This is a genomic window from Paraburkholderia sp. J8-2, assembly GCF_905220195.1.
Lineage (GTDB): Bacteria > Pseudomonadota > Gammaproteobacteria > Burkholderiales > Burkholderiaceae > Paraburkholderia.
Genome location: NZ_CAJMZA010000002.1, coordinates 173015 through 230112 on the forward strand (window position 1 = coordinate 173015; position 57098 = coordinate 230112).

General features: G+C 65.4%; 50 protein-coding genes and 1 pseudogene (2 of these 51 running past the window's edge). 33 read left to right on the top strand and 18 right to left on the bottom strand.

The features are described 5' to 3' along the window. Positions 1 to 501, bottom strand: the start of a protein-coding gene (locus U5A52_RS06025; RefSeq protein ID WP_321913136.1) for a GlxA family transcriptional regulator. 504 nt of this gene lie to the left of the window's left edge; the window shows 501 of its 1005 coding nt (coding positions 1-501); it begins with the start codon at positions 499 to 501; its stop codon lies off the left edge, out of view. A gap of 628 nt (positions 502 to 1129) precedes the next feature. Here U5A52_RS06025 and U5A52_RS06030 point away from each other — a divergent pair. The 3 genes from U5A52_RS06030 (at position 1130) to U5A52_RS06040 (ending at position 5101) form a co-directional block, all read left to right on the top strand. Next, entirely contained in the window at positions 1130 to 3106 is a 1977-nt protein-coding gene (locus tag U5A52_RS06030; RefSeq protein WP_321934263.1) for a hypothetical protein, read from the top strand. Positions 3107 to 3289: 183 nt separating this feature from the next. Beyond that, positions 3290 to 3742 carry a GDP-mannose mannosyl hydrolase gene (locus U5A52_RS06035; RefSeq protein WP_321913138.1) on the top strand — a complete coding sequence of 151 codons (453 nt, stop codon included), beginning with the start codon at positions 3290 to 3292 and terminating at the stop codon, positions 3740 to 3742. Positions 3743 to 4096: 354 nt separating this feature from the next. Continuing rightward, positions 4097 to 5101: a GlxA family transcriptional regulator gene (locus U5A52_RS06040; protein ID WP_321934264.1), complete on the top strand. Its 1005-nt coding sequence runs from the start codon at positions 4097 to 4099 to the stop codon at positions 5099 to 5101. Positions 5102 to 5209: 108 nt separating this feature from the next. Here the strand turns inward: U5A52_RS06040 and hmpA are convergent, their stop codons facing one another. Together hmpA and U5A52_RS06050 are read right to left on the bottom strand one after the other, a co-directional pair. Next, entirely contained in the window at positions 5210 to 6412 is a 1203-nt protein-coding gene (gene hmpA, locus U5A52_RS06045) for an NO-inducible flavohemoprotein (protein WP_321934265.1), read from the bottom strand. A 207-nt stretch (positions 6413 to 6619) separates the two neighbouring features. Continuing rightward, on the bottom strand, positions 6620 to 7195 hold the full coding sequence (locus U5A52_RS06050; RefSeq protein ID WP_321934266.1) for a cob(I)yrinic acid a,c-diamide adenosyltransferase: 576 nt from the start codon (positions 7193 to 7195) through the stop codon (positions 6620 to 6622). 192 nt (positions 7196 to 7387) lie between these two features. On the opposite strand from U5A52_RS06050, the gene U5A52_RS06055 reads away from it, so the two are divergent. The 6 genes from U5A52_RS06055 (at position 7388) to proC (ending at position 14572) form a co-directional block, all read left to right on the top strand. Further along, a complete protein-coding gene (locus tag U5A52_RS06055; protein ID WP_321934267.1) occupies positions 7388 to 8803 on the top strand; it encodes an FAD-binding oxidoreductase in 1416 nt (471 codons plus the stop codon). A 72-nt stretch (positions 8804 to 8875) separates the two neighbouring features. Next, positions 8876 to 10381 (top strand): FAD-linked oxidase C-terminal domain-containing protein, encoded by a 1506-nt coding sequence (locus U5A52_RS06060; RefSeq protein ID WP_321913143.1) that lies wholly within the window; start codon positions 8876 to 8878, stop codon positions 10379 to 10381. A gap of 141 nt (positions 10382 to 10522) precedes the next feature. Next, positions 10523 to 11611, top strand: a complete 1089-nt coding sequence (gene glcE / locus U5A52_RS06065) for a glycolate oxidase subunit GlcE (RefSeq protein WP_321913144.1) — start codon at positions 10523 to 10525, stop codon at positions 11609 to 11611. A gap of 18 nt (positions 11612 to 11629) precedes the next feature. Further along, entirely contained in the window at positions 11630 to 12859 is a 1230-nt protein-coding gene (gene glcF, locus U5A52_RS06070; protein ID WP_321913145.1) for a glycolate oxidase subunit GlcF, read from the top strand. A 176-nt stretch (positions 12860 to 13035) separates the two neighbouring features. Further along, entirely contained in the window at positions 13036 to 13734 is a 699-nt protein-coding gene (locus U5A52_RS06075) for a YggS family pyridoxal phosphate-dependent enzyme (protein WP_321913146.1), read from the top strand. Between the two features lie 22 nt (positions 13735 to 13756). Beyond that, positions 13757 to 14572, top strand: a complete 816-nt coding sequence (gene proC / locus U5A52_RS06080) for a pyrroline-5-carboxylate reductase (RefSeq protein WP_321913147.1) — start codon at positions 13757 to 13759, stop codon at positions 14570 to 14572. A gap of 80 nt (positions 14573 to 14652) precedes the next feature. Here proC and ubiA read toward each other — a convergent pair whose 3' ends face one another. The 6 genes from ubiA to recG form a co-directional block, all read right to left on the bottom strand. Further along, on the bottom strand, positions 14653 to 15516 hold the full coding sequence (gene ubiA, locus U5A52_RS06085; protein WP_321913148.1) for a 4-hydroxybenzoate octaprenyltransferase: 864 nt from the start codon (positions 15514 to 15516) through the stop codon (positions 14653 to 14655). 153 nt (positions 15517 to 15669) lie between these two features. Further along, positions 15670 to 16158 carry a Dps family protein gene (locus U5A52_RS06090; protein WP_158756997.1) on the bottom strand — a complete coding sequence of 163 codons (489 nt, stop codon included), beginning with the start codon at positions 16156 to 16158 and terminating at the stop codon, positions 15670 to 15672. Positions 16159 to 16328: 170 nt separating this feature from the next. Next, positions 16329 to 16505: a hypothetical protein gene (locus U5A52_RS06095; protein ID WP_321934268.1), complete on the bottom strand. Its 177-nt coding sequence runs from the start codon at positions 16503 to 16505 to the stop codon at positions 16329 to 16331. Between the two features lie 96 nt (positions 16506 to 16601). Further along, positions 16602 to 18041 (bottom strand): catalase, encoded by a 1440-nt coding sequence (locus U5A52_RS06100; protein WP_321934269.1) that lies wholly within the window; start codon positions 18039 to 18041, stop codon positions 16602 to 16604. 396 nt (positions 18042 to 18437) lie between these two features. Further along, entirely contained in the window at positions 18438 to 19397 is a 960-nt protein-coding gene (locus U5A52_RS06105) for a hydrogen peroxide-inducible genes activator (RefSeq protein ID WP_069268466.1), read from the bottom strand. A gap of 159 nt (positions 19398 to 19556) precedes the next feature. Beyond that, positions 19557 to 21968 (bottom strand): ATP-dependent DNA helicase RecG, encoded by a 2412-nt coding sequence (gene recG, locus U5A52_RS06110; protein ID WP_321934270.1) that lies wholly within the window; start codon positions 21966 to 21968, stop codon positions 19557 to 19559. Between the two features lie 122 nt (positions 21969 to 22090). On the opposite strand from recG, the gene queA reads away from it, so the two are divergent. The 5 genes from queA to secF all read left to right on the top strand — a co-directional run bounded on the left by queA (position 22091) and on the right by secF (position 28245). Then, complete coding sequence (queA, locus tag U5A52_RS06115; protein ID WP_321934271.1) at positions 22091 to 23152, top strand: tRNA preQ1(34) S-adenosylmethionine ribosyltransferase-isomerase QueA; 1062 nt, start codon at positions 22091 to 22093, stop codon at positions 23150 to 23152. Between the two features lie 141 nt (positions 23153 to 23293). Then, positions 23294 to 24505, top strand: coding sequence for a tRNA guanosine(34) transglycosylase Tgt (tgt, locus tag U5A52_RS06120; protein ID WP_321913154.1), 1212 nt, complete (start codon positions 23294 to 23296; stop codon positions 24503 to 24505). 219 nt (positions 24506 to 24724) lie between these two features. After that, on the top strand, positions 24725 to 25054 hold the full coding sequence (gene yajC / locus U5A52_RS06125; protein ID WP_028201984.1) for a preprotein translocase subunit YajC: 330 nt from the start codon (positions 24725 to 24727) through the stop codon (positions 25052 to 25054). 167 nt (positions 25055 to 25221) lie between these two features. After that, positions 25222 to 27279 (top strand): protein translocase subunit SecD, encoded by a 2058-nt coding sequence (gene secD / locus U5A52_RS06130; RefSeq protein ID WP_321913155.1) that lies wholly within the window; start codon positions 25222 to 25224, stop codon positions 27277 to 27279. Positions 27280 to 27294: 15 nt separating this feature from the next. After that, positions 27295 to 28245 (top strand): protein translocase subunit SecF, encoded by a 951-nt coding sequence (secF, locus tag U5A52_RS06135; RefSeq protein ID WP_321913156.1) that lies wholly within the window; start codon positions 27295 to 27297, stop codon positions 28243 to 28245. A gap of 86 nt (positions 28246 to 28331) precedes the next feature. Here secF and U5A52_RS06140 read toward each other — a convergent pair whose 3' ends face one another. Continuing rightward, a complete protein-coding gene (locus tag U5A52_RS06140) occupies positions 28332 to 28907 on the bottom strand; it encodes a YceI family protein (RefSeq protein ID WP_321934507.1) in 576 nt (191 codons plus the stop codon). Positions 28908 to 28946: 39 nt separating this feature from the next. Further along, positions 28947 to 29546 (bottom strand): YceI family protein, encoded by a 600-nt coding sequence (locus tag U5A52_RS06145; protein ID WP_321934272.1) that lies wholly within the window; start codon positions 29544 to 29546, stop codon positions 28947 to 28949. Between the two features lie 384 nt (positions 29547 to 29930). On the opposite strand from U5A52_RS06145, the gene U5A52_RS06150 reads away from it, so the two are divergent. The 5 genes from U5A52_RS06150 to U5A52_RS06170 all read left to right on the top strand — a co-directional run bounded on the left by U5A52_RS06150 (position 29931) and on the right by U5A52_RS06170 (position 35259). Continuing rightward, positions 29931 to 30740, top strand: coding sequence for a paraquat-inducible protein A (locus U5A52_RS06150; RefSeq protein WP_321913158.1), 810 nt, complete (start codon positions 29931 to 29933; stop codon positions 30738 to 30740). Further along, positions 30737 to 31399: a paraquat-inducible protein A gene (locus U5A52_RS06155; protein ID WP_321913159.1), complete on the top strand. Its 663-nt coding sequence runs from the start codon at positions 30737 to 30739 to the stop codon at positions 31397 to 31399. Before U5A52_RS06150 ends, U5A52_RS06155 begins: the two co-directional genes overlap by 4 nt. Next, positions 31392 to 33005, top strand: a complete 1614-nt coding sequence (locus U5A52_RS06160) for an intermembrane transport protein PqiB (protein WP_321913160.1) — start codon at positions 31392 to 31394, stop codon at positions 33003 to 33005. Before U5A52_RS06155 ends, U5A52_RS06160 begins: the two co-directional genes overlap by 8 nt. Beyond that, positions 33002 to 33706: a PqiC family protein gene (locus U5A52_RS06165; RefSeq protein WP_321913161.1), complete on the top strand. Its 705-nt coding sequence runs from the start codon at positions 33002 to 33004 to the stop codon at positions 33704 to 33706. The genes U5A52_RS06160 and U5A52_RS06165 overlap by 4 nt, the downstream gene beginning before the upstream one ends. 236 nt (positions 33707 to 33942) lie before the next feature. Continuing rightward, complete coding sequence (locus tag U5A52_RS06170) at positions 33943 to 35259, top strand: class I SAM-dependent RNA methyltransferase (RefSeq protein ID WP_321913162.1); 1317 nt, start codon at positions 33943 to 33945, stop codon at positions 35257 to 35259. Positions 35260 to 35319: 60 nt separating this feature from the next. On the opposite strand, the gene U5A52_RS06175 is transcribed toward U5A52_RS06170, so the two are convergent. Continuing rightward, a complete protein-coding gene (locus tag U5A52_RS06175) occupies positions 35320 to 36111 on the bottom strand; it encodes a glycosyltransferase family 2 protein (protein ID WP_321934273.1) in 792 nt (263 codons plus the stop codon). Positions 36112 to 36336: 225 nt separating this feature from the next. Here U5A52_RS06175 and U5A52_RS06180 point away from each other — a divergent pair, with 225 nt between their 5' ends. Both U5A52_RS06180 and U5A52_RS06185 read left to right on the top strand, forming a co-directional pair. Next, a complete protein-coding gene (locus U5A52_RS06180) occupies positions 36337 to 36726 on the top strand; it encodes a VOC family protein (RefSeq protein WP_042262509.1) in 390 nt (129 codons plus the stop codon). Positions 36727 to 36816: 90 nt separating this feature from the next. Then, a pseudogene (locus U5A52_RS06185) lies at positions 36817 to 37509 on the top strand (helix-turn-helix transcriptional regulator); the annotation flags it as partial. Between the two features lie 76 nt (positions 37510 to 37585). Here U5A52_RS06185 and U5A52_RS06190 read toward each other — a convergent pair. The 3 genes from U5A52_RS06190 to U5A52_RS06200 are packed head-to-tail and all read right to left on the bottom strand — an operon-like array spanning position 37586 to position 40535. Continuing rightward, complete coding sequence (locus U5A52_RS06190) at positions 37586 to 39040, bottom strand: NAD(P)(+) transhydrogenase (Re/Si-specific) subunit beta (protein ID WP_321913164.1); 1455 nt, start codon at positions 39038 to 39040, stop codon at positions 37586 to 37588. Then, complete coding sequence (locus tag U5A52_RS06195; RefSeq protein WP_321934274.1) at positions 39041 to 39370, bottom strand: NAD(P) transhydrogenase subunit alpha; 330 nt, start codon at positions 39368 to 39370, stop codon at positions 39041 to 39043. A gap of 13 nt (positions 39371 to 39383) precedes the next feature. Beyond that, positions 39384 to 40535, bottom strand: coding sequence for a Re/Si-specific NAD(P)(+) transhydrogenase subunit alpha (locus U5A52_RS06200; protein ID WP_321934275.1), 1152 nt, complete (start codon positions 40533 to 40535; stop codon positions 39384 to 39386). A gap of 302 nt (positions 40536 to 40837) precedes the next feature. Here U5A52_RS06200 and U5A52_RS06205 point away from each other — a divergent pair, with 302 nt between their 5' ends. The 3 genes from U5A52_RS06205 to U5A52_RS06215 all read left to right on the top strand — a co-directional run bounded on the left by U5A52_RS06205 (position 40838) and on the right by U5A52_RS06215 (position 44444). Next, positions 40838 to 41344, top strand: a complete 507-nt coding sequence (locus U5A52_RS06205; RefSeq protein WP_321913166.1) for an NUDIX hydrolase — start codon at positions 40838 to 40840, stop codon at positions 41342 to 41344. Positions 41345 to 41356: 12 nt separating this feature from the next. After that, the gene (mnmA, locus tag U5A52_RS06210; RefSeq protein WP_321913167.1) at positions 41357 to 42556 is read left to right on the top strand and encodes a tRNA 2-thiouridine(34) synthase MnmA; all 1200 of its coding nucleotides are present in this window, start codon (positions 41357 to 41359) and stop codon (positions 42554 to 42556) included. A gap of 280 nt (positions 42557 to 42836) precedes the next feature. Beyond that, on the top strand, positions 42837 to 44444 hold the full coding sequence (locus U5A52_RS06215; RefSeq protein WP_321913168.1) for an FMN-binding glutamate synthase family protein: 1608 nt from the start codon (positions 42837 to 42839) through the stop codon (positions 44442 to 44444). A gap of 87 nt (positions 44445 to 44531) precedes the next feature. On the opposite strand, the gene U5A52_RS06220 is transcribed toward U5A52_RS06215, so the two are convergent. Continuing rightward, on the bottom strand, positions 44532 to 45143 hold the full coding sequence (locus U5A52_RS06220) for a glutathione S-transferase family protein (RefSeq protein ID WP_158756974.1): 612 nt from the start codon (positions 45141 to 45143) through the stop codon (positions 44532 to 44534). 270 nt (positions 45144 to 45413) lie between these two features. On the opposite strand from U5A52_RS06220, the gene U5A52_RS06225 reads away from it, so the two are divergent. The 9 genes from U5A52_RS06225 (at position 45414) to U5A52_RS06265 (ending at position 54894) form a co-directional block, all read left to right on the top strand. After that, positions 45414 to 46811, top strand: coding sequence for an aminopeptidase P N-terminal domain-containing protein (locus U5A52_RS06225; protein ID WP_321934508.1), 1398 nt, complete (start codon positions 45414 to 45416; stop codon positions 46809 to 46811). 53 nt (positions 46812 to 46864) lie between these two features. Beyond that, positions 46865 to 48145 carry a UbiH/UbiF/VisC/COQ6 family ubiquinone biosynthesis hydroxylase gene (locus U5A52_RS06230; RefSeq protein ID WP_321934276.1) on the top strand — a complete coding sequence of 427 codons (1281 nt, stop codon included), beginning with the start codon at positions 46865 to 46867 and terminating at the stop codon, positions 48143 to 48145. 206 nt (positions 48146 to 48351) lie between these two features. Then, on the top strand, positions 48352 to 49419 hold the full coding sequence (dusB, locus tag U5A52_RS06235; protein ID WP_158756972.1) for a tRNA dihydrouridine synthase DusB: 1068 nt from the start codon (positions 48352 to 48354) through the stop codon (positions 49417 to 49419). Then, positions 49416 to 49649, top strand: a complete 234-nt coding sequence (locus U5A52_RS06240; RefSeq protein ID WP_028216158.1) for a Fis family transcriptional regulator — start codon at positions 49416 to 49418, stop codon at positions 49647 to 49649. The genes dusB and U5A52_RS06240 overlap by 4 nt, the downstream gene beginning before the upstream one ends. A gap of 64 nt (positions 49650 to 49713) precedes the next feature. Beyond that, positions 49714 to 51279: a bifunctional phosphoribosylaminoimidazolecarboxamide formyltransferase/IMP cyclohydrolase gene (gene purH / locus U5A52_RS06245; protein ID WP_321913170.1), complete on the top strand. Its 1566-nt coding sequence runs from the start codon at positions 49714 to 49716 to the stop codon at positions 51277 to 51279. A 176-nt stretch (positions 51280 to 51455) separates the two neighbouring features. Then, positions 51456 to 51998, top strand: a complete 543-nt coding sequence (gene ruvC, locus U5A52_RS06250) for a crossover junction endodeoxyribonuclease RuvC (RefSeq protein WP_028201962.1) — start codon at positions 51456 to 51458, stop codon at positions 51996 to 51998. Between the two features lie 132 nt (positions 51999 to 52130). Beyond that, entirely contained in the window at positions 52131 to 52712 is a 582-nt protein-coding gene (gene ruvA / locus U5A52_RS06255; RefSeq protein ID WP_321934277.1) for a Holliday junction branch migration protein RuvA, read from the top strand. 98 nt (positions 52713 to 52810) lie between these two features. Next, positions 52811 to 53887 (top strand): Holliday junction branch migration DNA helicase RuvB, encoded by a 1077-nt coding sequence (gene ruvB, locus U5A52_RS06260; protein ID WP_321913172.1) that lies wholly within the window; start codon positions 52811 to 52813, stop codon positions 53885 to 53887. 62 nt (positions 53888 to 53949) lie between these two features. After that, positions 53950 to 54894 (top strand): oxygenase MpaB family protein, encoded by a 945-nt coding sequence (locus tag U5A52_RS06265; RefSeq protein ID WP_321934278.1) that lies wholly within the window; start codon positions 53950 to 53952, stop codon positions 54892 to 54894. Between the two features lie 88 nt (positions 54895 to 54982). Here the strand turns inward: U5A52_RS06265 and U5A52_RS06270 are convergent, their stop codons facing one another. Both U5A52_RS06270 and U5A52_RS06275 read right to left on the bottom strand, forming a co-directional pair. After that, a complete protein-coding gene (locus tag U5A52_RS06270) occupies positions 54983 to 56128 on the bottom strand; it encodes a branched-chain amino acid ABC transporter substrate-binding protein (RefSeq protein ID WP_321913174.1) in 1146 nt (381 codons plus the stop codon). Positions 56129 to 56453: 325 nt separating this feature from the next. Further along, positions 56454 to 57098 carry the 3' portion of a histidine phosphatase family protein gene (locus U5A52_RS06275; RefSeq protein ID WP_321913175.1) on the bottom strand. The gene runs 39 nt beyond the window's last position, so 645 of the gene's 684 nt are visible here — the last part of the coding sequence; the start codon falls outside the window, past its right edge; it ends in the stop codon at positions 56454 to 56456.

The window sequence follows — 57098 nt, forward strand, 5'->3', positions numbered from 1 at the left end:
TGCTTCCTCGCGGCCCGTTTGCACCGCATACGAGCCGAACTCGTGCTGGGTGCGCTGGCCGCACAGACTCGCCGCCTCGAGCAGTGAACGACCTTCACCAATCGGACGAATGGTGCCGGTATTCGCATGCACGCGACGCAGCCATGCGACGAGACGCTCGTCGTTGGCGGCCGCGAAGGCGCCCTTGCCACCCGCCACGAACAGCGCGTCGAAACCGACGTAGTGGCGAGCATCGAGTCCGTCCGTCCAGACCCGCACCGACGACGAGCACGTCACGTTGCCGCCATCGGCCGAAAGGATGCTGACATCGTATGGTGAACTGCGAGCGGTATCTGTCGAGAGTTCGTTCGCCACATGAAACACTTCAGCCACAATGCCGGCGCCGAGGAGCGAACAACCATCGAACAGCAGAATTGCGATATGACGCACCTCTCGACTGATGCCCGCGGTCACTAGATGCGGGCGACTGAACGACGGTAAATCCAGACTTGCGTACGCCATGCTTTTCCCCTAAACAATCCCCCGTATCAAGCGAAAAGTCCCGGTAATAGCATTTCGATAGCATTCCATGTGCAGTGCATCATATGCAGAGAAAAATTCCTGCAACGACGACTGACCGAAACTGGCGAGACATTGGCGCATTTAGTCCGGTCGAGGACCGTTTAGAAGCTTGGGCGCCAAGTCGAATGACAAAACGCAAACTGCGTGAAAGGCAATTTGTTCGATTACATCGGTTTGGGCAAAAGTGCCGGATAACCGTTACAGGCCGGTATTTTCGCCTTTGTTACGACAAAATCGTTCGATGCCTTCCGATCGATGCGTGCGCATGGGATGGAAGAGAAACGAGCAATAAAAGACTGCGCCTCTATTCGTCTGATTAAATGATGTTTAAGAAGCTTTGCGCCCGGATTTCGAGCACGCGATGCGAATTTTAAACCTGTTAAATCCTGTTTGCGCCGCACAATAAAAAAATTCACAAAATCCCGCCTTATATGATTGGACTCCGAGAGCACTGCACAACCTGCACGCGGAGCTTCGAGGGAAAATTGCGCGAAAAGCCTGGACGCTGGCGTCAAATGACTGGCTCGAACAACTAGGCTTACCCTTTCATGCAGTGAGGAACCTGCCCATGACATCGCGCCTAGCCCTTGCATCCGCACTCGTGACGCCTCGTTTCGCGCGCCGCTCGCGCGCCTGTTCATGGTTGCCGGCTGCGGCGCTCGCACTCGGCATCCTTCTGCCGGCCATGAATTGCCGCGCCGCCGACGCGCCCGTTTGCAGGAGCGCCGACAGCCGCGCGGCGACAGACGCAAGCGACGATCCCATCTCGGCCGATACGCCCGGCAGCGACGGCACGCGGCTTTTTCCGCGCGGCAAGAGCGTGCGAATCGACGTGACCACGCGCGCGACGCGCGACGACAAGGTGCAATGGCAGATCGCGGATACGTGGAGCCGCCCGCAGGCCAGCGGCAACTTCACGGTAGCAGCCGGCCCTCGCGTCACGTCGCTCACCTGCACGCTGCCACAGGCGGGCTACTTCGCGTTTTCGGCGTCGCTGGCTTCGCAGCCCTCGACTGGTTTGCCCCAGCGCGGCACGCGGCCAGCCGGCATCACGACGTTCGGCGTGCTGCCCGATGTGAGCGCAGCACTTCCCGCACCCGCCTTTACACGCCAGGACCTGCACCGCTTCGGCGGCCAAGGCTCAGCATATATCGCGCCCGGCCAGCACTGCTGCGGCGGCGACGGCTTGCGTCCGCTCTACACGAACCTCGGCCTGGCATGGGCCAACGACAAGCGCGGCTGGTACGTCATGGAACCGAAAGGTCCCAATACATTCGATCCTGCCGCCTCAGAACTCGATCTGCAGTTCAAGCCCGGCGACATCATGCGCTTGATCACGGTCGACGGCTTTCCCGCGTGGGCGAGCCCGAACGGCCAGGAGACCCACAGCTACCTGCCTTCTTCACTGGCCCAGTTGCGCGATTACATGGCGCGCGTAGGCACGGAGTCCGCACGCATCCGCGCGCGCGTCTTCCCCCGCCAGGCGCACAATTACTATCAGGTCACATGGGAGCCCGACAAGGACGGCGGGCTGCCGTGGAAAGACACGGACGCGCATTTCGTCGATCTCTACAAGACCGTCTACGAGGGCTTGCACTCCACCGACACGTCGGCGATCGTGATGGGCCCAACCTATGCAGGCGTGCAGGGCAACACCGAGTGGCTCAAGAAGTTCGCACCGTTTGGCATTGCTAAATATATCGACGGCGTGACGATCCACGGCTACTACGATTTCGGCACGAGCCCTTCGCATCCACCGGAGCGTTTGTACGGCGCGCCCGAAAAGGGCACGCTTTCGCTGCCCGAGGCCATGCGCGAGCTGCGCGCGACAATGCGCGACATGCTCAAGCCCGGCGCGCCGCTCTTTGTCACCGAAACAGGTATTAGTTACGACATTGGTACGAACTACGCGGCCAACTATCCCGACGCGCAAACGCTCTACGCGCAAGGTGCGGTGGTCGCGCGCGCGCATCTGATCCTGCTTGGCGAAGGCGCGGACACCACGTTCATCTTCTATGGCGCGGACATGCCGGAGACGACGCCCGGCTATGGCGTGTTCTTTGAACTCGAGCATCCGAAGGGCATGTACGGCGCCTCGAACATCAGTCCGAAGCCGGCCGCGCTCGCGGTCGCGACCATGACGCGGCTGATCGACGGTACGTATACGCTCGGGCCGCTGCGCGGCACGCCGGCGGGCGTCTATGCGTACGCGTTCGCGCGTCCGGGCGGTGGCGGCAATAAAGACGGCAAAGGCGGCGGCAAGGTGATCACCGCGCTGTGGAGCCACGACAACGCTCGCTGGAGCGCGAAGACGGGCTTCGATGCCACGCGTGCAACGAACTACACGCTTCAGGTGGACGCGCGCGGGCGCTCGGGCCAGGTCAGCGTCTTCGACATGATGGGCAATCCGACCACGATGACTTACAACGACGGCATGCTCCCGCTGCGCCTGACCGAATCGCCCGTTTATGTGGTGTCGGACAACGCCGATATCGCCAGATCGAACGCTGTCACACCCGCGGGCTACGTCGCGCCGAAGCCTTGAGCGCCTGGTCGGCTAGCCGCATCTTGGCCCACGATAGCGAGACTTCGGCGGTTGCGGACAGTGCAACGCGATATTGGCCCGCCTAGACTGCTCTTGAACGTGCCTCGCACGCGCCGTGTGCGCAGCGACTGCGCTTCGGATCATCTAATCGACACGACCGACACCCCGCGGATACGCTCGTCCATGCTCTCACCGACAGAATTCCTGGAGGTGGTGCGGCTCGCACCGCTCGTCGCGATCGACTTGATCGTCGCCGACGCCGACGGCCGTGTGCTCGTGGGCCAGCGGCGCAATCGCCCCGCACGCGGCACCTGGTTCGTTCCGGGCGGACGCATTCACAAGGACGAACGGCTGGACGCCGCGTTCACGCGCATCGTCGAAACAGAGCTGGGCATTGCGAGCATGCAACGCTCCTCGGCGCGCTTCGTCGGCGTATACGAACATCACTATCCCGACAACTTCGCGGCGGAGAACGGTATCGGCACGCACTATGTGGTGCTCGCCTATGCATTCATGCTGGACAGCACGGTGCCCGTCGGGCGCTTCGACCAGCATAGCCAGTACGCGTGGCTCTGGCCCGAGGAGCTACTCAAGCGCGACGACGTGCACAAGAATACGAAACAATATTTTTGCTGAAAACGCGCAAGCGCCACACACACACCCGCCCCTCTGCGTTCCGCGCGCGGCTTTCGAATACCTCGCGCGTGGGGTGCGTTCGCCCTTGTGCGCGCTTGTATGTACTGGAGGCGCCCAAGCGCAACGCCCGGCCAGGGCCAGCCCCGCCTCCCAGCGCATATCGAGCCATTCTGCCAACTTCTCGGCATTTTCAGACTGCGCCGTGCGTCAGGGGCGCACCGGCCTATCATGAATCCCGAAAGCGTGATGTGACCGCGTGTAACAGCCCAAAGCAGCCCCAAGCAACCGGATCAGGGCGCGCGGCGCAAAAACGCAACGTACTCCTGCGAATCCTTTCTGCGCGAGGAACCGGCCATGTACATCGACAGGGTGGTCTGCCGGCAAGCCGCTTTCCAGCCGCGCGGCGCTCACTTGAAGTTCGGACACGTGGCCAAACGCATAGGCATCCTGGTTTTCGAGGGCTTCCCGCTCGGGGATGTGACCTTGCTCGCCGACGTGTTTCGTCTCGCGAACGATGCCTGCGCCGACACGCTTCCTGCTTATTCGGTCGTGATGCTTTCCGAGCCTGGCGGCAACGTGGCCAGCGGCTGCGGCCTGCGGATCTGGTCCGAGAGCCTGCATGGCCCGCTGCGCAGCGGCTTCGACACACTGTTCATCGCCGGCGGCCCCGGTGCGATGATGGCGCGCGACAATCCGCGGCTCATCACGCGGCTTCAGATGCTCGCACCGAAAGTGCGCATCATCCGCGCACTCGGCGAGGGCCGCGCCGTACTCGCCGCCGCCGACGTGCCCTTTCTGCGCACGGGCGGCAATACGGCGAATTCGGCGCAGCGGCTGCGCCGCGCGCTGGAAGCGCGCAACGCCGGCGCTTCGGTCGTGACGCCTTCCGAGGCGCTCGTCGCGGCGCTGAAAGTGGTCAAGCGCAATCATGGCGTCGCGCTCGCGCAGCGCGTTTCCGAGGACTCGATGCCGGGCTCGTGGGAACGGCTCGGCCCTATGCTCGACGATGGCGAAGCGGACAGCGCAAACGGCAAGATCAGCTCGGCCGCTCACTGGCTGCGCGAGAACTACCATCAGCCGATCTCGGTCGCCGATGCGGCGCGTGTCGCGCAGATGAGCATGCGCAACTTCCTGCGTCACTTCAAGACGCAAACGGGACTCACGCCGTCCGAATATCTGCTGCGCACGCGGCTCGATGCGAGTTGCCTGTTGCTCGCGCAAACCAATCTTCCGATCGACGAGATCGCGCAACGCTGCGGCGTGCCGCGCGGCGAGCGCCTTGCGCGCATCTTCCGGCGCAGGCTCTCGATTTCGCCATCGGGGTATCGCGCGGTCAACAGGCGGGCTTCGACCGAATGACTTCCGTTGCAAATCGATACACGATTGACTGCCTCACACGCAAGACGCCGCGTTTTCACGCGGCGTCTTTTCATTCGGTCTACTAATGGTTAACACCAGTGCGCGCCGTTACAGTATGCCGGAGCCGAAAATCTCCGTGTGAATGCGCGAGGCGTCGACGCCGCGGGCAACGAGCGCCTCGCGCTGCTCGCGCATGAACGCCACGGGGCCGCACAGGTAGTAGTCGGCGTCGGGCAGCAGCACGTCGGCTTCGATGCGGCCGATATCGATGCGCCCTTCGAAGTCGTAGTCCACGCCGCGGCGGTCGTTTGCGCCGACTTCTTCGTAGAACACCGCGCGCTTGACGTTCGGGTACTCGGAAACAGCGTGACGCAGGAAGTCGCGGAATGCGTGCACCTTCGCGTTGCGGCATGCGTGCACGAAGGTCACCTTGCGCTCGCTGCGCTCCGCGATCAACGTGGAGAGCATCGACTTCATCGGCGTGATGCCCACGCCGCCGCTCATCAGCACGACCGGCGTCGTCTTCTTGCGATCGAGCGTGAACTCGCCCATCGGCGCGCTCACGTGCACCACCGCGCCCTCTTCCACGCCGTCATGCATGAGGTTCGACACGTGGCCCGGCTGTGCCTCGCCTCGGCCGGCTTCGCGCTTCACCGAAATGCGCAGCCACTTGCCGTGAGGCGCGTCCGAAAGGCTGTACTGACGCGGCTGGTCCACGCCAAGCTTGTCGACGAAGCGCGTCACGCTCACGTACTGCCCCGGCTCGAAGCCGCCTGCGGATGCGCCGTCGGCCGGCGCGAGATAGAACGAGGTAATTTCGTCGCTTTCGACTTGCTTGCGCATCACCTTGAACGGGCGGAAGCCGCTCCACGAGGCGCCCTCGTACAGCTTCGCCTCGGTGCCGATCATGATGTTCGCGAGTTGCTCGTAGGCCACGGCCCAGGCGTCGAGCGTGGGCTGGTCCACGGCGTCGCCGAGCACGTCCACGACCGCGCCGAGCAGATGGCGGCCGACGATCGGATAGTGCTCCGGACGGATGTTCAGGCTCGCGTGCTTGTGCGCGATATGCGTGACCGCGCCACCGAGCGCGCCCAGATTGTCGATGTTCGCCGCGTAGGCATAGACCGCGCGTGCGAGCGTTTCGGGCTGACTGCCGCTTTGCTGGTGCGTCTGGTTGAAGATGTTCTTGAGCTCGGGGTGCGCGGCGAACATCCGCTTGTAGAAATGCGTGGTGATCGTGGCGCCGTGTTCGGCGAAAACGGGCGCAGTGGCCTTCACGCGGGCCATCTGGTCGGCGGTGAGCGCAGTCATTTGCAGCTTCTCCTCGTTAAAGATGCACATAAGATACATCTTTAACGCGGCAGCCCGACCCGGGCATTTTGTCGCACCCCGGCAATCTGCGGATTGTGCGAGGCGTGAATTCGCGGCGGATGGCCGTGGGGGGACTTCGGCAGGGCTTTTGCGGTGCGTTAGCCAGTCCCTTTCGGCGATGACGCGCTGCTTGTGCCCTTTTATTCCCTACTCGCCCTTGCCTGCGCCACGGTCGTGCCGCCAAAGCACGTCGCTGCCTCCCTCAGCCCGATTAAGCACGCGCGCGAGCACGAACAGCAGATCGGAGAGCCGGTTGACGTAGCGGCGCGGCGTATCGGCGAGCGGCGGGCCCGAGTTCGGCGCTGCGCCCAGTGCGACGACAACGCGCTCGGCGCGCCGGCACACCGTGCGGCACACATGGGCGAGCGCGGCAGCCCGTGAGCCGCCTGGGAGAATGAATTCCTTGAGCGGCGGCAGCGTGCCGTTGTAATGCGCGAGCCAGGCGTCGAGCCGCGCGAGGTGTTCGTCGGTCACGAGCGTGTGGCCCGGAATGCACAGTTCGCCGCCCAGATCGAACAGGTCGTGCTGGATGGCGACGAGCGCCTCGCGCACGTCGTCGGGCAGCGTCTCGCACAGCAACACGCCGATCTGCGAGTTCAGTTCGTCGACGTCGCCGATCGCGGCGATGCGTGCGTCGTCCTTGCGCACGCGGCTGCCGTCGCCGAGACCCGTAGAGCCGTCGTCACCGGTGCGCGTTGCGATCTTGCTCAGGCGATTGCCCATGTTGTGCCCTCCGAGGCGAAAAATTCGCGCAGTTCGCGCGTGACGCGCGCCCAGCGCCACCAAAAGCGCGCATATCCGGCGGCCATTATAGGTTTGATGCGTCGCAGCAAAGGGAGCGCGGCTTTGCGCCCCGGACGTTCAGCGTAAAATGGTCCACGCCAGAAGTCATACCCATACGAAGGAGACACCCGCGTGAATCACCCCGCGCCGCCGGCTCTCGCACGCCGCCCGTTCCCCGCCGAACTCCTCGATGAACTGCGCAGCGCGTTCGGCGAACGCGTCTCCACCTCGGAAGCCGTGCGCGCCCACCACGGCCGCGACGAGTCTCCCTTCGATCCGCAACTGCCCGACGCCGTGGTGTTCGCGCAGAGCACCGAGGACATTCAGACCGTCGTCAAGCTGTGCGCCCGTCATGGGGTGCCGATCATTCCCTACGGCAACGGTTCGTCGCTCGAAGGTCACTTGCTGGCCGTGCAGGGCGGCGTGTCGATCGACCTCTCGCAGATGAACCGCGTGCTCTCGATCAACGCCGAAGACCTCACGGTGACGGTCGAGCCCGGCATCTCGCGCAAGCAGCTCAATGAAGCGCTGCGCGACACGGGTCTTTTCTTCCCGATCGACCCGGGCGCCGACGCGAGCATCGGCGGCATGACGGCCACGCGCGCCTCGGGCACCAACGCCGTGCGCTACGGCACGATGCGCGAGAACGTGCTCGGCCTGACCGCCGTACTCGCCGACGGCCGCGTGGTCAAAACCGGCACGCGCGCACGCAAGTCGTCGGCAGGCTACGACCTCACGCGCCTTTTCGTGGGTTCGGAAGGCACGCTCGGCGTGATCACCGAAATCACGGTGCGGCTCTACCCGCAGCCCGAGGCGGTCTCGGCGGCGGTGTGCGCGTTCCCTTCGATGGCCGAGGCCGTGCGCACGGTGATCGAAACGATTCAGATTGGCGTGCCGATCGCGCGCGTGGAATTCATCGACTCGCTCGCGGTGCGCGCGATCAACAAGCATTCGAATCTCACGCTGCGCGAGAAGCACACGCTCTTCTTCGAATTTCACGGCACCGAGGCGGGCGTCGCGGAGCAAGCACAGCTCGTGCAGGAGCTTGCCGCACAGCATGGCGGCGAAGGCTTCGAGTGGGCCACGCACCCCGAGGACCGCAGCCGCCTGTGGAACGCACGCCACAACGCCTATTTCGCGATGCTGCAACTGAAGCCCGGCTGCCGCGCCGTGACGACCGACGTGTGCGTGCCGATCTCGCGCCTCGCCGAATGCGTGATCGAGACCGAAACCGATCTCAAAGCCTCGCCGCTGCCCTGCCCGATCGTCGGCCACGTGGGCGACGGCAACTTCCACGTGGCGATCCTGATCGATCCTGACAAGCCCGAGGAGATCGACGAGGCCGAGCGCCTGAACCATCGCATCGTGCAGCGCGCGATCGCAATGGACGGCACCTGCACGGGCGAGCACGGCGTGGGTCTGCACAAGATGGGTTTTCTCGTGGAGGAGCACGGCGCGGACACCATCGACACGATGCGCGCGATCAAGCACGCACTCGATCCGCACAACCTGATGAATCCGGGCAAGATCTTCAGCTGGGCGGCGTAACCAACGAGCAAGCGCGACACGCGCGCAAAAGCGCTTAGCGAGCGCAAACAACCGCAACAGACGGGAGGAGACATGAACGCACCAGACGCGAACTTGCCCGAGCTGAGCCCGGAGGCGCTCGCGCAGCGTCAGCGTGAGGTGGTCCAGGCGTTGATGGCCGTGCTGCCAGCGCATTGCCTGCTGCATCGCGAGGAGGACACCGTCGCCTACGAGTGCGACGGCCTTGCCGCCTACCGGCGGCTGCCGCTCGCAGTGGCGCTGCCGGAAACCGAGTCGCAGGTGCAGCGCATCGTGCAGATCTGCCGGCGGCTCGACGTGCCGGTCGTGCCGCGCGGCGCGGGCACCGGCCTGTCGGGCGGCGCCATGCCGATCCGGCACGGCATCGTGCTCTCGCTCGCGCGCTTCAAGCGCATTCTCGAAGTCGATCCGTACGCGCGCACGGCTACCGTACAGCCTGGCGTGCGCAATCTGGCCGTTTCCGAAGCGGCGGCGCCTTTCGGCCTCTACTACGCGCCGGATCCCTCCTCGCAGATCGCCTGCACGATAGGCGGCAACGTTTCGGAGAATTCGGGCGGCGTGCACTGCCTCAAGTACGGTCTCACCGTGCACAACGTGCTGCGCGTGCGCGCCGTGACGATGGATGGCGAGATCGTCGAATTCGGCTCGCTTGCGCCCGATGCGCCGGGCCTCGATCTGCTCGCGGTGATGATCGGCAGCGAAGGCATGTTCGCGATCGTTACCGAAGTGACCGTCAAGCTGATTCCGCGCCCGCAAACGGCGCAGGTCATCATGGCGAGCTTTGACGATGTCGTGAAGGGGGGCGACGCCGTAGCGGGCATCATTGCCTCGGGCATCATTCCGGCGGGCCTGGAGATGATGGACAAGCCAGCCACGCGCGCCGTGGAGGAGTTCGTGAACGCCGGCTACGACCTCGACGCCGCCGCGATCCTGCTGTGCGAAGCCGACGGCACGCCCGAGGAAGTCGCCGACGAAATCGCGCGCACGACCACGGTGCTGCGCGAGCATGGCGCCACGCGCATCCAGATCTCGCGCACCGAGGAAGAACGCCTGCGCTTCTGGTCGGGCCGCAAGAACGCGTTTCCGGCGGCGGGCCGCATTTCGCCCGACTATTACTGCATGGACGGCACGGTACCGCGCCGCGCGATCGGGCCGCTGCTCGCGCGCATCCACGAGATGGAAAAGCAGTATGGGCTGCGCTGCATCAACGTATTCCATGCGGGCGACGGCAACATGCACCCGCTCATTCTCTTCAACGGTAATGACCTCGACGAATGGCACCGCGCCGAGGCCTTTGGCTCGGACATTCTCGAAACCTGCGTAGAACTGGGCGGCACGGTGACGGGCGAGCACGGTGTGGGCATCGAAAAGATCAATTCGATGTGCGTGCAATTCTCGCCGCAGGAGCGCGATGCGTTTCACGCGGTGAAACACGCGTTCGACCCGGCCAGACTGCTGAACCCCGACAAGGGGATCCCCACGCGAGCGCGCTGCGCCGAATACGGGCGCATGCACGTGCGGGGCAATCTGCTGCCGCACCCTGAATTGCCGCGCTTCTGACAGACGCACGACCACGCGCAAGGCATCGCGCCATTTATGCGTTTCGCGTGACCCGCATGAGGGTCCGCTCCGGGTTGTCAGGCGAGGTTCGCTCAGTACAATCGAGCGAACCATATAACGAACGAGCGCGACCATCACGACATGGAAGAGGACGACATCGTCTCGGACTGGTCCGAACGCATCCGGGCAGCGAGCGCCGATGGGCGGGCGTTGCGCATTCGCGGAGGGGGCACCAAGGACTGGTACGGCCAGTCGCTCGAGGGTGAGATTCTCGACACGCGCGCACACCGCGGCATCATCGCGTACGACCCAGCCGAACTGGTGATCACGGCCCGCGCCGGCACACCGCTTGTCGAAATCGAAACGGCGCTTGCGGCCCACGGCCAGATGCTCGCGTTCGAGCCGCCGCACTTCGGCGCCCAGGCCACCCTGGGCGGCTGCATTGCCGCAGGCATTGCCGGTCCCCGGCGGGCGAGCGCGGGCGCACCGCGCGACTTCGTGCTGGGCGCGGTGCTCATGAACGGCCACGGCGAGGTGCTGCATTTCGGCGGCCAGGTAGTGAAAAACGTGGCGGGCTACGACGTCTCGCGGCTCATGGCGGGCTCGCTCGGCACGCTCGGCCTGCTGTTGGAGCTTTCGGTGAAGGTGCTGCCGGTTGCGCAAGCGGAAACCACGCTCAAGTTCGACATGAACGGCACCGACGCCGTACGCAAGCTCAACGAATGGGGCGGCCGCCCGCTGCCGATGACGGCGAGCGCCTGGCGCAACGGAACGCTCGCGGTACGCCTCGCCGGCGCGGAGGCGGCCGTGAAAACCGCGCGCGCGAGCCTGGGCGGTGAGGTGGTGGACGCCGTGGAGGCCGAGCGCTTCTGGGCGGGGCTGCGCGAGCAGACCGATCCGTTCTTTGCCTCGATCGCACCGAATGCGGCGCTGTGGCGGCTCGCGCTGCCCTCGATCGCGGAGCCCTTGCAACTGCCAGGCGCGCAACTCATGGAGTGGGGCGGCGCGCAGCGCTGGTGGATCACGGAAACCGACGCGCAAACGGTGCGCATCAGCGCGAAGCAGGCCGGCGGTCACGCCACGATGTTCCGCACGGGGCGTGACTACGACCGCAGTGCGGGCGTCTTCACGCCCTTGCCCGCGCCGCTCATGAAGATCCATCGCGGTCTGAAGGCCGCCTTCGACCCGGCCCGCATCTTCAATCGCGGCCGGCTGTATTCCGACTTCTGACGACACCCACACGCGGCGATGCAGACGAACCTCGCGGACTTCATACGCAACACCCCCGACGGCGACGAAGCCGACGCGATCCTGCGCAAGTGCGTGCATTGCGGCTTCTGCACCGCGACCTGCCCGACCTATCAGTTGCTCGGCGACGAACTGGACGGCCCGCGCGGGCGCATCTATCTGATGAAGCAGATGGTGGAAGGCGCGCCCGTGACGAAGAGCACGCTCACGCACCTCGACCGCTGCCTCACGTGCCGCAGTTGCGAGACGACCTGCCCTTCGGGCGTGCAGTACGGGCGCCTCGTGGAAGTGGGCCGCAAGCACGCGGAACAGATGGTGCAACGGCCGCTGCGCCAGCGCCTCATGCGCCGCCTGCTCGCGGGCCTGCTGCCGCGCCGCGCGCTTTTCACGCCGGCCATGCGCCTTGGCCAGCAGGTGCGCCCGCTTCTGCCCAAGCGCCTGCGCGACAAGGTGCCCGTGCGCCAGCGCTCGCTTGCGTGGCCCACGGCGAAGCACGCGCGCAAGATGCTGATGCTGCAAGGCTGCGTGCAGCCCTCGATGATGCCCAACATCAACATCGCCACCGCGCGCGTGCTGGATGCACTGGATATCGAGACGATCGTCTCGCCGCAATCGGGCTGCTGCGGCGCGATCCGCCTGCATATGGGCTACGCCGACGATGCGCTCGACGACGTGCGCGCGAACATCGACGCCTGGTGGCCGTACATCGAGCAAGGCGTGGAGGCGATCGTGATGAACGCCTCGGGCTGCGGCGCGACGGTGAAGGAATACGCGCACCTGCTGCGCGACGACCCGGCCTATGCGGAGAAAGCGCGCCGCGTGGTCGAACTCACGCGCGATCTTTCGGAGCTGCTGCCCGCGTTCGAGGAACAACTCGTGGCCGCAACGAGACGGCGCGGCATCAAGACGGTGGCCTGGCATCCTCCCTGCACGCTGCAGCATGGCCAGCAGTTGCGCGGCGGCGTGGAAAAGCTGCTCACCGCGCTCGGGCTCGACGTGCGGCTGCCCGCCGACAGCCATCTTTGCTGCGGCTCCGCAGGCACCTATTCGATCATGCAACCGCGCCTTTCCTATACGCTGCGCAACCAGAAAGTGGACCGGCTGCAGGCGCTGGAGCCGCAACTGATCGTTTCCGCCAACATAGGCTGCATCACGCACCTGCAAAGCGGCACGGCGATTCCGGTCACGCACTGGATCGAGCTGGTCGAACATATGCTGGCAACGAATTGAGCCATCGGCAACGGAACCAGCGTAACGAAGCGCGCGGCGCGCCAACAGTCGGCCATTCGGTATAGCCTTTCTGGCCAGTGTTTTGCGCCGTGCGCAGTCCGTATAATGGCCGTCGTTCTGTTCGTTTTGGATCCAAAAGCGGCGCGAGCCACGTTACGCGTCAGCCTTCAAGCCCGATGACCGATCTTTCCCACAATCTCGAAGCTGTCCGCGAGCGCATCGCCGCCGCCGCCCGCAACGCCGGCCGCGACCCGCAAAGCGTGGAGTTGCTCGCGGTTTCGAAGACGTTTCCCGCGCAGGACGTACGCGCCGCTCACGCTGCCGGCCAGCGCGCGTTCGGCGAGAACTACGTGCAGGAATCCGTGGACAAGATCGAGGCGCTCGCCGACCTGCGCGCGAGCATCGAATGGCATTTCATCGGGCCGCTCCAATCGAACAAGACACGCCCCGTGGCCGAGCGTTTCGACTGGGTCCATTCGGTCGATCGTCTGAAGATTGCCGAGCGCCTTTCGGCGCAACGTCCCGCCGGCATGGCGCCGCTCAACGTCTGCCTCCAGGTCAACGTGAGCGGCGAGGCCAGCAAGAGCGGCGTCACCCCGCAAGAAGCGCAGCAGGTCGCCAAGCAAATCGCCGCCCTGCCCAACCTGCGCCTGCGCGGGCTCATGTCGATTCCCGAGCCGGAAACCTCGCTCGAGGCGCAACGCGCGCCGCACCGCCAACTGCGCGAGCTGTTCGAAGCGCTACGCGCAGAAGGCCTCGCGCTCGACACGCTCTCCATGGGCATGTCGGCCGACCTCGAAGCCGCGGTGCTCGAAGGCGCGACGATCGTGCGCGTCGGCACCGCGATCTTCGGCGCGCGCGACTACTCTCACTGATTCATTGAACGATTCCATCACCATGAAAATTGCCTTCATCGGCGGCGGCAACATGGCCGCCGCGCTCATCGGCGGCCTGATCCGCAAGGGCGTTCCCGCCGACAATCTGTACGCGATCGATCCGAACGAGGACGCCCGCAAGCGCAGCGCCGAACAGTTCGGCGTGCGCACCGGCGCCGCCGCGGATTCCGCGCTCGCGTCGTATGACGCGGTGCTGATCGCCGTGAAGCCGCAAATCGCCAAAGCCGTGGCCGAAGGCATCGCCCCGCACCTCGGCGCGCATCAGGTCGTCATCAGCATCATGGCCGGCATTCGCATCGACGACCTTTCGCGCTGGCTGAACGGCCATGCGCGCGTCGTGCGCACGATGCCGAACACGCCCGCGCTGATCGGCATGGGCGCAACCGGTCTCGTCGCAAGCAGCGGCGTGGACGCGGCGGGCCGCCAGCTCGCGTCCGACGTGCTCGGCGCGGTGGGCCAAACGGTCTGGTTCGACGACGAAGCGAAGATCGACGCGGTCACGGGCATCTCGGGCAGCGGCCCGGCCTACGTGTTCTATTTCATCGAAGCGCTCGAAGAAGCGGCGCGTCAGCTCGGCATGGACGAGCAGCAAGGCCGCGCGCTCGCCATCGCCACGTTCGCGGGTGCTGCACAGCTCGCGCTGCAATCGGACGAGCCGCCCGCCGTGCTGCGCGAGCGCGTGACCTCCAAGGGCGGTACGACGGCTGCCGCACTGGCGTCGTTCGACGCATCGGGCGTGAAGGCCGCCATCGTCAAGGGCGCGCTCGCGGCCGATGCGCGTGCGAAGGAAATGGGCGAGGAATTCGGCAAGCAGTAAGCCTGCCGCAGCGTCATACAAAAAAAAAGCGCCGGGTGTGTCATGCACCCGGCGCTTTTTCGTTTGGAGTCGAGCTGGCCTTAGAGTCCCGCGACGGCGTAATGGGCCGCGATCCCCACGAACAGCACGCCGCCCAACCAGTTGTTGTGGCGGAAGGCGGCGAAGCACGGCATGCGCTCGCGGCCCTTGATCAACGTGTAGTGGTAAATCGCACAACCCGCCGCAGCCGCCCAGCCAAGCCAGTAAAGCCAGCCGAAACCCAGCGTCAAACCCACCCACACGTAAATGCCAAGCGTCACCGCGTAGCAGAGCATGATCGCGAGCACGTCGAACCGGCCGAACGTGAGCGCCGAGGTGCGAATGCCGATCTTGATGTCGTCGTCGCGATCGACCATGGCGTACTCGGTGTCGTAGGCGACGGACCAGAATACGTTCGCGACCAGCATGATCCATGCGAGCGCCGGCACATGGTCCTGCACGGCGGCGAACGCCATCGGAATGCCGAAGCCGAACGCAATGCCCAGGTACGCCTGCGGAATCGCAAAGAAACGCTTGGTGAACGGATAGGACGCCGCCACGAACAGCGCCACGACCGAAAGCTGCTTCGTGAGCGCGTTGAGCGGCAGGATCAACAGGAACGACACGAGCGCGAGACCCGCGGCAATTGCTACCGCCTCCCAGGCGCGAATGCGGCCCGACGTGATGGGACGCTCGGCGGTGCGCTTCACGTGGCGGTCGAAGTCGCGGTCGGCGTAGTCGTTGATCGCGCAGCCCGCCGAGCGCATCAGCACCGTGCCGATCGTGAAGATGATCAGCAGCGAAAGCGGCGGACGGCCGTCGGAAGCGATCCAGAGCGCGTTGAGCGTCGGCCACAGCAGCAGCAGGCTGCCGATCGGCTTGTCCATGCGGACGAGCCGCAAATAGAGCGGGAGTCGGGCGAACATGATCGGGGCGGGAAAAGCGATGCCGCTATTGTAGGCCAGGGCGCCGCCTTGCCGCCCGCGCCCTTGCCGCGAGCCGCACCCGCGCAAAATACAAAGGCCCGCCGGACGTCCGGCGGGCCTTTCATTGCCCTTCCCGTGCGGCGCCGCTGCGCATCAGGCCAGCAGCGAGCGCAGCATCCACGCGGTCTTTTCGTGCGTCTGCATGCGTTGCGTGAGCAGGTCGGCGGTCGGCTCGTCGTTGGCGGCTTCCGTCGACGGGAAGATCGCGCGCGCGGTGCGCACCACGGCTTCCTGGCCTTCCACCAGCTGGCGGATCATGTCTTCCGCGTTCGGCACACCGTCCGCTTCGGGAATCGACGAGAGCTTCGCGAACTCCTTGTAGCTGCCCGGCGCATGCACGCCCAGCGCACGAATGCGTTCGGCGATTGCGTCCACGGCCAGCGCGAGTTCGTTGTACTGCCCCTCGAACATCAGATGGAGCGTGTTGAACATCGGCCCCGTCACGTTCCAGTGGAAGTTGTGCGTCTTCAGATACAGCGTGTAGGTGTCTGCGAGCAGGCGCGAGAGACCATCCGCGATCTTCTTGCGATCCTTGTCGCTGATGCCGATGTTCACGTGCTGTACGGTTGCTTTTTTGGCCATGACGACTCCTTGTGTAGCAGTGAGACTACGCGTGCGTGTTGCGATCCGGTTGCGTCGCCTGGCGCCTCTCGATAATGGCGCGCGAACGCTCGATCGGCCGTCAGTGTAGCCTGGAAATATCGGAAACCCTGTTCATCCGGCCCTACTGCCGAGCAACGTGCGCAGCACGTTTAGTGCCCCGTGAAGTGCGCAAGGGCTTGCATGGCGATCGCCACGAAGCCGCTCGCCACAATCGCGAAACCCACCATGCGGCGCACGATCTGCGTGCCTTCCGCGCGCGTGCGCGCCATCGTGGCGGCCTCGCCTCGTCCCATGGTCCTGAGGGTCATCGTCATCGTACGGGTCATGATCGTGCTCCTTTGGTGCTTCGGTGCTTCCTGGAAGTCCTGCTTCGGGCGCGGCTCGTTGTCCCGGCGTTGCGACAACAAACCGCGCCTTCCACCTTATTTAGCCAGCTTCGCGATCGCGTCGATCACACCTTGCGCATACGCCGGGTCGGCGCGGCGGAAGTGCTCGATCTGGCGCGCCACGATCTCCGCGGGCACACCGCTGATGTGTCGCGCGATGTTCGCGAAAAGCCGTTCGCGCTGTCCCGCGTCGAACAGCCGGAACAGCGCGCCCGGCTGGCTGTAGTAGTCGTCGTCTTCGCGGTGATCGTAGTGATCGACCGCACCCGCTGCGAGCGGCGGTTCACCGGCCTGCGGACGCTGAGCGAAGTCGCCGAAGCGGCTCGGCTCGTAGTTCACGTTGCCGCCCAGGTTGCCGTCGGTGCGCATGGCGCCGTCGCGGTGGAACGAGTGGAACGGGCAACGCGGCGCATTCACCGGAATCTGGTGATGGTTCACGCCAAGCCGGTAGCGCTGCGTGTCGCCATACGAGAACAACCGCCCCTGCAACAAGCGATCCGGCGAGAAGCCGATGCCCGGCACCACGTTCGCCGGTGTAAAAGCGGCCTGCTCGACATCGGCGAAATAGTTCTGCGGATTGCGGTTCAACTCGATCGTGCCGACGTCGATCAGCGGATAGTCCTTGTGCGGCCAGACCTTCGTGATGTCGAACGGGTTGTACGGCACCTTCGCGGCATCGGCCTCGGGCATCACCTGAATACGGAAGTGCCACTTCGGGAAATTGCCCTTCTCGATCTCGTTGAACAGATCGCGCTGCGCCGATTCGCGGTCCTGAGCAACCACCTGCGCCGCTTCGGCATCGCTGTAGTTCTCCACGCCCTGCGCCGACTTGAAGTGGAACTTCACGTAAAAGCGCTCGTTATTCGCGTTGATGAACGAGAACGTGTGCGAACCGAAACCGTGCTGCTGGCGATAGTTCTTCGGAATGCCGCGGTCGCTCATGAGGATCGTCACCTGATGCAGCGACTCCGGGTGACGCGACCAGAAGTCCCACGCGGCCACATTGCTGCGCATGTTGGTGCGCGGATCGCGCTTTTGCGTGTGGATGAAGTCCGGGAACTTGAGCGGATCGCGAATGAAAAACACCGGCGTGTTGTTGCCGACGATGTCCCAGTTGCCCTCTTCCGTATAGAACTTGATCGAGAAGCCGCGCACGTCGCGCTCGGCATCGGCTGCACCGCGCTCACCCGCCACGGTCGAGAAACGGATGAAGAGCGGCGTTTCCTTGCCGACTTCGCCGAACACCTTGGCCTTCGTGTAACGCGAGATGTCGTGCGTGACCTTGAGCGTGCCGAACGCGCCCGAGCCCTTCGCGTGCACGCGGCGCTCGGGAATCACTTCGCGGTCGAAGTGCGCGAGCTTTTCGAGCAGCCACACGTCTTGCAGCATCACGGGGCCACGCGGGCCGGCAGTGAGGGAGTTCTGGTTATCGACGACGGGTGCGCCGGCTGCCGAGGTGAGAGTACGGTCGGTCATGCTGGATTCCTTTCTTGCTTGCGGGTGTGTTCTGGAATGCGGGGAATGCTGCGGCGCGCTGGCGCGAGAGCGTCAGGCAGACAACGCGCGGTCGACCAGCAGCGAGAACCACACAGTGCGAAGGCCGGAATCGGCGCGTGCCGAGGTGCTGGGTGCGGGCGTGTTCGAGTGGGTGGTTTGCATCGCTTCCTCCAGTTGGGTTGCCGGTTGGTGTCGGTTGGAGGAAACTTTATCAAAGACTATCTATATCGATAATTTGATTTACTTAATCTATCGAATAGACGTTGATTATTGGGGTCGCAAGAAACGCAGGGGGAGGGAACGGTGGCGCGGGCGAATGCCGCGCCAGAGAGGAAAACGCGCCGCGCAGCCCGAAAGCGCACGGCGCGATGACCGTCAGGCAGCCTCGGCGGGTGCCTCGATCTTCTTCACGCCGGGCAACTCGCAGGCGTGAATGGCGTCGACGATCGCCTCGATCGCCGGCATGCGCGTGAAGCTCTTGCGCCACGCGAGCACCACGCGGCGGTCGGGCACCGGTTCGTCGAACGGCACGTACGACAGCAGCCCGGAATCGACGCCGCCCGCGTGCGGCTTCACCTCGGTCACCGACATGCGCGGCAGCACGGTAATGCCAACTCCGCTTGCGACCATATGGCGGATGGTTTCCAGCGACGAGCCTTCGAAGGTCTTCTGGATGCCGTCGGCGTTTTGCGAGAAGCGCATCAGTTCCGGGCACACGCCCAGCACGTGGTCGCGGAAGCAATGGCCGCTGCCGAGCAGCAGCATGGTTTCCTGCTTAAGGTCGTCCGGATCGATCTTCGGGCGCTGCTCCCACGCATGGCCCGAAGGCAGCGCCACGACGAACGGCTCGTCGTAGAGCGGACGCAGCGTGAGGCCGGTTTCGGGGAACGGCAGCGCCATGATTGCCACGTCGATCTCGCCCTGCTTGAGCAGTTCGATGAGCTTGAGCGTGTAGTTCTCCTGCAGCATGAGCGGCATTTGCGGCACACGCTTGATCATCTGCTTGACGAGCGTGGGCAACAGGTACGGCCCGATCGTGTAGATCACGCCGAGGCGCAGCGGCCCGACGAGCGGATCCTTGCCCTGCTTGGCGATTTCCTTGATCGCGAGCGTCTGCTCGAGCACGCGCTGCGCTTGCGTGACGATCTGCTCGCCGATGGGCGTCACGCTCACCTCGCTCGTGCCGCGCTCGAAGATCTGCACATTCAGTTCGTCTTCGAGCTTCTTGATGGCGACCGAAAGGGTCGGCTGGCTCACGAAGCAGGCTTCCGCGGCCCGTCCGAAGTGGCGCTCTCGAGCTACCGCGACAATGTATTTCAATTCAGTGAGCGTCATTCGGGGACCAATCAAAAAGGGTGATTCAATAGCTTGTACTTATACACCTATGGCGGCGATTCGCCAATAATCAACACCCCTATGCGGGGCGTGATCAAAGCAAAAGGGTCAGACGGCGTTGGCGCGCGCAGGTTCCGCGCAATGCGCTAAATGGACTATTTACGCTTTCAGATATTGCTCGCGCGCGCCGAGCCAGCGGTTTAAATGCTGCGTGACGACGTGCGGAAACTCGTGCAGCAGGCGATCGGCGGCGCCGCGCGCGGGCTCGATGAGCCACGCGTCGTTTTCAAGGTTCGCGAAGCGCAGCATCGCCGCGCCGGATTGACGCGCGCCGAGGAATTCGCCGGGGCCGCGGATTTCGAGGTCCTTGCGCGCGATCTCGAAGCCGTCGGTCGTTTCGCGCATGGTTTGCAAACGCGCGCGGCCCGTGAGCGACAAGGGCCCCGTATAGAGCAGCACGCACACCGAAGCGGCGCTGCCCCGCCCCACGCGCCCGCGCAACTGGTGAAGCTGCGCGAGGCCGAAGCGCTCGGCGTGTTCGATCACCATCAGCGAGGCGTTGGGCACGTCCACGCCCACTTCGATCACCGTCGTCGCCACGAGGAGTTGCACTTCGTTGCGTGAGAACGCGTCCATGACCGCGGCCTTGTCCGTGGAAGCGAGGCGGCCGTGCACGAGGCCCACGGTGAGTTCCGGCAGCGCGGCCACGAGCGTTTCATAAGTCTCGACGGCCGTTTGCAGCTGCAACGTCTCGCTTTCCTCGATCAGCGGACATACCCAGTACACCTGACGACCCGTGAGCGCCGCCGCGCGCACACGCGCGATCACTTCCTCGCGGCGCGCGTCGGAAATGAGCTTCGTGAGGATCGGCGTGCGGCCGGGCGGCAGCTCGTCGATGGTGGAGACGTCGAGGTCCGCGTAGTAAGTCATCGCAAGCGTGCGCGGAATGGGCGTGGCCGACATCATCAGCTGATGCGGCTGGAACTCGCGATGCGCCTGATCCGGAGACTGCGTTGGCAACCGCGCGTTCTGCGCCTTCGCGCGCAACGCGAGCCGCTGCTCGACGCCGAAACGATGCTGCTCGTCGACGATCACGAGGCCGAGGCGCGCGAATTCCACGGCCTCCTGAATGATCGCGTGCGTGCCGATCACGAGCTGCGCCGTGCCGAGCGCCGCGGCTTCGAGCGCCGCGCGCTTTTCCTTCGCCTTCAGGCTGCCGGCAAGCCACGCCACCTGCACGCCGAGCGGCTCGAGCCAGCCTCGCAGCTTGCGTGCGTGCTGTTCCGCGAGAATTTCGGTCGGCGCCATGAGTGCGGCCTGATAGCCCGCGTCGATGGCCTGCGCGGCCGCGAGCGCCGCGACCACGGTCTTGCCGCTGCCAACGTCGCCTTGCAGCAGGCGCTGCATCGGGTGCGGCTGTTCGAGATCGTGAGCGATTTCGGCCACCACGCGCTCCTGCGCGCCGGTGAGCGTGAACGGCAGCGCGCCACGCAGACGCGCGAGCAGCGTCTCTTCGCTCTTGCGCCCCGCGACATGCCGCGCCATGGCGGGTGCCGCGCGCGTGCGGCGCTCTTCGTGCGCGCGCTTGAGCGAGAGTTGCTGCGCGAGCAGTTCCTCGAACTTGATGCGGGTCCACGCGGGATGCGTGCCTTCGATGAGCGCGTACTCGTCGGCGTTCACGGGCGGGTGGTGCAGGGTCTTGACCGCGTCCATGAGCGGCGGCACGTCCAGCGGCGCCATGAACTCGTGCGCCACGGCTTCGGGCAGGAGTTCGGGCAAATGCGCGCGCGAAAGCGCGTTGTCGATCGCCTTGCGCAGATACGCCTGGCTCACGCCCGCAGTGGACGGATACACCGGTGTGAGCGCCTGCGGCAGTGGCGCGTCGCCTTCCACGACCTTCACGGCCGGATGCACCATCTCCATGCCGAAGAAGCCGCCACGCACATCGCCACGCACGCGCAGACGCTTGCCGATCGCCATCTGCGCGACCTGCGAACCATAGAAGTTCAGGAAGCGCAGATGCAGTTCGTCGCCGTTGTGGTCTTGGAGCTTCACGACCAGTTGGCGGCGCGGACGGTAGGCGATCTCGTTGTCGAACACCACGCCTTCGGTTTGCGCGATGCCGCCCGGCAGCAGTTCGCCGATGGGCGTGAGCGTGGTTTCGTCCTCGTAGCGCATCGGCAGATGCAGCACGAGATCGATGTCGCTGCGCAGGCCGAGTTTCGCGAGGCGGTCGGCGGTTTTGGTGAGCTTGGGCTTGTCTTTGGCCGCGGCTTTTTCTGCGGCCACATCTGCGCCCTTTTCTGCCGTTTTTTTGCTGGCGCGTTTGCGCGCGGGCGGTGCGGCCCCTTGCGCCGCCTCCTGTTGCCGCGTCCGCGCGCCATCCTCGGGCAGGCGCGCGTCGTCGGGCGCGTCGCTCGCGGCATCGGGTTCGGACATCAATCGGCTAACGGATGAGGGCATGGGCAGCTTCGCAAGTACAATATCGGCTTTCCGGCATGGCGCGGCGCGTGCAGCGCGACGGCCTTTGCCATCGGGCGCATGTCGCACAAGCGCATGTCCCGCAATCATAGCCGCTCACTGAACGTGGGCGGCCATTGCAGCCGCTTTTGGGGGCGCAACCGCTTGGCGGTTCGGCCCAGTAAAGCCGCCGCGCGCCGGGCCTCCGGCGCATTTCCGTTACTTCAGGCCGCATGTTCAAGCTTTCCGATTTCGATTTCGACCTCCCCGAGGAACTGATCGCGCAGACCGCCCTGCCCGAGCGCAGCGCGAGCCGTCTGCTGGAGGTCGACAACACCACGCAACCTGCGCGTTTCACCGACCGCCGCTTCTCCGAGTTGCCCGCGTGCATCGCGCCGGGCGACTTGCTCGTCTTCAACGATACCAAGGTGCTGAAGGCGCGTTTCTTCGGCCAGAAGGCCAGCGGCGGCAAGATCGAGGTGCTCGTGGAGCGCCTGACCGGCGCGCGCTCGGCGCTCGCGCAGATCCGCGCGAGCAAGAGCCCGGGCCCCGGCACGGTGCTGCGCCTCGCCGATGCGTTCGAGGTGACGGTTGGCGAGCGCGTCGATCAGTTCTACACGCTGCACTTTCCCGACGACTGCCTCACGCTCATCGAGCAACACGGCCGTCTGCCGCTGCCGCCCTATATCACGCACGACGCCGACGCGAGCGACGAAACGCGCTATCAAACGGTGTTCGCGCAAAATCCGGGCGCGGTGGCCGCGCCCACGGCGGGCCTGCACTTCGACGACGCCCTGCTCGCGCAACTCGACGCGCAAGGCGTGGAGCGCGCCACGCTCACGCTGCACGTGGGCGCGGGCACGTTCCAGCCGGTGCGCGTGGAGAACATTGCCGAGCACAAGATGCATAGCGAGTGGTACGAACTGCCGCAATCGCTCGTCGACAAGATCGCCGCCACGCGCGCGCGCGGCGGCCGCGTGATCGCGGTGGGCACGACCTCGATGCGCGCGCTCGAAGCCGCCGCGCGCGACGCCGACCGCGAAGGCCGCGCACTCGCGGCAACGCAGGCGGAAACCGATATCTTCATTACGCCTGGGTACACGTTCCGCGTGGTCGACCGGCTCGTCACGAACTTCCACCTGCCGAAATCGACGTTATTGATGCTCGTATCGGCGTTCGCGGGCATCGAAACGATCCGCGCGGCGTATCGTCATGCGATTGCCGAGCGGTATCGGTTCTTCAGTTACGGTGATGCGATGCTGCTCACCAGAACAGACAACGCGCTGAACAAGTAACACCCACGCTTTCCAGGCCGTCACGCGATCTGCACACGCGCGGCGGCGTTTCACTACCTGCGCCGGACTTGTCGACTGGCGTTAGCGCTTTAGCGCTTACGCCAGTCCCACGCAGAGCGCCGGTTGCACAGGAGTCCACGCATGACCGACGGTCATCAAAACAACGCACGCGCCGAACACGGCGCTTATTTGGGTCAACTCGTGGGCGAACGCCCGCAAAACGGCCTGAAATTCGAGCTGCTCGGCACCGACGGCCTCGCGCGCCGCGGGCGCGTCACGCTCAATCACGGCGTGGTCGAAACGCCGATCTTCATGCCCGTGGGCACCTACGGCACCGTGAAGGCCACGCAGCCGCGCGAGCTCGAGGAAATGAAGGCGCAGATCATCCTCGGCAACACCTTCCACCTGTGGCTGCGCCCGGGTCTGGAAACGATCGAGGCGCACGGCGGCCTGCACCGCTTCATGGGCTGGAACCGGCCCATCCTCACGGATTCGGGCGGTTTCCAGGTGTTCTCGCTCGGCGACCTGCGCAAGATCTCGGAAGACGGCGTGCGCTTCGCGTCGCCCGTGAACGGCGACAAGCTGTTCCTCTCGCCCGAAGTGTCGATGCAGATCCAGAAGGTGCTGAACTCGGACATCGTCATGCAGTTCGACGAGTGCACGCCCTACGCGACCAACGGCGTGCCGACCACGCACAAGGAAGCCGCCGACTCCATGCGCATGTCGATGCGCTGGGCGCAGCGCTCGATCGACGAATTCAACCGTCTCGGCAACCCGAATGCGCTCTTTGGCATCGTGCAAGGCGGCATGTTCGAGGACCTGCGCGACGAATCGCTCGCCGGTCTCTCGCAGATGCCGTTCCACGGCTACGCGATCGGCGGTCTTTCGGTGGGCGAGCCGAAGGAAGACATGATGCGCGTGCTCGAACACATCGCGCCGAAGCTGCCCGCCGACAAGCCGCACTACCTGATGGGCGTGGGCACGCCGGAAGACCTGGTGGCGGGCGTGGCCGCGGGCGTCGACATGTTCGACTGCGTGATGCCCACGCGCAATGCCCGCAACGGCTGGATCTTCACGCGCTTTGGCGACATCAAGATCCGCAACGCCGTGCACCGCAACTCGCTGCGCCCGCTCGACGAGCAATGCGGCTGCTACACCTGCCGCAACTTCACGCGCGGCTACCTGCACCATCTGCACCGCGTGGGCGAGATCCTCGGCGCGCAGCTCAACACGATCCACAATCTGCATTACTACCTGGAATTGATGAGCGAGATGCGCGCGGCCATCGAAACGAAGACGTTCGCGGCGTTCCGCCAGCGCTTCGCCGAGCAGCGCGCACGCGGCGTGGACTGAGGCCAGCCGCCAGACATTACAATAACCTTTCGCAACTTGGCGCAGAGAAGGCATTCGCTGCGCTCGACCCACCCCGGTTTCACGCACAAGCATGCCGCGCCGGGGCGGGATTCGAGATAAGCACTTGATCGCAAAGCCTATTTTGCGTCATCGTCGCGATGAATGCCGGTGGTAGAATAACCGGCTCGCTTTTTGATCGTAAAAAACGGAGAGACCAACGTGTCGTTCATTTCCAATGCCTTCGCGCAAGGCAGTGCAGCAGGTGGTGCCGAATCGAGCCTCATGAGCTTCCTGCCGCTCATTCTGATGTTCGCCGTGCTGTACTTCATCATGATCCGTCCGCAGATGAAGCGTCAGAAGGAACATCGCAACATGCTCTCGGCCATGGCCAAGGGCGACGAAGTGATCACGAGCGGCGGCATCGTCGGCAAGGTGACCAAGGTCAGCGAAGCCTACGTGGGCGTCGAAATCGCTGATGGCACGGAAATCACCGTGCAGAAGTCGTCGGTCTCGACCATCCTGCCGAAGGGCACGATCAAGTCGCTGTAAAGCTTCATTGCATCATCGAGGCCGTTGCCTCCGAAAGAACGGCCTCGCGCGCCCGGCCCGCCCTCGCAGCCACTGACCAGAAAACGTCAATGCAGGAACGCCCCGAAGGCAACGCCGGACGCGCACGCAGCGCTTAAGGCCATTCCCCTCCCCCGTTGGGTCAACCAATGAACCGTTATCCCCTCTGGAAATATGTCGTGATGCTGGTGGCGCTCGTCATCGGCTTCGTGTACACATTGCCCAATTTCTTCGGCGAAGCGCCCGCGGTCCAGGTGTCGAGCGGCAAGGCCACGGTCAAACTCGACTCGGGCACGCTTGCCCAGGTCGAAGCCGCACTCGCCGCGAACAATATCAAGGCGACCGACCTCACGTTCGACAACTCGTCGATGAACGCGAACATCCGCGTGCGCGTCGCCGACACGGACACGCAGCTGCGCCTGAAAGACGCGCTCAACCACGCGCTGAACGCCGACCCGAGCGACCCGCAGTACATCGTCGCGCTGAACCTGCAGAGCGCCTCGCCGCGCTGGCTCAGCTCGCTGCACGCGCTGCCGATGTATCTCGGCCTCGACCTGCGCGGCGGCGTGCACTTCCTGCTCCAGGTCGACATGAACGGCGCGCTCAACAAGAAGCTCGACTCCGACGCTTCCGACGTGCGCACGCTCCTGCGTGACAAGAACATCCGCGACGGCGGCGTGAACCGCGTGAACCAGTCGGTGGTCGTCAATTTCGCCGACGCCGACGTGGCCGAGCAGGCGCGCAAGGTCCTCGCGGGCTCGGGCGGCATTACCGAGCTGCAGTGGGCCTCGCAGAACAACCCCGAAGGCGGCGTGCAGCTCGTCGGCACGTTCACGCCGGCCGTGAAGACGGCGGTTCAGCAGGCCGCGCTCAAGCAGAACATCCAGACGCTGCATAACCGCGTGAACGAGCTTGGCGTGGCCGAGCCCGTGATCCAGCAGCAAGGCGACGACCGTATCGTGGTCGAGCTGCCGGGCGTGCAGGACACTGCGAAGGCGAAGGACATCATCGGCCGCACGGCGACGCTCGAAGCGCGCCTCGCCGACCCGATGGGCCTGCATCCGGACGTGAACGCGCCGGTGCCGCCGGGCGACGAGCTGTTCACGCAAGGCAACGCCGCGCCGGTGCTGCTGCGCAAGCAGGTGATCTTCACCGGCGACCGCATCATCGACGCCTCGGCGGGCTTTGACGAGCATCAGCGTCCGTCGGTCAACATCCGCCTCGACTCGGCGGGCGGCCGCGCGGTGCGCGCCGTCTCGCGCGACAACATCGGCAAGCCGATGGCGATGGTGCTGTTCGAAAAGGGCAAGGGCGAAGTGCTGACGGTGGCGACCATCCAGTCGGAACTGGGCGACCGCTTCCAGATCACGGGCCAGCCCACGCCGCAGGCCGCCGCCGACCTCGCGCTGCTGCTGCGCGCAGGCTCGCTTGCCGCGCCGATGGACATCATCGAGGAACGCACGGTTGGCCCGAGCCTTGGCGCGGACAACATTCGCAAGGGTTTCGACTCGGTGATCTACGGCTTCGCCGCCATCGCCGTGTTCATGATCGCGTACTACATGCTGTTCGGCGCGATCTCGATGATCGGCCTTTCGGTGAACCTGCTGCTGCTCGTGGCGGTGCTCTCCATGCTGCAGGCCACGCTCACGCTGCCGGGTATCGCGGCTATCGCGCTCGCGCTCGGTATGGCCATCGACGCGAACGTGCTCATCAACGAGCGCGTGCGCGAAGAACTGCGTCACGGCGCGCCGCCGCAGCTGGCTATCCAGAACGGCTACGCGCACGCCTGGGCGACGATTCTCGACTCGAACGTGACCACGCTCATCGCCGGTCTCGCGCTGCTCGCGTTCGGTTCGGGCCCGGTGCGCGGCTTCGCGATCGTGCACTGTATCGGCATTCTCACGTCGATGTTCTCGGCCGTGTTCTTCTCGCGCGGTCTCGTGAACCTCTGGTACGGCGGCAAGAAGAAGCTCAAGTCGCTCGCGGTGGGTCAGGTGTGGCGTCCGGAACCCGACGAAGGCACGCCCGCGCTCGCAGGCGCCGACGCCGGCACGGACACGGGCCGCGCGGTCGCTGCAAACGCCGCGAAGCGCGAACCGGCCAAGGCCGGTGTGAAGGGCGCCACGCGCGCCAAGCCGGTTGTGCGCCGCCGCGACGCCCAGGGCGGCACCGGCGGTTCGGGCAACAACACCGGCTCGTCCCGCTGATACGGAGTCAAGAACATGGAATTTTTCCGCATCCGCAAAGACATCCCGTTCATGAAGCACGCGTTGATCTTCAACGCGATCTCGCTGATTACCTTCATTGCGGCGGTGTTCTTCCTCTTCCACCGTGGCCTGCATCTGTCGATCGAGTTCACGGGCGGCACGGTCATCGAAGTGCAGTACCCGCAGGCCGTGCAGCTCGAGCCGCTGCGCGACTCGCTCACGAAGATCGGCTACGGCGACGCCCAGGTGCAGAACTTCGGCACCTCGCGCGACGTGCTGATCCGCCTGCCGCTCAAGACGGGCCTGAGCTCGGCGCAACAAAGCGACCAGGTGATGGCCACGCTCAAGGCGGCGGACCCGCAAGTGCAGTTGCAGCGCGTGGAGTTCGTCGGGCCGCAGGTCGGCAAGGAACTCGCCACCGACGGCCTGCTCGCGCTCGCCTGCGTGGTGGCGGGCATCATCATCTACCTGTCGTTCCGCTTCGAATGGAAGTACGCCGTGGCCGGCGTGATCGCGAACTTGCACGACGTCGTGATCATTCTGGGCTTCTTCGCGTTCTTCCAGTGGGAGTTCTCGCTCTCGGTGCTCGCGGCGGTGCTCGCCGTGCTCGGCTACTCGGTGAACGAATCGGTCGTTATCTTCGACCGGATTCGCGAGACCTTCCGGCGCGAGCGCAAGATGAGCGTCACCGAAGTCATCAACCACGCGATCACGAGCACGATGTCGCGGACCATCATCACCCACGGCTGTACGGAAATGATGGTGCTCTCGATGTTCTTCTTCGGCGGCCCGACGCTGCACTACTTCGCGCTGGCCCTGACGGTGGGTATTCTCTTCGGCATTTACTCGTCGGTGTTCGTCGCGGCGGCGCTCGCGATGTGGCTCGGCGTGAAGCGCGAAGACCTCGTGAAGGACAAGAAGGAAAAGTTCGATCCGAACGATCCGAACGCGGGCGCGCAGGTTTAAGCGGCGCACCAGCAAAAAAGCCGGTTCTCACGAACCGGCTTTTTTTTCGTGCATACGCAACGGCCTTCGCCGCTCCGCCCTCCTGCCTACTGCTTGATGCCTTCGGCCTGGATATGGAGCGTGGTCTTCATCTTGAAGCCGTACTTCTTGCCCGAGTCCATGCCGAAGTCGTCGCGGTTGAATGCGGTTTCGGCCTCCACGCCGCACACCTCGCGTTTGAGCACCGGGTGCGGCATGCATTTGAACGACGCGATCTCGAGCTTGAGCGGCCGCGTCACGCCGTGCAGCGTCAACTCGCCGATCACCTCTTTGGGCGTATCGCCGTTGAAGACGATGCGCGTGCCCTTGTAGGTGGCCGTGGGGTACTTCGCGACATCGAAAAAGTCGTCGCCCACCAGATGCTGGTCGAGCTGCGGATTGCCGGTCTGGATCGATGCCGGATCGATCGTCACGTCCACGGTGCCCGTTTTCGCCGCGCGGTCCAGCGTGACCGTGCCCGTGGTTTTCGTGAACTTGCCGCGCCACGTGGAAAGGCCGCCGAAGTGATCAGCCTCGAAGCTCGGAAACGTATGATTCGGATCGAGCTGGTAAGTGTCGGCGGCGCGTGCGGCTTGCGTCACCAAGGCGGCCAGCGATACCACGGCGGCCCCAGCGGCCATCATGACGAGCTTGTTCAAAGGCATCTCCTTGAAGCCGTCGTTCTACTTGTGCGCGACGACGATATGAAATTTGATCAGCACTGCGTCGGCGACGATCGAGGTGTCTTTCCACTCGCCGGTGCCGATTTCGAAGGCGAGCCGATGGACAGGCAGCGTGCCGTCGAACGTCTGCGTCCCGCCCTGCTGCGTGAGCACGACGGGCACGGCCACGTTCTGCGTATGCCCCTTGATCGTGAGTTTGCCGCTCACGCTGTACTGGTTCGTTCCGGTCGACGTGACGGCGGTCGAGACGAAGGTTGCCTGCGGGAACGTCTTCGCGTCGAACCATTCGGGCCCGCGCACCGAATCGTTGTAGGTCTGATCGCCCAGATCATAGCTCGCCGTGTCGACCGTGATCTTCGCGGTGCCGCCCGCGGGCTTGCCCGGGTCGAAGTCGATCTGCGCGTCGAACTTCGTGAAGCTGCCCTGCACGGGCACGTTCATCTGGCGCGACACGGCAACGATCGTGCTCTTCGCCGCGTCGAGTTGCGCGCGGGCGGCCCCGCCCGCGAGCAGCGCCGCAGCGGCCCCGGCACACAGCGCCGCGGCCCGGACGGCCGGCTGCCACCGATAAGAACGAATCCACCTCGACAATGCTTCCATGATCGTCTCGCCTTGATTGCGTAGTCGTTCGCTTCGTGAACTGGCTTCGGCCACGTTCCGCAGCCATCCTGTCCCATGCCCGAAAGATAATCCAGTTTGAGTGACAGCAAACATCTGCAGATAAGCGCCCGGTCACTGCGGTCCTCGCACGCGAGAACGGCGCAAACGTGGCACACTCGCAGCCCGCTCGTCGCGCGGGCGAGCGCCGCCCGGCTGTCGCACCCGGCCGCCTGCTGCGCGGCGGACCTGTCCGGGGCCCGCGGCTCGTTGCGGCACGCCGCCGGGCGCGTTTGGTAACATGGCGCGAGGCGCTGTCAGCACCTTCCGGCATGCGCGCCGCCGTCGCGCGTCTTTCGTTCACGTCGTTTTGCGTCACCTGCCCGCATGGCCCAGGACAAACTGATCGCGTGTCACGATTGCGACGCGCTCTACCGCAAACCGCGGCTGCTCGGCCGCCAGACAGCGCGCTGCTCGCGCTGCGGCGCCACGCTCTACAGCAGCGCCGCGTCCCAGATCGACCGCATCTGCGCCATGACTATCGCGGCGCTCGTCACCTTCATCATCGCCCAGTCGTTCCCGATCATCGAGCTCGATGCGAACGGTATCACTACGGAGTCGAGCCTGTTCGGCGCCCTCGTGGTGCTCTGGCACGAGGACATGGAGATCATCGCGGTAATCGTGTTCTGCGCAACCATCCTCTTTCCGCTCACGGAGATGGTGGCGCTGCTCTACGTCCTGCTGCCGATACGGCGCGGCTTCATTCCGCCAGGCTTTAACTTCGTGCTGCGCGCCATCCAGTTCGTGCGGCCCTGGGGCATGCTCGAGGTGTTCATGCTGGGCGTGCTCATCACCATCGTGAAAATGGTGAGCCTCGCGCGGGTCATTCCCGAAACCGCGCTGTTCGCCTTCGGCACGCTCACGCTGATGTTCACCGTGGTCGTCACGTTCGACGCGCGCACGCTCTGGGACATCGCCGACAGCCTGCGCGACGCCGCACGCGCGGCGCGCGAGGGCGGCGCGGGTCCGGGCGCGCAGGCGGGCGGCGCCGACGGTCCGCAATCGCCACAATCGCCGCAAACGCCGTCGCCGGCCGCGCCCCACCCGCTCGCCGAGCCCGAGATCCGCGCGCCAGGCGCAGGCGCGCAAGACCCGGCGCCGCCGCGCGGCGGCCCGCTCCCCAAGGGGCCCCGATGAAATACCAGACCGCCACCGACGCCGGCTACATCGCCTGCCACGCCTGCGGGCACGTGCAGCCACACGAGCGCGAGCGCCAGCACGTTCGCTGCGCACGCTGCGGCTCGCCCGTGCACGAGCGCAACCCGGACAGCATCATGCGCACGTGGGCGCTCCTCATTGCGGCGGCGCTGCTCTACATTCCCGCGAACCTGCTGCCCGTGATGCATACGTCCTCGCTCGTCGGCGACGAGGACGACACCATTATGAGCGGCGTGGTCTACTTCTGGACCTCCGGGGACTGGCCGCTCGCCGTGATCGTTTTCATCGCGAGCATTCTCGTTCCCATGCTCAAGCTTTCGGTGCTCGCGCTGCTCGCGTTCACGTCGCAGCGGGGCTCGAAATGGCGGCCGGTCGAACGCACGAAGCTCTATCGGCTCGTCGAATTCATCGGGCGCTGGTCGATGCTTGACGTGTTCGTTGTCACGCTAACCGTCGCGCTGGTACGCTTCCAGTCGCTTGCGGTCATCACGGCGGGCCCCGGCGCGATCGCGTTCGGCTCGGTCGTGATCCTGACGATGATCGCCTCCATGCAGTTCGATCCACGCCTGATCTGGGATCCGGTGGACGAAGACAAACACAAACCTGCGCAACACTCTCAGGATCAACCCCATGAATAGTCCGAAAGGACCGACCCCGCCCAATCTGCCGGAGCCGGAGATCGTCAAGCCGCGGCGCTGGCTCCCCTCGCTCGTCTGGATCGTGCCGATCGTCGCGGCGCTGATCGGCGTGGCGCTCGTCGTGAAGTCGGTCGCCACGCGTGGGCCGACCATCACGATCAGCTTCGTGAGCGCCGAAGGGCTCGAGCCCGGCAAGACCAAGGTCAAGTACAAGGACGTGGACATTGGCTCGGTGCGCGCGATCAAGCTCTCGCCCAACCTTTCGCATGTGATCGTCACGGTCGAGCTGACCAAGGACGCCGAACGATTCGCCGTGAAGGACAGCCGCTTCTGGGTCGTGCGCCCGCGCGTGGGCGCAAGCGGCGTTTCGGGCCTCACCACGCTGCTCTCGGGCTCGTATATCGGCGCGGACGCCGGCCGCTCGCAGGATTCGCAAAGCGATTTCGTCGGGCTGGAGGCGCCGCCCGCCGTCACCATCGACGAGAAGGGGCATCGCTACACGCTGCATAGCGCGACACTCGGCTCGCTCGACATCGGCACGCCGATCTTCTTCCGGCGCATTCAGGTTGGTCAGGTCACAGGCTATTCGCTCGACAAGGACGGCACCGGCGTGACGGTGCAGGTGTTCGTGAGCGCGCCCTTCGACCAGTACGTGGGCACCAACACGCGCTGGTGGCACGCGAGCGGCGTGAACGTGCAGCTCGATTCGAACGGCATCAAGGTCAACACGCAGTCGCTTGCCACGATCGTGGTGGGCGGCCTCGCGTTCCAGGCGCCGGCCGGCCAGTCCATGGGCCCGCAGGCGCCCGACAACGCCACCTTCGCGCTTGCCTCCGACGAGACCGAGGCAATGCGCGAGCCGGACGGCGCGCCGCAACGCGTGGTCATGTACTTCAACCAGTCGTTGCGCGGCCTTTCGGTTGGCGCGACGGTCGATTTCCGCGGCATCGTGCTCGGCCAGGTGACCGACATCGGCATCGAGTACGACCCGAAACAGCACAACTTCACGATGCCCGTGACGATCGACCTCTACCCGCTGCGCCTGTCGCGCCGCATCCGCGGCGAAGCGCCCGCGCCGCACACGCCGCAAAGCCAGGAGCTGATCAAGCGGCTCGTCGCACGCGGCCTGCGCGGCCAGTTGCGCACCGGCAACCTGATCACGGGGCAGCTTTACATTGCGCTCGACATCTTCCCGAAGGCGGGACCGGCGACGATCGACTTCAACCACGATCCGCTCGAACTGCCGACGGTGCCGAACTCGCTCGAAGAGCTGCAGCAGCAGGTGGCGGACATCACGAAGAAGCTCAACCAGATTCCGTTCGACAAGATCGGCAACAACCTGAACGAGTCGCTCAAGAACGCCAACCAGCTGTTCGGCAAGGTGAACGAGCAGATCCTGCCGCAGCTGCAAGGCACGCTCGACGAAGCGCAGAAGACCTTCAACGCCGCGCAGTCCACACTGCAGCAGGATTCGCCGCTGCAGTCCGACGTGCACCAGGCGATGCAGGAACTCACGCGTACGCTGCAATCGCTCAACGCGCTCGCCGATTACCTGGAGCGCCATCCCGAATCGCTGCTGCGCGGCAAATCTGGAGACAAGCCATGACGTTCCGACGCGTCCCCTCTCTTGCCACGCTCGGCGCGCTGGTCATCGCAGCCGCACTGGCGGGCTGCAGTTCGCCCGCCAGCCGGTTCTATACGCTCAGCCCGACCGACGACACCGCTCGCACCATCGCCGCGCCCAGCGCGGGCAACGCGCAGTGGCTGATCGAGCTGGCCCCCGTGGATGTTCCGCCGCAGGTCGCCAAAGCGCAGATGGTCGTGCAAACCGACGCCAACCAGGTGCGCGTACTCGAGCAGGAGCGCTGGGCTTCGATGCCTGGCGACGAGATCCGCCGCGCACTCTCGGGCGACCTCACGCAGCAGCTCGGCACCATCGACGTGTACGGCTCACCGCATCCCGAGGGCGTGCCCGTGTACCGCGTAAGCGTGAATGTGCAGCGCTTCGAATCGTGGCCGGGCTCGCATGCGCTGATCGACGCCGTGTGGAGCGTGCGCGCACTCAACACGGAAACAGTCCTGACCTGCCGAAGCGTGCTCAACGAGAAGGTGGGCGACGGCTACGACGCGCTTGTAATCGGCCACCGGCAGGCGGTCGAGGCGCTCTCACAGTCGATCGCGAGCGGCGTGCGTGCACTCGCGGCCGCACCGCGCGTGAGCACGCCAGCGAATGGCGCGAAGGCCGGCGCGCGCGCGAAACCGGCGCCGAGCGTCGCCTGTCCGCAGATGGCGGCCGTCGTTGGCTGAGTTGGCGGCTTGCTGACGGGGACCTAGGGCGTGCCTGATCCGTAGGCTCCGATAGTGATCGGGAGCCAATAAAAAGAGCCCGCACGCATTGCGTCCGGCGCAGGGCAAGTGACGAGGCAAATGGCGGCCACATGCGGGCATTGAGCGATCTCCCGCAGCGGAGGCGGCATGTAGGCCTGGCCGCCCCCGCAACCCGCGTACAATAGCGCCTTCCCCGCAGCGTCCCATCCTCGTTCATGTCTTTCGATTTCTTTGCCCCCTGCCCGCGCGGCCTCGAAGCCGCGCTCGCCGCCGAACTGGCCGAAACCGCGCAACGGCGCCTGCCGCCCGGCGCACTCCAGGTCGGCGCCGAGGTGCCCGGCGGCGTGCATTTCCGCGGCAACTGGGCCGGCGGCATCGCCGCCAACCTGCATTCGCGCATTGCGAGCCGCGTGCTGCTGAAGATCGCGCAGCGCCCCTACCGCAGCGAACAGGACATCTACGCGCTCGCGCGCGAGCAGCAGTGGGAGAAGTGGTTCTCGGCGAACGAGACGATCCGCATCGACATCACCGCGATCAAGTCGCCGCTGCGCAGCCTCGAATTCGCCACGTTGCGCGTGAAAGACGCGATCTGCGACCGCATGCGCGAAAAGGCCGGTGCGCGTCCGAGCGTCGATACCGCCTACCCTGATGTGCGCATCTTCGCCTTCCTCACCGCGAACGAGTGCACGCTCTATCTCGACACTTCGGGCGAGCCGCTCTTCAAGCGCGGCTGGCGTCTGGACAAGGGCGCTGCCCCGCTGCGCGAGAACCTCGCTGCGGGCATCCTGCGCCTCACGGGCTGGACGCCCGGCACGCCGCTCTACGACCCGATGTGCGGCAGCGGCACCTTCCTCGCGGAAGCGGCGCAAGTCGCGCTCGACATCGCGCCTGGGCTCGATCGCCGCTTCGGCTTCGAGTCGCTCAAGCAGGCCGACATGGCCGCGTGGCGGCACCTCAAGAGCGAGGCGAACACCGCGCGCAATCTCGCGCAAAGCAAGACCAGCGACCTGCTGATCTATGGCAGCGACATCTCCGATGTCATGCTGGAAAAGGCCCGCGCGAACTTCAAGCGCGCGGGCTTCGGCAATGTGGCGCTCAAGCAGCTCGATGCGCGCAACATGACGCCGCCCTCGGCTGCGCCCGGCATTCTCGTGGCCAATCCGCCGTACGGCGAGCGTATCGAAGTGCGGGGCCGCAATGCGCGCGGCGAGGCGCGCCCGACGGCGCGCGAGCTGCGCGGCGACGATGATGAAGGATTCCGCCGCGCCAAGGACGAAGCACCCGACGCCGAGTTCTTCCAGGCGCTCGGCGACGCGCTCAAGCAGCGCTTCACGGGCTGGCGCGCCTTCGTCCTCACCTCGGACCGCAAGCTGCCGGGCCTGTTGCGCCTGCGCGAAGCCGCCAAGACGCCGCTCTTCAATGGCGCGCTCGAATGCCGCCTGTTCCGCTTCGACCTGATCGCGGGCAGCGTGCGTCAGCGTCCGGCCAGCGGCGGCGCGAACCCCGCTGCCGGCAACGACAACGCCAGCTGACACTGGCGCACGGCGCGCACGGCGGGTGAGGATTTCACCCGCCGCCGCGCCGCGCGTGGCTCAGCCCTGCACCACTGCAGGCGCGTCCGGCGCGTTCAGCGCCAACGGATACCCTTCGTACTCCGGAAACATCTTCGGCACCGTGAACGCCGGCATCGAATAGCGCGAAAAGCACCGTGAGGTCGAAGCCGGATGGATCAGGTGCAGGCAGCTCGCCTGCGTGTCGTCCGCCGCGAGCACCTTGCGGCCCGCTTCGACTATGCGGCGGATGAAGCTCTCGTCTTCGCTCAGGTCGATATCGTCGAAGCGCGCTTCTTCGAAAAGCGCCTTGCGATACACGTACGAGAACCCGTAGAAAAGGATGAAGTCCGCGCCGATCTTCATCTTGTCGTGGAACTCGACCGTCGCGACGCTATTGCCAGTCAGCACATAGTGCAGCCCCACGCGCGCGTTCAGGTCCATGTAGCCAAAGAACCGCGTATGCGGCGCGAACATCCAGAACGTCGCGAGCTTCATGAGGTCCGCACCGTTCTCCTCCAGCATGCGCACCATACCCGCGAGATAGTGCGAGGCGTAGTGGTCGTCGTCGTCGAAGTGGGCAATCAGCGCGCCGCGCGCCTCGTTCACAAGAAAGTTGCGTTTGCCGCCGATCGACATGCGCGTTTTCGACCAGTAGTAGCGCACACGCGCGTCACGCTTCGAGAGCGCGCTCAGGAAGGCGCTGGGCTGCGGGCTGTCGTCGAGGATGAGCCATTCCCACGCCACGCGCTGTCGCTGGATGCAGCGCCAGATGGCCGGCAGAAAAGCTTCGCGGTTGCCCGTGGGCGTAATGATCGAGACGGTGGGAGACATGCGGATGCGGGGATATCGAACTCTTCGATTACAGCAGAGACGCGCCGAAGCCTCTCTCGAAAACATTCGAAACAGCCGCCGAGGCTCGACCGGCGCGGCGCGCCAAACCTACTGACAACACGCTGTCAGCAGCCCCCTGGCACACTGCTTCTACGCCATCCGGCGAGGCTGCCGCCGCCTGGCTGCCGCCATTCACCGTCCGCCGTTGCCTTCGAGGAGTGCACCGTGTCTACCGATCTGTCCCGTGTGATCTCGTGGTTCGAAATTCCCGCGCACGACCTGGAGCGTGCCGCCCGCTTTTACGAAACCGCCTTCGACACTGCGCTGCAGCGCGAAGTGGTCGGCGGCGTCCCGATGGCGCTGTTCGCTCACACCGATACTGAAACGGGCGGGTGCATCGTGTTCAATCCGCACGACGCGAAGCCCGATCCGAAGGGCGTACTCGTGTATCTGAACGCCCAGCCTTCGGTCACGGCCGTGCTCGACCGCGTGGAAAAAGCCGGCGGCAAGCAGCAGGGGCCCGCTGTCGAGTTGCCGAACAACTACGGCTATATCGGCTTCTTCATCGATACCGAAGGCAACCGCGTCGGCCTGCACGCGCCGAAGCTCGGTTGATCGCGACCGGGCGCCGCGCGCGCGCCCGGCGCTATCATCTGTAGCTATCCAGAACACCGCGCCGATCACCGCGCCCGCCTTCGCAACCGCCCAGCCATGACCCGCCGCGCCGACCGCCTTTTTCGCATCGCCGAACTGCTGCGCGGCCGGCGTCTCACTACCGCCCAGCAGCTGGCCGACTGGCTCGAAGTCTCGCCGCGCACGGTCTATCGCGACGTGCGCGACCTGCAGCTCTCGGGCGTGCCCATCGAAGGCGAGGCGGGCATTGGCTACCGGCTCGCGCGCACGGCGAGCCTGCCGCCGCTCACCTTCACCGCCGACGAACTCACCGCGCTCGCCGTGGGCGCACGCATGGCCGAGTCGTGGGGCGGCGCGGCGCTCGCGAGCGGCGCCCGCGGCGCGCTCGCGAAGATCGCCGCGGCCATGCCGGCGGAAAAGCGCGCCGTGCTGGAACGGCTTGCCGTGTTCGCACCGGCGTATCACATGGATCACGCATTCTCGGACAAGCTCGACGCGCTGCATCGCGCCGTCGACACGCGGCTCGTCGTGCGCTTCGCGTACTGCGACCGTATTGGCGCGCATACGCAGCGGCGCATCTGGCCGCTTGGGCTCGTGTACTGGGGCGCGCAGTGGACCGTGGGCGCGTGGTGCGAAATGCGCGAGGACTTTCGCAACTTCAACATCGCGCGCATGGAAAACGTGGAAGTGCTCGAGCAATTTCCCGACGTGAGCGGGCGGCGGCTCGCCGACTATTTGCGCCGCGTGAATGCGCCTTCACTATGAGCGGCAACGGCACCCCGGAATTGAAAAAGGCGCACATCGCTGCGCGCCTTTCGTGTGGGTTTGCAGCAAGCGGCGCTTATTCCACCGCTTTCACCATCTCCTCGATCACCTTCTTCGCGTCGCCGAACACCATCATCGTCTTGTCCATGTAGAACAGTTCGTTGTCGAGGCCCGCGTAACCCGCCGCCATCGAGCGCTTGTTCACGATGATCGTGCGCGCCTTGTACGCCTCGATGATCGGCATGCCCGCGATGGGCGACTTCGGATCGTTCTTCGCGGCCGGATTCACCACGTCGTTCGCGCCGAGCACGAGCACGACGTCGGTCTGGCCGAACTCGTTGTTGATGTCCTCCATCTCGAACACGAGGTCGTAGGGCACTTCGGCTTCCGCGAGCAGCACGTTCATGTGGCCCGGCATGCGGCCCGCCACCGGGTGGATCGCATAACGCACGTCCACACCCTTTTCGACGAGCTTGTCGGTGAGTTCCTTCAACGCATGCTGTGCACGTGCCACCGCGAGGCCATAGCCCGGCACGATCACGACGCTTTCCGCATTGCCGAGCATGAACGCGGCATCATCGGCCGAACCCGACTTCACCGGACGCTGCTCCTGCGCCCCGCCCGCCGCCGCCGCGCCTGCCTCGCCGCCGAAGCCGCCCAGCAGCACGTTGAAGAACGAGCGGTTCATCGCGTGGCACATGATGTACGACAGAATCGCGCCTGAAGAACCCACGAGCGACCCCGCGATGATCAGCATGGCGTTGTTCAGCGAGAAGCCAATGCCCGCCGCCGCCCACCCCGAGTACGAGTTCAGCATCGAGACGACCACCGGCATGTCCGCGCCGCCGATCGGGATGATGATGAGCACGCCCAGCGCGAACGCGATCAGCGTCATGATGATGAACGGCAGCCACGACTGCGTGAGGAAGAACAGAATGCCGAAGCCGACCATGCCGATCGCGAGCATCAGGTTGATCAGATGCTGGCCCGGATAGACCACCGGCGCGCCCTGGAACAGGCGGAACTTGTACTTGCCCGAGAGCTTTCCGAACGCGATGACCGAACCGCTGAACGTAATCGCGCCCACGAACGTGCCGATGAACAGTTCGATGCGGTTGCCGTACGGCAGGAAGCCCGGATATGGCGCGTCTTCTGCGACCAGCCCGAACGCTGCCGGCTCGGAGACGACCGCATACGCGATGCACACCGCCGCGAGACCGATCAGCGAGTGCATGGCCGCGACGAGTTCGGGCATCTTCGTCATCTCGACGCGTGCGGCGACATAGGCCCCAAGGCCGCCGCCCACCACGAGCGCCGCGAACAGCAGCGCGAGACCGAGCCCGAGATTCGAGCCGAACTGTGCGGACTCCTTCACGATCAGCGCAAGGGTAGTCAGAATGGCGATGGCCATGCCGACCATGCCGAACACGTTGCCGGCGCGTGCGCTCTTCGGGTTGGACAGCCCCTTGAGCGCCTGGATGAAGCAGACCGACGCCACCAGGTAAAGCAGCGTAACGACGTTCATGCTCATTTACGCACACTCCTTGCTGGCAGGAGAGGAGAGCTTTTTCGGCTCCTTCTTGCGGAACATCTCCAGCATTCGCCTCGTGACGAGGAACCCGCCGAACACGTTCACGGCCGCGAGCAGCACGGCGAACGTGCCGAAGAACTTGCCCGGGCCGCCCACCGTAAGCCCGGTGGCGAGCATCGCGCCCACGATCACGATCGCCGAAATCGCATTGGTCACGGCCATGAGCGGCGTATGCAGCGCGGGCGTGACGTTCCAGACCACGTGATAGCCCACGTACACGGCCAGCACGAAGATGATCAGGTTGATGACGGTATGGTTGATGACTTCCATTCCTGTTCTCCCCTTATGTCTTGCGCGTGACCTGGCCGTCGCGGGCCAGCAGCGTGGCCGCGACGATGTCGTCCGCGAGATCGATGTTGAGCGTGCCTTCCTTCGTGACGATCAGCTTCAGGAAGTCAAGCAGGTTGCGCGCGTAGAGCGCGGAGGCGTCGGCGGCGACCATCGAGGCGAGGTTCGTGTAGCCGCAGATCTGCACGCCGTGGTGCGTCACCACCTTGTCGGCCTCGGTGAGCGGGCAGTTGCCGCCGCGCCGGCCGCTTGCCTGATCGGCAATGGGGCCGCGTCCTGCCGCGAGGTCGATCACCACCGAGCCCGGCTTCATTGCCTGCACGGTTTCGGAAGGCAGCAGCGTCGGTGCGTCGCGGCCCGGGATCAGCGCGGTCGAGATGACGATGTCGGCCTGCCTGGCGCGCTCGTGCACCAGCGCCGACTGGCGCGCGAGCCACGATGGCGGCATGGGCCGAGCGTAGCCGCCCACGCCGACGGCGGCTTCCCGCTCTTCATCGGTTTCGTAGGGCACGTCGAGGAATTTCCCGCCGAGCGACTCGATCTGTTCCTTTACCGCCGGGCGCACGTCCGAAGCTTCGATCACCGCGCCCAAACGCCGCGCCGTGGCGATGGCCTGCAGGCCCGCCACGCCCGCGCCGAGAATCAGCACGCGCGCGGCTTTCACCGTCCCGGCGGCGGTCATGAGCATCGGCATGAAGCGCGGATAAAGGTTCGAGGCCACGAGCACCGCCTTGTACCCGGCGATGTTGGCCTGCGACGACAGCACGTCGAGGCTTTGCGCGCGCGTGGTACGCGGCGCGGCTTCGAGCGCGAAGGCCGTCACGCCTGCCTCGGCCAGCTTCGCGGCGTTTTCCGCATTAAAGGGATCGAGCATGCCGACCAGCACCGCGCCGCGCTTCATGAACGGCAATTCGCTGACGGTGGGTGACTGGACCTTGAGCACGAGGTCCGCGCCGAAGGCCGTGGCCGCGTCGGCGACCTGCGCACCCACGGCCGTGTAGGCCTCGTCGAGATAGCTCGCGCCGGCACCCGCGCCGGCCTGGATCGTGACCGTGTGACCCTGGGCGACGTACTTCTTGACTGTCTCCGGCGTCGCGGCCACGCGGGTTTCGTTCGCCCGCGTCTCTGCAGGCACTCCGATATGCATCGTTGTTTCCTCCTCGACCTTCTTGTTCTAGCTGTTCTGGCTCGAATCGAGCGAAGGGAGACCGACGGCATTCAGGCGCCGGCATCCATTGCAACGGCAAACGACGGCACCACTTTAACCGAAAGCGGCGGCGGCTTTGTAGCGGGAATTGCCCGCTTTTGTGCGATGCACACAACACGCTGCGTCGTCCGACCGGACGGTCGGCAGTACCAGGCGAGCCGGGCATGCGCCCCCGTTGCGCCGCCCGGGGGCCCGATCCGGCCCCGGGCAGCGTTTGCGGCGTCCCGGTAAAATACCGGCCCATGAATGAGGAAACCTGGGCACCCCACGTCACCGTGGCCGCGATCGTCGAGCGCGACGGGCGTTTTCTGCTCGTCGAAGAGCACACGCCAGCCGGCCTGCGTCTGAACCAGCCCGCCGGCCATCTGGAAGCGGGCGAAACGCTGCACGAGGCGGTGATACGCGAAACGCTCGAGGAAACCGCGCATGCGTTCACGCCTGAGGCGCTGGTCGGCGTGTATATGACGCACTTCGGCAAGCCGGGCGAAAGCGGCGCGACGTATGTGCGCTTCACGTACTGCGGCAGTGTTGCAGTCGAGCCGGAAAACCGCGCGCTCGATCCTGACATCGTGCGCACGGTGTGGATGAGCGCCGACGAGTTGCGCGCGGCGAGCGAGCGCCATCGCACGCCGCTCGTCATGCGCTGTGTCGACGATTACCTCGCAGGCAAGCGCGTGCCGCTGGATTTCATCCAGACGCACGCGACAGCACCGAAAGCGGCACCCCAGGTCGCACCCAAGTTGAGTTAAGGCAGCAACGAAATGAGCAAACGTAAGGTCGTGGTAGGCATGTCGGGCGGCGTCGATTCGTCGGTGACCGCATGGCTGCTCAAGGAGCAGGGGTTCGACGTCGTCGGTCTCTTCATGAAGAACTGGGAAGACGACGACGACGGCGAGTACTGCTCGACGCGCCAGGACTGGATCGACGTAGTGTCGGTCGCGGACCTGATCGGCATCGACGTGGAAGCCGTGAACTTCGCCGCCGAATACAAGGACCGCGTGTTCGCGGAGTTCCTGCGCGAGTATTCCGCGGGCCGCACGCCGAACCCGGACGTGCTCTGCAACGCCGAGATCAAGTTCAAGGCTTTTCTGGACCACGCCATGTCGCTCGGCGCGGAAACGATCGCCACGGGCCACTATGCGCGCGTGCGTCAGAACAACGAGCGTGGCGGTCGTTTCGAACTGCTGAAGGCGCTCGACCACACGAAGGATCAGTCGTACTTCCTGCATCGCCTGAACCAGGCGCAGCTTTCGAAGACGATGTTCCCGCTCGGCGAGATTCCGAAGACGAAGGTGCGCGAGATCGCCGAGAAGATCGGCCTGCCGAACGCGAAAAAGAAGGATTCCACAGGAATCTGCTTCATCGGCGAACGGCCGTTCCGCGACTTCCTCAACCGCTATCTGCCGACCCAACCCGGCCCGATGATGACGCCCGATGGCAAGGTCGTGGGCGAGCACATTGGCCTGGCGTTCTACACGTTCGGGCAGCGCAAGGGCATTGGTCTTGGCGGCAGCAAGGACGGCAGCGGCGACCCGTGGTTCGTCGCGGGCAAGGACATCGCCTCGAATACGCTCTACGTCGTGCAAGGCCACGATCATCCGTGGCTGCTCGCGCACGAACTGCGTGCGGGCAATGTGAGCTGGGTGGCGGGCGAGCCGCCGGCGCAGGACCATGCGTGCGGCGCGAAAACGCGCTATCGCCAGGCGGATGCGCCCTGCTCGTTCCACACCGCAGACGAATTCGGCGCGGGCCAGTTCACGCTGCGTTTTCCCGATGCGCAATGGGCCGTGACGCCCGGCCAGTCGGCGGTGCTCTATGACGGCGACGTGTGCCTGGGCGGTGGCATCATCGAAGCGGTGACGACGCTCGCGCCGCACGTGCCCGCGGTACTGCCGCCCGAAGCGCCGAAGAAAAAGAAGCGCGTAGCGCGCAAGAAGCCCGCTGCAGCCACGACGGCGTGACGCAAGCACCGTCAAGCAAAACGTAAGAGAACACTGCGCGGCGCCCTGGGCGCCGCGTTTTTTTTGGCGTCTTTCGACACCTGCCAGACACCGATCAAACGGCGTGCCCGCTTCTTGCCCGTTTCTTGCCCGCTTCTTGCCCGCCTCCCAGCCAGATTCACGAACTTGCGGCATCATTCCCGCAAGCCGCGCCCGGCAACCGCGCGGCTCACGCGCACCGCCCCTTCACGAGAGGAGCGCACAAGGGCGCGCATTACATCAAGTTCGAGGAGTCCCCCCAATGTTTTCCCGACGTTATCTCGCCATGTGGGGCGCGGTGCTGCTGCTTGCAGCCTGCGTCGCCGCGGCTGCCCTCCATCACCTGTCGTGGTACTGCGTGATCGTGCCGGTGCTGCTCGTCGCGCTCGGCGTCTACGACATGTTCCAGGAGCGCCACGCGATCCTGCGCAACTACCCGATCTGGGGCCATCTGCGCTTCCTGTTCGAGTTCGTGCGGCCCGAGATCCGCCAGTACTTCGTCGAGGACGACACCGACGAAAAGCCGTTCTCGCTTGCTCAGCGCAGCCTCGTCTACCAGCGCGCGAAGAACGCGGTGGACAGCCGCCCGTACGGCACCGAACTCGACGTGAAGGCCGTGGGCCACGAATGGATCAGCCACTCGCTCGCGCCCACGAAGCTCGCGGGCAGCGACTTTCGCGTACTCGTAGGCGCGAACCGCGCGCAGCCGTACTCGATGTCGATCTTCAACATCTCGGCGATGAGCTTCGGCGCGCTCTCGGCCAACGCGATCCGCGCGCTCAACATGGGCGCGAAGAAAGGCGGCTTCGCACACGACACGGGCGAAGGCTCGATGTCGAAGTATCACCGCGAGAATGGCGGCGACATCATCTGGGAAATCGCCTCGGGCTACTTCGGCTGCCGCAACGACGACGGCACCTTTAGCGCCGACAAGTTCCAGCGCCTCGCGAACGAACCGCAGGTGAAGATGATCGAGGTGAAGCTCTCGCAGGGCGCGAAGCCCGGCCATGGCGGCATGCTGCTCGCCGCGAAGGTCACGCCCGAGATCGCCGAAACGCGCGGCATTCCCATTGGCAAAGATTGTGTCTCGCCCGCGCGCCACTCTGAATTCTCCACGCCGCGCGGGCTGCTCGAATTCGTCGAGCGTCTGCGCAAGCTCTCGGGCGGCAAGCCCACGGGCTTCAAACTGTGCATCGGGCATCCGTGGGAGTTCTTCGGCATCGCCAAGGCGATGCTCGAAACCGGCATCCTGCCCGACTTCATCGTCGTGGACGGCGCGGAAGGCGGCACCGGCGCGGCCCCGCTTGAATTCACCGACCATATCGGCACGCCGCTGCAGGAAGGGCTGCTCCTCGTGCACAACACGCTCGTGGGCATTGGCCTGCGCGACAAGATCAAGATCGGCGCGAGCGGCAAGATCATCACCGCGTTCGATATCGCACGCACGCTCGCGATCGGCGCGGACTGGGTGAACTCGGCGCGCGGCTTCATGTTCGCGGTAGGCTGCATCCAGGCGCAGAAGTGCCACTCGGACCGCTGCCCCACCGGCGTCGCCACGCAAGACCCCGTGCGCCAACGCGCGCTGAACGTGCCGGACAAGGGCGAGCGCGTCTTCAACTTCCATCACAACACGCTGCACGCGCTGCAAGAGCTGATACAGGCCGCTGGCCTTTCGAGCCCGTCGGATCTGCGTGCGCATCACATCGTGCGGCGCGTGTCGTCGTACGAGGTGAAGCTGATGTCGGAACTGCTCAAGTACCTGAAGCCCGGCGATCTGCTCGAAGGCCGCTATCGCTATCAGCTGTACGAGAAGTGGTGGCCGGTCGCGCGCAGCGATTCATTCGCGCCGGCGGAGGAAAAGATCGCTTGAGGAAGGCGAGGTGCGACTGACGCGAAAACGCCCGGCGGCACGCAATGCCGTCGGGCGTTTTTGCATCGGCTGTCTGAGAACTGCCGATCAGCCTTGCGGCACCGTGTCGATGAACGACTGGCGCTGCGAGAGCTTTTCGAAGTGACGCGCGAGATTCGGATGCGCCTCACGCCAGTTCAGCTCCGGCATGCGGAAGTCGAGATAGCCGAGCGCGCAGCCCACGGAAATATCCGCGATCGTGTAGCGGTTGCCCGCGCACCACGGGTTGCCGTCAAGTCCCTTGGCCATCGCGGCGAGACCTTCGTGGATCTTGCGCTCCTGGCGCTTCACCCAGGCCTCGTTGCGCTGCTCCGGCGTGCGTTGCGTGCCTTCGAGGCGGATCAGCACGGTCGCGTCGAGCATGCCGTCGGCGAGCGCTTCCCAGCAACGCACTTCAATACGCTCGCGGCCTGCGGGCGGAATGAGCTTGGCCACAGGCGAAAGCATGTCGACGTACTCGCAGATCACGCGCGAGTCGAACACGGCCTCGCCGTCGTCCATCACGAGACACGGCACCTTGCCGAGCGGGTTGAAATCGTGAATCTCCGTTTCCTCGCCCCACACGTTCTCGAGCACCAGCTTGTAGTCGATTTTCTTTTCAGCGAGCGTGATCCGCGCCTTGCGGACATACGGGCTGCCGAGCGAACCGATAAGTTTCATACCACCTGCCTTTTCTGGAATCCGGCCGAAGTATACGTTGGATTCGTATTTTTCTGACGTGCCGTCTGTTGCAGTGCAGGATTTTTCCTACAAATTATGTAGGCAGGAGACAACCTCGGCGGCAGCGGCGCTCACTGCGGCTGACCGCGACCACGCGCGTCCGTTTGTAGCCAGCGCTACAATCTCACGATGGACTCGACCCTCAAGCACAGCGCCCCGGCCGCCTCGAGCGAAGCCCACCCAGCCGCCAACGTGGCCGACGCAGCCGACATGCAGCGCGGCCCCGACGGCGGCGCGGCGCTCTATCGCGCGCGCCGCGAACGCGTGCTCGCCGCGCTGCGTGCGCAAGGCGGTGGCGTCGCGCTCGTGCCGACCGCGCCCGAGGCACTGCGCAATCGCGACGCGGACTATCCGTACCGGCACGACAGCTACTTCTACTACCTCACCGGCTTCACGGAGCCCGAGGCGCTGCTCGTGCTCGACGCGAACGCGGGTGAAAACCAGCCCGCCGCGATCCTGTTCTGCCGCGCGAAGAACGTCGAGCGCGAAACGTGGGAAGGGTTTCGCTTCGGTCCCGACGCCGCGCGCGAGGCGTACGGCTTCGACGCCGCGTTTCCCTTCGACGAACTCGACGCACGCATCCCGCAGCTCATTGCGAACCGTCCGGCGCTGCACTACGCGCTCGCGGCTTCCGGGCGCTTCGACGCGCAGGTGAAGCGCTGGATCGATGCGGTGCGCGCGCAGGGGCGCAGCGGCATCACCGCGCCCGCAGCCGCATACGACCTGCTGCCGCTGCTCGACGACATGCGCGTGATCAAGGACGCGCACGAACTCGACACGATGCGCCGCGCCGCGAAGATCTCGGCGCTCGCGCACGTGCGCGCGATGCAGACATGCCGGCCCGGCATGCGCGAATACGAGATCGAGGCGGAGCTGCTTTACACGTTCCGCAAGCACGGCGCGCAGGCCCCCGCCTACGGCTCGATCGTCGCGGCAGGCGCGAATGCGTGCGTGCTGCACTACCCGGCGGGCAACGCGGTGGCGCGCGCGGGCGACCTCGTGCTCATCGACGCCGCGTGCGAGTTGAACGGCTACGCCTCGGACATCACGCGCACGTTCCCCGCGAGCGGCCGCTTCACCGGCGCGCAACGCGAGCTTTACGACATCGTGCTCGCCGCCCAGCAGGCCGCCGTCGATGCCACGCGCGCCGGTGTGAACTTCGAAGCGCCGCACGACGCCGCGGTGCGCGTGCTTGCGCAGGGGCTGCTCGATACCGGCATCATCGACCGGCAGCGCTTTGCGAGCGTCGACGACGTGATCGCCGAGCGCGCCTATGCGCGCTTCTATATGCATCGCACCGGGCACTGGCTCGGCATGGATGTGCACGACGCGGGCGATTATCGTGAGCGCGATATTGCGCCGAGCGCCGGAAAACCCGACGCCCCGCCGCCCTGGCGCACGCTGCGCCCCGGCATGACGCTCACGATCGAGCCAGGCCTCTACATCCGCGCGGCAGAGGACGTGCCCGAGCGCTACTGGGACATCGGCATTCGCATCGAGGACGACGCGATCGTCACCGAAACGGGCTGCGAGCTGATCACGCGCGGCGTGCCCGTTGCGGCCGATGAAATCGAAGCGCTGATGCAGGACGCGCAGCGCGGCGCCTGACGCAAGCGCAGACACAACCACGCGAAGATCCCACACGAAACGAAGCAAACGACATGAACGCAGTTTCCGGCAGCGCGAACGACACTTCCACCGGCGCGAACACGCCCGCTCATTTCGATCACGACGTGGCGATCGTCGGCGCCGGGCCGGTGGGTCTCGCGCTCGCGGGGTGGCTCGCGCGGCGCAGCGCCACGCAAGGGCTCTCGATCGCGCTGATCGACGCGCGCGAACCCGAGGACAGCGCCGGCGACCCGCGCGCCATTGCCGTTTCGCAGGGCAGCCGCACGCTGCTCGAGGCGCTCGCATGGCCGCACGACGCGACGTCTATCGAGCGTATTCATGTCTCGCAGCGCGGCCATTTCGGGCGCACGCTGATCGACCGGCACGACTACGACTTGCCCGCGCTTGGCTACGTGGCGCGCTACGGCGCGATCGTTCAGGCGCTCGCGCGTGCCGTGCACGGCACGCCGGTGCACTGGCTGCATCACACGCAGGCGCACGATCCCGTCGTGGAGCACGACGGCGTGACGCTGCCGGTCGTGAGCGCGGGCGTTGAGCGGCAGTTGCGCACGCGCATCCTCGTGAACGCCGAAGGCGGCCTGTATCGCCCGCTGCCCCAGCGCGATACGCAAAACGATTCCGACGAAGCCGACGCAAATGCGATCGTGCCGGCCGCCGAAACCAAACGCACGCGCGACTACGGCCAAACGGCGCTGGTCGGCGTGGTGACGCTCGCGGCCCCGCAGCCACACGTGGCGTGGGAGCGTTTCACGAGCGAAGGCCCAATCGCGCTCCTGCCGATGGGCGGCGTGCGCGGCGCGGACTACGCGCTCGTGTGGTGCTGCTCGCCTGCGCAAGCCGAGCGGCGCGCGCAGCTTTCCGACGCCGACTTCCTCGCCGAACTCGGTGTGGCGTTCGGCCCGCGCATGGGCCGCTTCACGCACATTCACGGTCGCGCGGCTTTCCCACTCGGCTTGAACGCGCTCGACGCCCTCGTTTCCGGTAACGGCCGCATCGCAGCGGTCGGCAATGCCGCGCAGACGCTGCATCCGGTGGCGGGCCAGGGCCTCAATCTCGGCCTGCGCGACGCCCACGCCCTTGCCGACTCACTCGCGCAGCACGGCGCCACGCCGCGCGCGCTCGCCGAGTTCGCGGGCCGCCGCGCGTTCGACCGGCGCATGACGATCGGCACAACGGATACGCTCGCCCGCCTTTTCACCGTCGATTTCGGTCCGCTCGCCACGCTGCGCGGGCTCGCGCTCACGGCGCTCGAATTCGCGCCGCCAGTGAAGACGGCGCTCGCGCGGCAGATGATGTTTGGGCAGCGGAGTTGAGTCAGCCAACTAAGGGTCGCATCGCTTTTTTTTGCATGATTGTTTTCACGCTGAAGCGCCGCCCTACAACAAGACCAGGGTCCGCGCTGCGCGACCTTGCATCCCGTTAACGCTAAAATACGCGTTTCCCCTTTTGCAAATTCACGCCGTTCGCCGCGCCAGCCGGATTGCCATCCGGGTCGCGGCACCGGCCTCGCCCGCGCGTCATGTTCACTATCGGCCGTCACACCTTGCGTAATAACCTGTTCGTCGCCCCCATGGCGGGCGTCACGGACAGGCCGTTCCGTCAGTTGTGCAAGCGCCTCGGCGCGGGCTATGCGGTGTCCGAAATGGTCGCATCCAACGCGCAGCTCTGGAAGAGCGAAAAGACCATGCGCCGCGCCAATCACGCGGGCGAAGTGGAACCCATCTCCGTGCAGATCGCCGGCGCCGATCCGGACATGATGGCCGAAGCCGCGCGCTACAACGTGGCGAACGGCGCGCAGATCATCGACATCAACATGGGCTGCCCGGCCAAGAAGGTCTGCAACGTCGCGGCCGGCTCGGCGCTCCTGCAGAACGAGCCGCTGGTCGCGCGCATCGTCAAGGCCGTGGTCGACGCCGTGGGCGTGGGCCCCGACGCCGTGCCCGTTACGCTCAAGATCCGCACGGGCTGGGACCGCGACAACCGCAACGCGCTCACCATCGCGCGTATTGCCGAAGAAAGCGGCATCTCCATGCTCACCGTGCACGGCCGCACGCGCGCCGACCTCTATCACGGTGAAGCGGAGTACGAAACGATCGCCGCAGTGAAAGCCGCGGCACGGATTCCGGTGGTCGCGAACGGCGACATTACGTCGCCGCAAAAGGCACGAGAGGTCCTCGCGCTCACGGGCGCCGACGCCATCATGATCGGCCGCGCAGCGCAGGGGCGCCCGTGGCTGTTCCGCGAAATCGAACATTTCCTCGCGACGGGCGAACTGTTGCCGCCGCCGCGCGTGGACGAAATCCAGTCGATCATGAATGAGCATCTGGAGGACCACTACGCGTTTTATGGCGAATTTACGGGCGTGCGTACTGCACGCAAGCATATCGGCTGGTACACTCGCGGCCTTTGCGGCGCCAACACGTTCCGGCATCGCATGAATACGCTGGACACCACGCGCGAGCAGCTTGTCGCCGTCAACCAGTTCTTCGACGAACAGAAGGCGCGCTCCGAGCGCCTCGTCTACGTCGACGACGAGAACAACGACAGCGACGGCAGCGACGAATCAACCGATCGACTGGCAGCATGAGCAAGCACAACATCGAACAATCCGTCCGCGAGAGCCTTGGCATCTACTTCCAGGACCTCGACGGCAGCAATCCGCACGACGTCTACGAAATGGTAATGGCGTGCGTCGAAAAACCGATGCTCGAGGTGGTGCTCGAGCAGGCAGGCGGCAATCAGTCGCTGGCCGCCGAGTATCTCGGCATCAACCGCAACACGCTGCGCAAGAAGCTCCAGCAGCACGGCCTGCTGTAACGCCGCTGCGTTTTACTGGACCTTCGGCGCGGACTCCTCGATCTATCGGCAACTCTCCCACATCATGATCAAGCAAGCGCTCATCTCCGTTTCCGACAAGGCAGGCATTGTCGACTTCGCGAAATCCCTGTCGGATCTCGGCGTCAAGATCCTGTCGACCGGCGGCACCGCGAAACTGCTCGCGGACGCGGGCCTTCCCGTCACCGAAGTGGCCGACTACACCGGCTTTCCGGAAATGCTCGATGGGCGCGTGAAAACGCTGCACCCGAAGGTCCACGGCGGCATTCTTGCGCGCCGCGACCTGCCCGAGCACATGGCCGCGCTCGAAAAGCACGACATCCCGACGATCGACCTGCTCGTCGTGAACCTCTACCCGTTCGTCCAGACGGTGTCGAAGGAAGAGTGCACGCTCGAAGACGCGATCGAGAACATCGATATCGGCGGCCCGACCATGCTGCGCTCGGCGGCGAAGAATCATCGCGACGTGACCGTGGTGGTCGACCCGGCCGACTACGCGAAGGTGCTGGAAGAGATGCGCGCGAACGGCAACACCGTGAGCTACGCCACGAACTTCCGTCTCGCGACCAAGGTGTTCTCGCACACGGCGCAGTACGACGGCGCGATCACGAACTACCTCACGAGCCTGACCGAAGCGCTCGAGCACAAGTCGCGCAACACCTACCCGGCCGTGCTGAACCTCGCGTTCGACAAGGTCCAGGACCTGCGCTACGGCGAAAACCCGCACCAGAGCGCCGCGTTCTACCGCGACCTCACGACGCCCGCCGGCGCGCTCGCGAACTACACGCAGCTCCAGGGCAAGGAACTTTCGTACAACAACATCGCCGACTCGGACGCGGCCTGGGAATGCGTGAAGACGTTCGACGCCCCGGCCTGCGTGATCATCAAGCACGCGAATCCGTGCGGCGTGGCAATCGGCGCGAACGCGCTCGAAGCCTACTCGAAGGCGTTCCAGACCGACCCGACCTCGGCGTTCGGCGGCATCATCGCGTTCAACCGCGAAGTGGACGAAGCGGCTGCCCAAGCCGTGGCGAAGCAGTTCGTCGAAGTGCTGATCGCGCCGTCGTTCTCGGCAGCCGCGAAGGCCGTGTTCGCCGCGAAGCAGAATGTGCGTCTGCTGGAAATCGCGCTGGGCGACGGCCATAACGCGTTCGACCTCAAGCGCGTGGGCGGCGGCCTGCTCGTGCAGTCGCTCGATGCGAAGAACGTGCAGCCGCACGAACTGCGCGTGGTGACGAAGCGCCACCCGACGCCGAAGGAAATGGACGACCTGCTGTTCGCATGGCGCGTGGCGAAGTTCGTGAAGTCGAACGCCATCGTGTTCTGCGCGAACGGCATGACGATGGGCGTGGGCGCAGGCCAGATGAGCCGCGTGGACTCGGCGCGCATCGCCAGCATCAAGGCCGAGAACGCGGGCCTGAAGCTCGCGGGCACGGCGGTCGCGTCGGACGCGTTCTTCCCGTTCCGTGACGGTCTCGACGTGGTGGTCAACGCGGGCGCGACCTGCGTGATCCAGCCGGGCGGCTCGATGCGCGACGACGAAGTGATCGGCGCCGCCGACGAGCACAACATCGCCATGGTGATGACAGGCATTCGCCACTTCCGTCACTGATCCTTGCGCGCGGCGCGTGACCTGCACGTGACGCGCCGCTTGAGCCTGGCCCGCCGGACTTGCGTCCCGCGGGCTTTTTCTTTGCAGGGCGCGCCGGGTTCGCTCGCGCCCTCGAGGCTCGCGGCAGGCATGCCGTTCGTTGTACCATCGCAGCACATCCGTTTTTCCCGCATTTCATGAGAATTCTCGGCATCGACCCCGGCTTGCGCGTCACCGGCTTCGGCGTGATCGAGCGTCACGGCCATCAGCTCACGTATGTCGCAAGCGGCGTCATCCGCACCGCCGACGCCGATCTGCCCACGCGCCTAGGCACCATTTTCGAGGGCGTCTCCACGCTGATCCGCCAGCACGCGCCCGACCAGGCGGCGATCGAAAAAGTGTTCGTCAACGTCAATCCGCAGTCGACGCTCCTGCTCGGTCAGGCGCGCGGCGCTGCCATTTGCGGGCTGGTTTCGGGCGGCGTGCCGGTGGCCGAATACACCGCGCTGCAACTCAAGCAAGCCGTGGTGGGCTACGGACGCGCGACCAAAGAGCAGATGCAGCAAATGGTCGTGCGCCTGCTCGCCCTCACGGGCACGCCCGGCACCGACGCGGCCGACGCGCTCGGCATGGCGATCTGTCACGCGCACGGCGGGGATGCGCTCGCCACGCTCGGCGGACTTGCGCCTGCGCTCGCGAAGAAGGGCATGCGGGTGCGGCGTGGGCGGTTGATAGGCTAAATGCGCGGTTGAATGTGTGGCTGATTACGCGACTAATGCGCCTCGCCCAAACGGCCAACGTTCCAGCCATGCGCTCCGGAGTGCCCTGCCCTCCGCTACACTCTTGAGCTTTCCCTCATCACAGAAACCGCCATGATCGGTCGCATTGCCGGCGTATTGCTGGAAAAGAACCCGCCGCACCTGCTCATCGACTGCAACGGCGTCGGCTACGAAGTCGACGTGCCGATGAGCACGTTCTACAACCTGCCCAGCAACGGCGAAAAAATCGTGTTGCTCACGCAGATGATCGTGCGCGAAGACGCGCATCTGCTCTTCGGCTTCGGCACGCAAGAGGAACGCTCGACGTTTCGCGAACTGCTCAAGATCAGCGGCATCGGCGCGCGCATGGCGCTCGCCGTGCTCTCGGGCATGAGCGTGCACGACCTCTCGCAAGCGGTCACACAGCAAGATGCGGCGCGCCTCACCCGCGTGCCCGGCATCGGCAAGAAAACGGCCGAGCGTCTGCTGCTCGAACTCAAGGGCAAGCTCGGTGCGGACCTCGGTGCAATGGCCGCCGCCGCTTCGCCTTCCGACCACGCGAACGACATCCTCAACGCGCTGCTCGCGCTCGGCTATTCGGAGAAGGAGGCGCTCGCCGCGATCAAGAACGTGCCCGCCGGCACCGGCGTTTCCGAAGGCATCAAGCTCGCGCTCAAGGCACTTTCGAAGGCCTGATCGACTTCGCGCAGGCTCGAGCCAGGCTGTTAGTTGCGGCACGATCCCGGGGCTCGGGACGGGCCGCCGCCGCATAGTCTGCGCGGTACAATCGCTGGATGATCGAAACCGACAAACTCGCCGCCAACCACGCCGGCGCCGACCGCGTGATCGCCGCCACGCCCGCCTCGACCCACGAGGAAGCGTTCGAACGCGCGTTGCGCCCGCGCCAGCTCGACGAATATGTCGGCCAGGAAAAAGTGCGCGGCCAGCTCGAGATCTTCATCGAGGCCGCGAAGCGCCGTTCCGAACCGCTCGACCACGTGCTGCTGTTCGGACCGCCGGGCCTCGGCAAAACCACGCTCGCGCACATCATCGCGCGCGAAATGGGGGTCAATCTGCGGCAGACGTCGGGCCCCGTGCTGGAGCGCGCGGGCGATCTCGCAGCGCTGCTCACCAATCTCGAAGCCAACGACGTGCTCTTCATCGACGAAATTCACCGGCTCTCGCCGGTCGTCGAGGAAATCCTGTACCCGGCGCTCGAGGACTACCAGATCGACATCATGATTGGCGAAGGGCCGGCCGCGCGCAGCGTGAAGCTCGACCTCCAGCCGTTCACGCTCGTGGGCGCGACCACGCGCGCGGGCATGCTCACGAACCCGCTGCGCGACCGCTTCGGCATCGTCTCGCGCCTCGAGTTCTACAACGCGAGTGAACTCTCGCGCATCGTGCAACGCTCCGCATCGCTGCTCGGCGCGCAGATTCACCCTGACGGCGCGCTCGAAATCGCGCGCCGCTCGCGCGGCACGCCGCGTATCGCGAACCGTCTGCTGCGCCGCGTGCGCGACTACGCCGAGGTGAAAGCCGACGGTGCGATCACCGCCAAGGTCGCCGACGCCGCGCTGCGCATGCTCGACGTCGACCCCGTGGGCTTCGACCTGATGGACCGCAAGCTGCTCGAAGCCATCCTGCACAAGTTCGACGGCGGCCCGGTGGGCGTGGACAATCTCGCCGCCGCAATCGGCGAGGAACGCGACACGATCGAGGACGTGCTCGAACCGTATCTGATCCAGCAGGGCTATCTGCAGCGCACGCCGCGCGGCCGCGTGGCCACGCAACTGAGCTATCGCCACTTCGGCCTCACGGTGCCAGACGACGCATCGACGGGCGGCGACTGGGAACCGGACGCGTCGTAAGCCGCAGTACATTTGCACGGCACACCTTCAACGCACTTCAACGCAGCGCGAGCGAGAGCACGATGTCCGATCATGCTGGCCTGCCTCCCAACGCTCCTGAGCCGACCGGCCTTGCCGGTCAACTCGTGCGCCGCCTGCGCATGACGCTCGCCGAAAGCATCACGCATCTAACCACGGGCAGCGGCCCGAGACTCGATTACTCGCATCCGCCGGGCGACCCGGGCCTCTTCGGCCCCGACGCCGTCTGCTGGAAAGTCCACGCCGATTTCGCCGCGATGATGGCGGGAGGCGTCAGTGCGCTGCTGCTCCAGGCGCTGCATCCGCTTGCGCTCGCCGGCGTGTGGGACCATTCGACGTTTCGCATCGACATACTCGGGCGGCTGCGGCGCACCGCGACTTTCATCGCGGGCACGACATACGGCAGCCGCGCCGACGCGCTGGCCTTGATCGAACGCGTCAAGACGATTCACTTCGCCGTGACGGGCACCGCGCCCGATGACTGCCCCTACCGCGCGAGCGATCCCGCATTGCTGACGTGGGTGCACGTGGCCGAAGTATCGAGCTTTCTCGGCGCGTATTTGCGCTTCGTGAATCCCGCACTGCCCGGTGAGATGCAGGATCAGTACTACGCCGAAGTCGCGCGCATTGCCGAACTGCTGGGCGCTGCGAACGTGCCACGCTCGCGCGCCGAAGTCGATGCGTATTTGCAGTCGATGCAGCCCGCACTCGTCGCGAGCGAGCGCACGTTCGAGGTCGTGCGCGTGCTCATGGATGCGCCGGCGCCGCGACCGGGAATGCGCCCTGCTGGCGCGCTGATCAGGAATGCGGGCATCGACCTGTTGCCGCCTTTCGCGCAGCAGATGCTCGGCTTCGATTCCTTCTCCTTTGCGCGCCGCGCGCTCGTGCAGCCTGGCATGCGAGCGGTCGCACCGGTATTGCGCTGGGCGCTCGTCAATGGCGTGTCCAAACGCGCGCGGCGGCGGGCTGCGGCCAAACCCGCGCAATAAGCACTGCGCAATAGCAAAACGGCCAACCCGCTCGCGCCGGTTGGCCGTTCCGTTTGCAGCGCGCCGAGATGACCTGGCGCCTGCGTGCTTACATCTTCACCACGTCGAGCAGCGTCTTCTTGCCTGCCTTGTAGTTGTAGAGCGAGATCACGCCGTGCTTGAGGTCGCCCTTCGCGTCGAAGGTGGTCTCGCCAATCACGCCCTTGTAGTCCGTGCCCGGGATCTGCGCGAGGACCTTCGCGGGATCGGTCGAGTTCGCGCGCTTCATCGCATCGACGACGATGTACACCGCGTCATACGTGAACGGCGCATCGAATTCGATCGGGTGACCGAAGCGCTTCTGGTACTTCGCCGCGAACGCCGCACCGCCATTCATGCGCTCGACCGCCATGCCCGCCTGCGAGCAAACGATATTGTCGGTCGCCGCGCCCGCCAGCTCCGCGAGGCTTTCCGTGCACACGCCGTCGCCCGACAGCACCTTCGCGCGCAGCCCCAGTTGCTTCGCCTGCTTCGCGAACGGACCGCCGGTGGCGTCCATGCCGCCGTACATGATCGCGTCCGGGTTCTCGCCCTTGATCTTCGTGAGGATCGCGCGGAAATCCACGGCCTTGTCGTTGGTCGCGTCGTGCGAGAGCACCTTCATGCCAAGCGACTTCGCCGTCTTCTCGAACTCGTTGGCGAGGCCCTGGCCATACGCGGTCGAGTCGTCGACCACGGCCACGGTCTTCACGTTCAGGCTTTTCGCTGCGTAGTCGGCAAGCGCGGGGCCTTGCTGGGCATCGGTCGCGACCACGCGGTACGTCGTCTTGAAACCCTGCTGCGTGTACGAAGGATTGGTCGACGACGGCGAGATCTGCACGATGCCCGCGTCGCTGTAAATCTTCGAAGCCGGGATCGATGCCCCCGAATTCAGATGGCCAATCACGGCAACGACCTTGTCGTCGACGAGTTTCTGCGCGACCTGGGTGGCCTGGCGCGGGTCGGCGGCGTCGTCCTGGGCGTCGAGCGAGAGCGTAATCTTTTGGCCGTCGATCGTAAGACCCTTGGCGTTGATTTCCTCGATGGCGAGGCGCGCGCCGTTCTCGTTGTCCTTGCCGAGGTGGGCCGAACCGCCCGTGAGCGGCCCGACGTGGCCGATCTTGACGACCTGGTCGGCCGCCGCGTTGCCCGAGAGCGCTGCGAGCGCCATGACCGCTGCGCTCACCGGCAGCAGCTTGTGAAGCTTGAACGTCATTGAACTTTCTCCTGCGTTTTTTTCTGGGAATACCCGTTCGTATAACAACCTTGGGCGCGCGGCTTCACGCCTGCCATGCGCGCGCGTCCCTCTACAACGCGGAGCCGGGCCAGGAGCCCGGTGGCCAGAGCACCCAAAGGTCGGACAAATGTTAGCAGGACGCTTAACTTTGTGGTTGGGCTTTGGAAGGAATCCGCAAGCGAGCGGAAAGGAGATAGCTGGAGCCTTAGCCTGGAGTCAGACGGGACTGGGATCAACGCGGGGAAGGGAAAGGCTGGAGAAACAGGACAGCGCGGCGGCCCACCGCGCTGTGTGAGGAAACAGATTAGCGGCCCGGCTCCGGCGTGCGCTTGAAGCCATCGTCGGCGCTAACGCCGCCCAGATGCGCCACGTCGCCCCATGCGACGACGCGCGCCTGCATCACGTAGTCGCCGCGTTCGAAATCGACGACGTTCACGCTCGTGTTGAGGAGCGGCCACGCGCGCGGCGCGTCGAGCGAGAGGCCGTTCGCGAAGCGGTAGACGCAGTCGAGCACGCCGCCGTGCGCGACACACGCAATGCGCCCGCCCGGATGCATGGCCAGGATCGGCTCGAGCGCGTGCAACACGCGGTGATACAACTCGCGCTGCGACTCGCCCTCGGGCGGCGCGAAGCCGGGGTCGCGCGTTTGCCAGTGCGCGTACTCGTCCGGAAAGCGCTCGGCGATTTCGTCGCTGTCGTGGCCCTGGAACGCGCCATAGTTGCGTTCGCGCAGCCCTGCCGTGAGCTGCACCGGCAAACCCAGGGCTTCCGCAACGGGCTGTGCCGTCTGTTGCGCGCGCAACAAGTCGCTCGACCAGATTGCATCGATCCGCGCGCCCGACTGCACTTCCTTCGCGAGCCGTGCGCCGAGCTGCTGCGCCTGCACCACACCACTTTGCGCGAGGGGAATGTCGATATGCCCCTGGATGCGCTTGATGCGATTCCAGTC

Excerpts from the sequence above, each read along its gene's own strand:
- tgt (WP_321913154.1), top strand. The coding sequence starts at position 23,294 with ATGACCGACGGTCATCAAAACAACGCACGCGCCGAACACGGCGCTTAT.
- U5A52_RS06150 (WP_321913158.1), top strand. The coding sequence starts at position 29,931 with ATGGCCCAGGACAAACTGATCGCGTGTCACGATTGCGACGCGCTCTAC.
- ruvC (WP_028201962.1), top strand. The coding sequence starts at position 51,456 with ATGAGAATTCTCGGCATCGACCCCGGCTTGCGCGTCACCGGCTTCGGC.
- ubiA (WP_321913148.1), bottom strand. The coding sequence starts at position 15,516 with ATGTTCGCCCGACTCCCGCTCTATTTGCGGCTCGTCCGCATGGACAAG.
- U5A52_RS06040 (WP_321934264.1), top strand. The coding sequence starts at position 4,097 with ATGTACATCGACAGGGTGGTCTGCCGGCAAGCCGCTTTCCAGCCGCGC.
- U5A52_RS06220 (WP_158756974.1), bottom strand. The coding sequence starts at position 45,143 with ATGAAACTTATCGGTTCGCTCGGCAGCCCGTATGTCCGCAAGGCGCGG.
- U5A52_RS06145 (WP_321934272.1), bottom strand. The coding sequence starts at position 29,546 with ATGGAAGCATTGTCGAGGTGGATTCGTTCTTATCGGTGGCAGCCGGCC.
- U5A52_RS06270 (WP_321913174.1), bottom strand. The coding sequence starts at position 56,128 with ATGACGTTCAAGCTTCACAAGCTGCTGCCGGTGAGCGCAGCGGTCATG.
- U5A52_RS06100 (WP_321934269.1), bottom strand. The coding sequence starts at position 18,041 with ATGACCGACCGTACTCTCACCTCGGCAGCCGGCGCACCCGTCGTCGAT.
- U5A52_RS06230 (WP_321934276.1), top strand. The coding sequence starts at position 46,865 with ATGAACGCAGTTTCCGGCAGCGCGAACGACACTTCCACCGGCGCGAAC.
- ruvA (WP_321934277.1), top strand. The coding sequence starts at position 52,131 with ATGATCGGTCGCATTGCCGGCGTATTGCTGGAAAAGAACCCGCCGCAC.
- mnmA (WP_321913167.1), top strand. The coding sequence starts at position 41,357 with ATGAGCAAACGTAAGGTCGTGGTAGGCATGTCGGGCGGCGTCGATTCG.
- U5A52_RS06090 (WP_158756997.1), bottom strand. The coding sequence starts at position 16,158 with ATGGCCAAAAAAGCAACCGTACAGCACGTGAACATCGGCATCAGCGAC.
- queA (WP_321934271.1), top strand. The coding sequence starts at position 22,091 with ATGTTCAAGCTTTCCGATTTCGATTTCGACCTCCCCGAGGAACTGATC.
- U5A52_RS06050 (WP_321934266.1), bottom strand. The coding sequence starts at position 7,195 with ATGGGCAATCGCCTGAGCAAGATCGCAACGCGCACCGGTGACGACGGC.
- U5A52_RS06075 (WP_321913146.1), top strand. The coding sequence starts at position 13,036 with ATGACCGATCTTTCCCACAATCTCGAAGCTGTCCGCGAGCGCATCGCC.
- U5A52_RS06160 (WP_321913160.1), top strand. The coding sequence starts at position 31,392 with ATGAATAGTCCGAAAGGACCGACCCCGCCCAATCTGCCGGAGCCGGAG.
- secD (WP_321913155.1), top strand. The coding sequence starts at position 25,222 with ATGAACCGTTATCCCCTCTGGAAATATGTCGTGATGCTGGTGGCGCTC.
- glcF (WP_321913145.1), top strand. The coding sequence starts at position 11,630 with ATGCAGACGAACCTCGCGGACTTCATACGCAACACCCCCGACGGCGAC.
- U5A52_RS06155 (WP_321913159.1), top strand. The coding sequence starts at position 30,737 with ATGAAATACCAGACCGCCACCGACGCCGGCTACATCGCCTGCCACGCC.
- U5A52_RS06035 (WP_321913138.1), top strand. The coding sequence starts at position 3,290 with ATGCTCTCACCGACAGAATTCCTGGAGGTGGTGCGGCTCGCACCGCTC.
- U5A52_RS06105 (WP_069268466.1), bottom strand. The coding sequence starts at position 19,397 with ATGACGCTCACTGAATTGAAATACATTGTCGCGGTAGCTCGAGAGCGC.
- recG (WP_321934270.1), bottom strand. The coding sequence starts at position 21,968 with ATGATTGCGGGACATGCGCTTGTGCGACATGCGCCCGATGGCAAAGGC.
- U5A52_RS06140 (WP_321934507.1), bottom strand. The coding sequence starts at position 28,907 with ATGATGGCCGCTGGGGCCGCCGTGGTATCGCTGGCCGCCTTGGTGACG.
- U5A52_RS06195 (WP_321934274.1), bottom strand. The coding sequence starts at position 39,370 with ATGGAAGTCATCAACCATACCGTCATCAACCTGATCATCTTCGTGCTG.
- dusB (WP_158756972.1), top strand. The coding sequence starts at position 48,352 with ATGTTCACTATCGGCCGTCACACCTTGCGTAATAACCTGTTCGTCGCC.
- U5A52_RS06240 (WP_028216158.1), top strand. The coding sequence starts at position 49,416 with ATGAGCAAGCACAACATCGAACAATCCGTCCGCGAGAGCCTTGGCATC.
- ruvB (WP_321913172.1), top strand. The coding sequence starts at position 52,811 with ATGATCGAAACCGACAAACTCGCCGCCAACCACGCCGGCGCCGACCGC.
- purH (WP_321913170.1), top strand. The coding sequence starts at position 49,714 with ATGATCAAGCAAGCGCTCATCTCCGTTTCCGACAAGGCAGGCATTGTC.
- U5A52_RS06030 (WP_321934263.1), top strand. The coding sequence starts at position 1,130 with ATGACATCGCGCCTAGCCCTTGCATCCGCACTCGTGACGCCTCGTTTC.
- U5A52_RS06205 (WP_321913166.1), top strand. The coding sequence starts at position 40,838 with ATGAATGAGGAAACCTGGGCACCCCACGTCACCGTGGCCGCGATCGTC.
- U5A52_RS06265 (WP_321934278.1), top strand. The coding sequence starts at position 53,950 with ATGTCCGATCATGCTGGCCTGCCTCCCAACGCTCCTGAGCCGACCGGC.
- U5A52_RS06095 (WP_321934268.1), bottom strand. The coding sequence starts at position 16,505 with ATGACCCGTACGATGACGATGACCCTCAGGACCATGGGACGAGGCGAG.
- U5A52_RS06175 (WP_321934273.1), bottom strand. The coding sequence starts at position 36,111 with ATGTCTCCCACCGTCTCGATCATTACGCCCACGGGCAACCGCGAAGCT.
- U5A52_RS06165 (WP_321913161.1), top strand. The coding sequence starts at position 33,002 with ATGACGTTCCGACGCGTCCCCTCTCTTGCCACGCTCGGCGCGCTGGTC.
- U5A52_RS06225 (WP_321934508.1), top strand. The coding sequence starts at position 45,414 with ATGCAGCGCGGCCCCGACGGCGGCGCGGCGCTCTATCGCGCGCGCCGC.
- U5A52_RS06190 (WP_321913164.1), bottom strand. The coding sequence starts at position 39,040 with ATGAGCATGAACGTCGTTACGCTGCTTTACCTGGTGGCGTCGGTCTGC.
- U5A52_RS06060 (WP_321913143.1), top strand. The coding sequence starts at position 8,876 with ATGAACGCACCAGACGCGAACTTGCCCGAGCTGAGCCCGGAGGCGCTC.
- proC (WP_321913147.1), top strand. The coding sequence starts at position 13,757 with ATGAAAATTGCCTTCATCGGCGGCGGCAACATGGCCGCCGCGCTCATC.
- secF (WP_321913156.1), top strand. The coding sequence starts at position 27,295 with ATGGAATTTTTCCGCATCCGCAAAGACATCCCGTTCATGAAGCACGCG.
- U5A52_RS06200 (WP_321934275.1), bottom strand. The coding sequence starts at position 40,535 with ATGCATATCGGAGTGCCTGCAGAGACGCGGGCGAACGAAACCCGCGTG.
- hmpA (WP_321934265.1), bottom strand. The coding sequence starts at position 6,412 with ATGACTGCGCTCACCGCCGACCAGATGGCCCGCGTGAAGGCCACTGCG.
- glcE (WP_321913144.1), top strand. The coding sequence starts at position 10,523 with ATGGAAGAGGACGACATCGTCTCGGACTGGTCCGAACGCATCCGGGCA.
- U5A52_RS06170 (WP_321913162.1), top strand. The coding sequence starts at position 33,943 with ATGTCTTTCGATTTCTTTGCCCCCTGCCCGCGCGGCCTCGAAGCCGCG.
- U5A52_RS06215 (WP_321913168.1), top strand. The coding sequence starts at position 42,837 with ATGTTTTCCCGACGTTATCTCGCCATGTGGGGCGCGGTGCTGCTGCTT.